52 protein-coding genes and 1 tRNA gene (1 of these 53 only partly in view) are annotated in these 57,671 nt (G+C 57.7%); 26 read left to right on the top strand and 27 right to left on the bottom strand.

From position 1 onward, the window contains the following. Positions 1–1,416, top strand: coding sequence for a Wzx-type polysaccharide biosynthesis protein UppV (gene uppV / locus M0412_RS14815; protein WP_142841432.1), 1,416 nt, complete (start codon positions 1–3; stop codon positions 1,414–1,416). Between the two features lie 8 nt (positions 1,417–1,424). Next, a complete protein-coding gene (locus M0412_RS14810) occupies positions 1,425–2,696 on the top strand; it encodes a GNAT family N-acetyltransferase (RefSeq protein WP_142841433.1) in 1,272 nt (423 codons plus the stop codon). Positions 2,697–2,748: 52 nt separating this feature from the next. Here M0412_RS14810 and uppQ read toward each other — a convergent pair whose 3' ends face one another. Then, positions 2,749–3,399 carry a polysaccharide biosynthesis GNAT family N-acetyltransferase UppQ gene (gene uppQ, locus M0412_RS14805; protein WP_269699135.1) on the bottom strand — a complete coding sequence of 217 codons (651 nt, stop codon included), beginning with the start codon at positions 3,397–3,399 and terminating at the stop codon, positions 2,749–2,751. A 296-nt stretch (positions 3,400–3,695) separates the two neighbouring features. Between uppQ and M0412_RS14800 the strand changes: the two genes are divergently transcribed. Beyond that, positions 3,696–3,780 (top strand) — tRNA-Leu (locus M0412_RS14800). Positions 3,781–3,919: 139 nt separating this feature from the next. On the opposite strand, the gene M0412_RS14795 is transcribed toward M0412_RS14800, so the two are convergent. Then, positions 3,920–5,344 carry a DUF2235 domain-containing protein gene (locus tag M0412_RS14795; RefSeq protein WP_269699134.1) on the bottom strand — a complete coding sequence of 475 codons (1,425 nt, stop codon included), beginning with the start codon at positions 5,342–5,344 and terminating at the stop codon, positions 3,920–3,922. Between the two features lie 349 nt (positions 5,345–5,693). On the opposite strand from M0412_RS14795, the gene M0412_RS14790 reads away from it, so the two are divergent. Next, positions 5,694–6,209, top strand: coding sequence for a disulfide bond formation protein B (locus M0412_RS14790; RefSeq protein WP_142841436.1), 516 nt, complete (start codon positions 5,694–5,696; stop codon positions 6,207–6,209). A 29-nt stretch (positions 6,210–6,238) separates the two neighbouring features. Here the strand turns inward: M0412_RS14790 and M0412_RS14785 are convergent, their stop codons facing one another. Next, entirely contained in the window at positions 6,239–6,796 is a 558-nt protein-coding gene (locus tag M0412_RS14785; protein WP_003585610.1) for an HNH endonuclease, read from the bottom strand. Positions 6,797–7,114: 318 nt separating this feature from the next. Here M0412_RS14785 and M0412_RS14780 point away from each other — a divergent pair, with 318 nt between their 5' ends. The 3 genes from M0412_RS14780 (at position 7,115) to M0412_RS14770 (ending at position 9,237) form a co-directional block, all read left to right on the top strand. Then, the gene (locus M0412_RS14780) at positions 7,115–7,420 is read left to right on the top strand and encodes a hypothetical protein (protein ID WP_269699133.1); all 306 of its coding nucleotides are present in this window, start codon (positions 7,115–7,117) and stop codon (positions 7,418–7,420) included. 146 nt (positions 7,421–7,566) lie between these two features. Then, positions 7,567–8,172, top strand: coding sequence for a transglutaminase-like cysteine peptidase (locus M0412_RS14775; RefSeq protein WP_269699132.1), 606 nt, complete (start codon positions 7,567–7,569; stop codon positions 8,170–8,172). Between the two features lie 273 nt (positions 8,173–8,445). Beyond that, complete coding sequence (locus M0412_RS14770; protein WP_269699131.1) at positions 8,446–9,237, top strand: metallophosphoesterase family protein; 792 nt, start codon at positions 8,446–8,448, stop codon at positions 9,235–9,237. Between the two features lie 103 nt (positions 9,238–9,340). Here M0412_RS14770 and M0412_RS14765 read toward each other — a convergent pair whose 3' ends face one another. From M0412_RS14765 to M0412_RS14745, 5 genes are all read right to left on the bottom strand, one after another. Further along, positions 9,341–10,558 carry a glycosyltransferase gene (locus M0412_RS14765; protein WP_269699129.1) on the bottom strand — a complete coding sequence of 406 codons (1,218 nt, stop codon included), beginning with the start codon at positions 10,556–10,558 and terminating at the stop codon, positions 9,341–9,343. Positions 10,559–10,563: 5 nt separating this feature from the next. Further along, a complete protein-coding gene (locus M0412_RS14760; protein ID WP_269699128.1) occupies positions 10,564–11,892 on the bottom strand; it encodes a polysaccharide pyruvyl transferase family protein in 1,329 nt (442 codons plus the stop codon). Continuing rightward, entirely contained in the window at positions 11,885–13,363 is a 1,479-nt protein-coding gene (locus tag M0412_RS14755; RefSeq protein WP_269699127.1) for a lipopolysaccharide biosynthesis protein, read from the bottom strand. The genes M0412_RS14760 and M0412_RS14755 overlap by 8 nt, the downstream gene beginning before the upstream one ends. Further along, positions 13,363–14,403: an acyltransferase gene (locus M0412_RS14750; protein ID WP_161991338.1), complete on the bottom strand. Its 1,041-nt coding sequence runs from the start codon at positions 14,401–14,403 to the stop codon at positions 13,363–13,365. The genes M0412_RS14755 and M0412_RS14750 overlap by 1 nt, the downstream gene beginning before the upstream one ends. An 81-nt stretch (positions 14,404–14,484) precedes the next feature. Further along, a complete protein-coding gene (locus M0412_RS14745; protein WP_142841444.1) occupies positions 14,485–15,720 on the bottom strand; it encodes a glycosyltransferase family 4 protein in 1,236 nt (411 codons plus the stop codon). A gap of 481 nt (positions 15,721–16,201) precedes the next feature. Between M0412_RS14745 and M0412_RS14740 the strand changes: the two genes are divergently transcribed. From M0412_RS14740 to M0412_RS14710, 7 genes are all read left to right on the top strand, one after another. Then, complete coding sequence (locus M0412_RS14740) at positions 16,202–17,530, top strand: hypothetical protein (protein ID WP_269699126.1); 1,329 nt, start codon at positions 16,202–16,204, stop codon at positions 17,528–17,530. Positions 17,531–17,673: 143 nt separating this feature from the next. Beyond that, complete coding sequence (locus tag M0412_RS14735) at positions 17,674–18,786, top strand: acyltransferase (RefSeq protein ID WP_269699125.1); 1,113 nt, start codon at positions 17,674–17,676, stop codon at positions 18,784–18,786. A 181-nt stretch (positions 18,787–18,967) separates the two neighbouring features. Next, a complete protein-coding gene (locus M0412_RS14730) occupies positions 18,968–19,861 on the top strand; it encodes a hypothetical protein (RefSeq protein WP_269699124.1) in 894 nt (297 codons plus the stop codon). A gap of 130 nt (positions 19,862–19,991) precedes the next feature. Further along, on the top strand, positions 19,992–22,247 hold the full coding sequence (locus M0412_RS14725; RefSeq protein WP_269699123.1) for a polysaccharide biosynthesis tyrosine autokinase: 2,256 nt from the start codon (positions 19,992–19,994) through the stop codon (positions 22,245–22,247). Positions 22,248–22,257: 10 nt separating this feature from the next. Continuing rightward, positions 22,258–22,917, top strand: coding sequence for a hypothetical protein (locus tag M0412_RS14720; RefSeq protein ID WP_371338323.1), 660 nt, complete (start codon positions 22,258–22,260; stop codon positions 22,915–22,917). A gap of 72 nt (positions 22,918–22,989) precedes the next feature. Continuing rightward, positions 22,990–24,549, top strand: a complete 1,560-nt coding sequence (locus M0412_RS14715) for an O-antigen ligase (protein WP_269699121.1) — start codon at positions 22,990–22,992, stop codon at positions 24,547–24,549. An 89-nt stretch (positions 24,550–24,638) separates the two neighbouring features. Continuing rightward, positions 24,639–25,844, top strand: coding sequence for a glycosyltransferase family 4 protein (locus M0412_RS14710; RefSeq protein WP_269699119.1), 1,206 nt, complete (start codon positions 24,639–24,641; stop codon positions 25,842–25,844). Between the two features lie 72 nt (positions 25,845–25,916). Here M0412_RS14710 and M0412_RS14705 read toward each other — a convergent pair whose 3' ends face one another. Next, on the bottom strand, positions 25,917–27,017 hold the full coding sequence (locus M0412_RS14705; RefSeq protein ID WP_269699118.1) for a glycosyltransferase family 1 protein: 1,101 nt from the start codon (positions 27,015–27,017) through the stop codon (positions 25,917–25,919). A 54-nt stretch (positions 27,018–27,071) separates the two neighbouring features. Further along, on the bottom strand, positions 27,072–28,220 hold the full coding sequence (locus M0412_RS14700) for a glycosyltransferase family 4 protein (protein ID WP_269699117.1): 1,149 nt from the start codon (positions 28,218–28,220) through the stop codon (positions 27,072–27,074). 420 nt (positions 28,221–28,640) lie between these two features. On the opposite strand from M0412_RS14700, the gene M0412_RS14695 reads away from it, so the two are divergent. Beyond that, positions 28,641–29,981, top strand: a complete 1,341-nt coding sequence (locus tag M0412_RS14695; RefSeq protein WP_269699116.1) for an SGNH/GDSL hydrolase family protein — start codon at positions 28,641–28,643, stop codon at positions 29,979–29,981. A gap of 136 nt (positions 29,982–30,117) precedes the next feature. Continuing rightward, a complete protein-coding gene (locus tag M0412_RS14690) occupies positions 30,118–31,500 on the top strand; it encodes an O-antigen ligase family protein (protein ID WP_142841454.1) in 1,383 nt (460 codons plus the stop codon). A 17-nt stretch (positions 31,501–31,517) separates the two neighbouring features. On the opposite strand, the gene greA is transcribed toward M0412_RS14690, so the two are convergent. Beyond that, positions 31,518–32,000, bottom strand: coding sequence for a transcription elongation factor GreA (gene greA, locus M0412_RS14685; RefSeq protein WP_142841757.1), 483 nt, complete (start codon positions 31,998–32,000; stop codon positions 31,518–31,520). 215 nt (positions 32,001–32,215) lie between these two features. Here greA and M0412_RS14680 point away from each other — a divergent pair, with 215 nt between their 5' ends. Further along, complete coding sequence (locus tag M0412_RS14680) at positions 32,216–33,613, top strand: family 16 glycosylhydrolase (protein WP_269699115.1); 1,398 nt, start codon at positions 32,216–32,218, stop codon at positions 33,611–33,613. Between the two features lie 79 nt (positions 33,614–33,692). Here M0412_RS14680 and M0412_RS14675 read toward each other — a convergent pair whose 3' ends face one another. Both M0412_RS14675 and M0412_RS14670 read right to left on the bottom strand, forming a co-directional pair. Then, the gene (locus M0412_RS14675; RefSeq protein ID WP_269699114.1) at positions 33,693–34,607 is read right to left on the bottom strand and encodes a TIM barrel protein; all 915 of its coding nucleotides are present in this window, start codon (positions 34,605–34,607) and stop codon (positions 33,693–33,695) included. Positions 34,608–34,634: 27 nt separating this feature from the next. Beyond that, a complete protein-coding gene (locus tag M0412_RS14670) occupies positions 34,635–34,985 on the bottom strand; it encodes a hypothetical protein (RefSeq protein WP_269699113.1) in 351 nt (116 codons plus the stop codon). Here M0412_RS14670 and M0412_RS14665 point away from each other — a divergent pair. After that, positions 34,984–35,112 carry a hypothetical protein gene (locus M0412_RS14665; RefSeq protein WP_269699112.1) on the top strand — a complete coding sequence of 43 codons (129 nt, stop codon included), beginning with the start codon at positions 34,984–34,986 and terminating at the stop codon, positions 35,110–35,112. The genes M0412_RS14670 and M0412_RS14665 overlap by 2 nt on opposite strands. Positions 35,113–35,134: 22 nt before the next feature. Here the strand turns inward: M0412_RS14665 and M0412_RS14660 are convergent, their stop codons facing one another. Further along, positions 35,135–35,467 (bottom strand): hypothetical protein, encoded by a 333-nt coding sequence (locus M0412_RS14660; protein WP_269699111.1) that lies wholly within the window; start codon positions 35,465–35,467, stop codon positions 35,135–35,137. Between the two features lie 162 nt (positions 35,468–35,629). After that, positions 35,630–36,121 carry a hypothetical protein gene (locus tag M0412_RS14655; RefSeq protein WP_142841457.1) on the bottom strand — a complete coding sequence of 164 codons (492 nt, stop codon included), beginning with the start codon at positions 36,119–36,121 and terminating at the stop codon, positions 35,630–35,632. Positions 36,122–36,293: 172 nt separating this feature from the next. On the opposite strand from M0412_RS14655, the gene M0412_RS14650 reads away from it, so the two are divergent. The 7 genes from M0412_RS14650 to M0412_RS14620 all read left to right on the top strand — a co-directional run bounded on the left by M0412_RS14650 (position 36,294) and on the right by M0412_RS14620 (position 42,671). Next, a complete protein-coding gene (locus M0412_RS14650; RefSeq protein ID WP_161991339.1) occupies positions 36,294–38,246 on the top strand; it encodes a BTAD domain-containing putative transcriptional regulator in 1,953 nt (650 codons plus the stop codon). An 8-nt stretch (positions 38,247–38,254) separates the two neighbouring features. After that, positions 38,255–38,683, top strand: a complete 429-nt coding sequence (locus M0412_RS14645) for a hypothetical protein (protein WP_269699110.1) — start codon at positions 38,255–38,257, stop codon at positions 38,681–38,683. A gap of 16 nt (positions 38,684–38,699) precedes the next feature. After that, a complete protein-coding gene (locus M0412_RS14640) occupies positions 38,700–39,914 on the top strand; it encodes a YcaO-like family protein (RefSeq protein WP_269699109.1) in 1,215 nt (404 codons plus the stop codon). Then, a complete protein-coding gene (locus M0412_RS14635) occupies positions 39,911–40,624 on the top strand; it encodes a TfuA-like protein (protein ID WP_269699108.1) in 714 nt (237 codons plus the stop codon). The genes M0412_RS14640 and M0412_RS14635 overlap by 4 nt, the downstream gene beginning before the upstream one ends. Before the next feature lie 161 nt (positions 40,625–40,785). Beyond that, the gene (locus M0412_RS14630) at positions 40,786–41,766 is read left to right on the top strand and encodes a hypothetical protein (protein WP_371338252.1); all 981 of its coding nucleotides are present in this window, start codon (positions 40,786–40,788) and stop codon (positions 41,764–41,766) included. A 139-nt stretch (positions 41,767–41,905) separates the two neighbouring features. After that, positions 41,906–42,343 (top strand): helix-turn-helix domain-containing protein, encoded by a 438-nt coding sequence (locus M0412_RS14625; RefSeq protein ID WP_046799801.1) that lies wholly within the window; start codon positions 41,906–41,908, stop codon positions 42,341–42,343. A 94-nt stretch (positions 42,344–42,437) separates the two neighbouring features. After that, entirely contained in the window at positions 42,438–42,671 is a 234-nt protein-coding gene (locus M0412_RS14620; protein WP_269699106.1) for a hypothetical protein, read from the top strand. 364 nt (positions 42,672–43,035) lie between these two features. On the opposite strand, the gene M0412_RS14615 is transcribed toward M0412_RS14620, so the two are convergent. The 3 genes from M0412_RS14615 to xylF form a co-directional block, all read right to left on the bottom strand. After that, positions 43,036–43,818, bottom strand: coding sequence for an ATP-binding cassette domain-containing protein (locus M0412_RS14615; RefSeq protein ID WP_142841463.1), 783 nt, complete (start codon positions 43,816–43,818; stop codon positions 43,036–43,038). A gap of 18 nt (positions 43,819–43,836) precedes the next feature. After that, positions 43,837–45,141, bottom strand: a complete 1,305-nt coding sequence (locus M0412_RS14610) for a sugar ABC transporter permease (RefSeq protein ID WP_371338322.1) — start codon at positions 45,139–45,141, stop codon at positions 43,837–43,839. 87 nt (positions 45,142–45,228) lie between these two features. After that, positions 45,229–46,269, bottom strand: a complete 1,041-nt coding sequence (xylF, locus tag M0412_RS14605; RefSeq protein ID WP_046799806.1) for a D-xylose ABC transporter substrate-binding protein — start codon at positions 46,267–46,269, stop codon at positions 45,229–45,231. Between the two features lie 242 nt (positions 46,270–46,511). Between xylF and M0412_RS14600 the strand changes: the two genes are divergently transcribed. After that, a complete protein-coding gene (locus tag M0412_RS14600) occupies positions 46,512–47,738 on the top strand; it encodes an ROK family protein (protein ID WP_269699103.1) in 1,227 nt (408 codons plus the stop codon). A gap of 24 nt (positions 47,739–47,762) precedes the next feature. Here M0412_RS14600 and M0412_RS14595 read toward each other — a convergent pair whose 3' ends face one another. The 9 genes from M0412_RS14595 to M0412_RS14555 form a co-directional block, all read right to left on the bottom strand. After that, positions 47,763–49,307 carry a glycerol-3-phosphate dehydrogenase gene (locus tag M0412_RS14595; protein ID WP_269699102.1) on the bottom strand — a complete coding sequence of 515 codons (1,545 nt, stop codon included), beginning with the start codon at positions 49,305–49,307 and terminating at the stop codon, positions 47,763–47,765. 249 nt (positions 49,308–49,556) lie between these two features. Further along, positions 49,557–49,997: a methylmalonyl-CoA epimerase gene (gene mce, locus M0412_RS14590; protein ID WP_269699101.1), complete on the bottom strand. Its 441-nt coding sequence runs from the start codon at positions 49,995–49,997 to the stop codon at positions 49,557–49,559. Positions 49,998–50,009: 12 nt separating this feature from the next. Next, positions 50,010–52,151: a methylmalonyl-CoA mutase gene (gene scpA, locus M0412_RS14585; RefSeq protein WP_269699100.1), complete on the bottom strand. Its 2,142-nt coding sequence runs from the start codon at positions 52,149–52,151 to the stop codon at positions 50,010–50,012. 133 nt (positions 52,152–52,284) lie between these two features. Next, complete coding sequence (locus M0412_RS14580) at positions 52,285–54,288, bottom strand: acetyl/propionyl/methylcrotonyl-CoA carboxylase subunit alpha (protein WP_269699099.1); 2,004 nt, start codon at positions 54,286–54,288, stop codon at positions 52,285–52,287. 4 nt (positions 54,289–54,292) lie between these two features. After that, positions 54,293–54,694 carry a hypothetical protein gene (locus M0412_RS14575; protein ID WP_269699098.1) on the bottom strand — a complete coding sequence of 134 codons (402 nt, stop codon included), beginning with the start codon at positions 54,692–54,694 and terminating at the stop codon, positions 54,293–54,295. A gap of 35 nt (positions 54,695–54,729) precedes the next feature. After that, positions 54,730–55,290 carry an RNA 2'-phosphotransferase gene (locus M0412_RS14570; RefSeq protein WP_269699097.1) on the bottom strand — a complete coding sequence of 187 codons (561 nt, stop codon included), beginning with the start codon at positions 55,288–55,290 and terminating at the stop codon, positions 54,730–54,732. Positions 55,291–55,325: 35 nt separating this feature from the next. Continuing rightward, the gene (locus tag M0412_RS14565; protein WP_046799812.1) at positions 55,326–55,703 is read right to left on the bottom strand and encodes a hypothetical protein; all 378 of its coding nucleotides are present in this window, start codon (positions 55,701–55,703) and stop codon (positions 55,326–55,328) included. Between the two features lie 122 nt (positions 55,704–55,825). Next, positions 55,826–56,719: a glutathione-dependent disulfide-bond oxidoreductase gene (gene yghU, locus M0412_RS14560; RefSeq protein ID WP_142841473.1), complete on the bottom strand. Its 894-nt coding sequence runs from the start codon at positions 56,717–56,719 to the stop codon at positions 55,826–55,828. 102 nt (positions 56,720–56,821) lie between these two features. Beyond that, on the bottom strand, positions 56,822–57,671 hold the 3' portion of the coding sequence (locus M0412_RS14555; RefSeq protein ID WP_142841474.1) for an acyl-CoA carboxylase subunit beta. Its footprint extends 683 nt past the window's final position; 850 of the gene's 1,533 nt are visible here — the last part of the coding sequence; its start codon lies off the right edge, out of view; it ends in the stop codon at positions 56,822–56,824.

Genomic DNA, 57,671 nt, shown 5'->3' with positions numbered 1-57,671 from the left:
ATGGCTATCCTCAACACGGCGGAAAAAGCCTTACCCGCAGGCCTGCGCGCGAAGCTCTCGCCGCTGGGAGCAAAAATCGCCGTCCTCGTTTCCGCAAGGGATGATGTCTCGCGCGCCCAGCGTATGGCGCTGGTCGCCTTTGCGGTGCGCATCGTCAGCGCCGGCATCGCCTTCATTTCCCAGATCATCCTCGCCCGCCTGATGGGCGAGTTCGAATATGGCCTCTTCGCCTTCGTCTGGGTTCTGGTGATCCTGTTCGGTAACCTGTCCTGTCTCGGGTTCCACACCACCGTCATCCGCTTTTTACCCGGCTATCGTCTTGAGGACGCCCATGACAAGATCATGGGGTTGACCTCGACGGCACGCATTTTCGCCATGCTGTCGGCCAGCACGCTGGCGCTTTGCGGCTTTGTTTTCCTGTATTTCTTCGGTGAGCGTATCGCCGCCTATTATCTCATTCCCGTTGCACTGGCACTTTTCACCCTGCCGATGGTGGCGCTTGGTGATGTGCTGAACGGCACTGCGCGCGCCAATGGCTGGGCAATATCAGCCCTCAGCCCCACCTATATCGTTCGCCCGGTGCTGATATTGCTATTCATGCTGGTGGCGATCGGGCTTGGCGCGGAAAAAACCGCGACAACGGCGATGATCACCGCGCTTCTCGCCACCTATGTCACCACGCTGTTCCATTTCGCTTTCCTCAACCGACGGCTCAACCGGAATTTCCGCAGCGTCGCCCGCCGGATCCATTTCAGCCACTGGATGCGGTTTGCCTTTCCCGTGTTCCTGATCGACGGCATCGGCTTCCTGATGACCAATTCCGACGTGGTAATCGTCGGTCTCTATCTGCCGCCGGATCAGGTCGGCATCTATTTCGCGGCGGCGAAAACCATCGTGTTGATGCAATTCGTGTTTTTCTCCGTGCAGGCGGCGGCAGCCCCGCGTCTGGCCGCCCTGATTTCCGCCAATGACCGGCAGGCGCTTGCAGGTTTCGCCAGCCAGGCGGCACGCTGGGCCTTCTGGCCGTCGCTTGCCGTCGGCAGCGTCGTGCTTCTGGCCGGCCCATTCCTGCTGTCATTGTTCGGCCCCGGATTCGTTCAGGGTTATCAGCTGATGTTCTTCCTTTTTGCGGGCTTCCTCGCGAAAGCGCTGATCGGCCCGGGCGAGACCCTGCTGAATATGGCCGGCAAACAAAAATTGTGTGTTGCTCTTTATATTATTATCTTTGGTTGCAACATTGCACTCAACATGGCGCTCATTCCGGTCTATGGTCTGGCAGGGGCTGCGGCAGCGGTCGCAATAGCCATGTGTATAGAAGCTGTGCTATTGCATATTGCCATTCGCCGCACACTCGGGATCGTCCTTTTTGCCTTCAACGATCCCCGGGCGGGTCAAGACACTGGGAAGGCGGTGTAACGATAAGCATGTCCAGCGATCCAAAAAATCCGGATTTTCAGGATCCGCGCATCGCGGCGCTGATGGCGTCGGCGGAGCGTGACCGTCCCGTGGCAGACAGCAGCCGGCGCGTGGGACGCGACGGCCGTGAATTCTGCATCTATCCGGGCCAGCTCGGTTACGACATGCAGGAAGAACTCGACTTCCTGTCCAACCGTGTCATGGAGGCGAATGTCTTCTTCACCGGCCGCCTTCTGGCACCGGCCATGCCGCGTATCGAAGACAAGTCCGTGCGCTTCGCCCTCATTCGCGACGAGAACGGCGCCCGAAGCCGCATGCGCTTTCTAATGCCCTTTACTGTTGAAAAGCCGGGCTTTTCCATCGGACCTTCCATTCTGCGCGTCTGGGCCAATCCATTCGGTCCGCTCGGCACGCCGCTGGTCGATACCGAGGGGGCTGCGGAAACGCTCGACAATCTTTTCGACGCGCTTTCCGACCGGGAAATGCGGCTGCCCAATGTGCTCGTGCTGCCGGATGTGCGGCTTGAAGGCCCATTCGCCCGCATGTTCAGGGCAATCGCGCTCAGCCGCAACCTGCCGGTGACGACGACGGGCAATTACCAGCGGCCGATGCTGGAAAGCCTTCTGGATGGCGAGGCCTATCTGCGCAGTTCGCTTGCGCCGCACCATCTGCGGGAAATGCGCCGCCAATGGCGTCAGCTCGAAAAACTTGGAGCCATCTCCTACACCGTGACCCGCCAGCCGAAGGACATACGTTATCGTATGGAGGAATTCCTGGCGCTGGAGGCAAGCGGCTGGAAAGGCCGCAAACGCACCGCGCTGGTGAATGACCGTTACCGCGCCGCCTTCGCCCGCGAAGCGATCACCAACCTGGCCGAAGCCGATGCCGTGCGTATCCACACCATCGATCTCAACGGCGCGGCGATCGCATCGATGATCGTCTTCATGACGGCCGGCGAGGCCTATACGTGGAAGACAGCCTTTGACGAGAATTATGCGCAGTTTTCGCCCGGCAAATTGCTGGTGCAGAAACTGACTGACTGGCATCTGGACGATGCCAATATTCTGCGCAGCGACAGCTGTGCGGTGCCTGATCATCCGATCATGAGCCGTTTCTGGCAGGAACGGCAGGAAATGGGCACATTGGTTGTCGGGCTGACGCATAACAGCGACCGGGATGTGCGGCAGGTTTCCACGCAGGTGGATATGTACCGCAACACCCGCAATCTCGCCCGCAGCCTGCGCCAGAAAATCCTGTCCTTCGGACGTAAGGGCAATTAATCGCGAAGGACGCCGGGGCGTCCTTCGGACTATTGTCGTGGCAAGACCTGCGTCAGCGTGACGCCGTTCTGATCATCTTGCACAATTGCGTCAGCGCCGCATCATATCCGCCGCCCAGAATATCGGCACAACGGCGGGCGAGCCTGATCTGATCGGTTCGCGACATGTCGTTATAGGCCTGAATGGCATTGCGCATCGCGCCGGGTGACATCTTGCCCGGGTTGCCGGGATTGGACGGGTTGCCCGGGCTTCCAGGATTTCCGGGATTCCCCGGAGTGCCGGTGGAACCCGAACCCCCAATACCGACACCGACCCCAAGTCCAAGACCACTCGATCCGCCGACATTGGCCCCGACATTGGCATTGATACCGTTGGAGCCACCAACCGAAGCGTCCACACCGGCGCTGACGCCGCTGGACCCGCCGACGGATGCGTTGACATCCGCATTGACCCCGTTGCTACCGCCGACAGACGCATTGACATCCGCGCCCAAACCGCCGCCGCTTCTACCGCCAACGTCGGCACTGGCATTGACGCCATTGCTGCCGCCAACCGAGGCATCGACACCGAGCCCACCGCTGCCATTGTCGCCGACACTGGCATTCACCCCGTTTTCGCCGCCGATCCCGATATCCAGCGCATGTGCGTTGACGGGCAAGATAAGGCAGGCAGACAGTAATAAATTGCGAGAAAGCGCCCTCATAATTTCCTCCCTATGAGTTCTGGCTATTCCCGCCCCGCGTGGAAACTCCACGCTGGCATCATAATTCAATTAGTAATTGCGTATATTCTAATTTGTTAGAGGTATCTAATATTACGTTAATGCTGCAACCGCAGGTGTATCGATACGGGACCCACGAACCTTCCCTTCCCTTCATTACCGGGCCAGAACAGACAGGCAATAGCCGCCACAAACACGCGCAAATAAGAAGGATAAATCAGCTTTGGGGTTGCACGCATGGCCTTGGCCGTGATAGACGCCGTGGCATTACCACCGTTGCCCCAATGGCGGAATTGGTAGACGCGCCGCACTCAAAATGCGGTTCCGCAAGGAGTGCTGGTTCGATCCCGGCTTGGGGTACCATTTCCTGAAAATAGCATTGATTTTGCTGGTTTTGTTCGGCGTACCAGCCCGGAACAATCATTCCCGAAGTAACCGTCAAGAACGGATGCTGGCAAACGAAAATTTTCGTTTCAGCCTGTCGACAGGCCGTCGCATCCAACTACATCCTTGCTATAGCCGAACCTGCCTCGGGATCAGGGGCTGCTCCCCCGTCATAATAGGATTTCACCGCATCGTGGCCGCGTAGTCCTTCTGGCCGATACGCCTTCGTTTCATCGTAATGGACCACACCAGCCAACTTGAAACGATCAACGACGCTTGGATGTATTGGCGCGTCGACAGGAATTTTGCGAACGCATGATTTCCACGGTAGCCAGCCCGACTTGATTTCGTCGTGCTGAACGCCTGCGCTGGAGGGATATAAATGCAGCCATTTGTCGTCGACGACGATGGGATGTGTAACGTTCGTCGCTCTGTTTACCATCCACGCCAGCGCGATGTCTGAGAGACGGGATTCCGTTTCCAGATAGCTCCCACCAATGTCCGAGTGCACACCCGCAAACCAGACCTGCTCGAACCAACCGTCTTCCTTGTTTGCCGAGTCGGTCGATTCATCAGTCCATGGCACGCGAGCAAACTTCGCTCTATTCTCATCTATGGAGAGGGCGTGTTTGGCATATTCGACGCGCGGATTGAGAACCGTGTCGTAGAATTTCATACGCCAGCCCGTCAGATGAATGGTTTTCCACCATGGGTCGCTCAGCCCTGTAGCCCACTTCAAATGGGTCGCCAGATACCACGCCACCATGAATGTCACCGCCACACCCACGCTGGCAAAAAGCCATGCGTTTAATGCAATCTGCCACGGCATCATCGCCCAGACGGTCGTGGCCAGCCCGGCAACTCCCAGGGTGACCGCGAGGAGGATGAGTATTTGCTGGACGGCATTGACCCCCAATGCGCCCACGGTGTCCCATACTCCGACGAAGTAAGGCACCGTATTGGCCCGGTCGGTTTCATCAGAGGAGCGATATTTTTCGCGAAAGCGGGCGGCCAATTCTTTCCGCTGGGCGTCAAGCAGCTTGCTGCCTTTACCGGCGCCATGCTGATAAACCGTTTTCACCGCTTCGTTTGCAACCTTGCGAGCCGTTTTCGGGTCCCGGTAAAAGGCAGTAACGCCGTCATCCATCCTTGTCGGCACACCGCACCAACCCAATACGCCACCCAGGCATCGCGCGGTATAGGCGCCACGGCTGAAGCCGAACAGGAAAATCCGGTCACCTGGCTCCCAAGACTGGAGAACAAAAGTGTAACAGTCCACGATATTCTTGGTTATTCCAAGTCCTGTCGCCTGTGAGAGAACGTTATAGATCTTCCGGAAGGCACCGATCTTGATATCGTCGGCATCTGAAGCCGAACCCAACCCGGCATCGTAAAAAGCGATTTGATCATCGGGGTTCACCGCCGAGTCTGGACCGCACCGGGTTGCACGAAATAATTTGTAGACGTTACTGCGGCGCTCATCGGGAAGTAGCCCGCCGGCCTGACCTGTACCATCTGAAAGTATAAGGATGTTCTTCGGCATGCGGCTTCGCTCCAATGAACCTCAGCCATCTTGCTGGATTTGTGATATTCGGTAAGTACAAAAGGATTTCAACCGGGAGTTTTCCCCAAAAATCCCTTCTAGTGAAGCATCTATACGATACAGAGAAACAAACCGCCGTTCGACTGTGTCATCGCCGCCGTAAAATCACGAAACTTTGCTCATCCACCCCCCGTTTATTACCGGGCTTTCATTTGCCAGAAGTAACGGACTGGATTAGACGAATCCTGTGACACACCGTTGATCGGCGACTTAATTTCGCCATCACGCCCGCCTTTTTGAAAGCCCGTCCGGGAATATCTGCTTCTTCGCGAAGTTTGAGGAAAACATCATGGCCAATGCGACCACCGCCGACAACAGCCGTACGCTCGCCGCTCTCGGCGTCACGGCGGGAATGATCTTCACCGTCGGCTCCGCCCTCGGTTTCCAGCATATTGGCGGTTACACGCCCTGCGCCCTGTGCCTGTTGCAGCGCGATCCCTATTATTACGCCATTCCGCTGGGCATATTGGCCGTTGCGACCAGCGTCTTCAAACTGCCGGTTCAGATCACGCGGCTGCTTCTCGCCCTCATCGGCGTGGCGATGCTGATCGGCGCCGGGCTTGGTGTTTATCATGCCGGTGTGGAATGGGGTTTCTGGGAAGGCCCGATCACCTGCGCCACCGGCGCGCCGTCCATCACCACCAACGCCGGCGATCTGCTGGGTGATCTGAACGCCATCAAGGCGCCTTCCTGCAATGATGCGGCACTTCGGGTGCTTGGCCTTTCTTTCGCGGGCTGGAACGTCATCGCAAGCATTGCACTTGCGGCCATCGCCTTTTTTGGCGCGAGCCGGAAAAGCCGGTAAACGGAAAAGCCGCGTTGCAGTCCTGAGGATCAGGGCTGCAGCTCGGTATCCCAGTAAAGATAGTCCATCCAGCTTTCGTGCAGATAGTTGGGCGGGAACAACCGCCCATTATTGTGCAAATCCTGAACCGTCGGCTGGAATGGCTTCTGCGCCGGGAACATGCCCGCCTGTTTGGGAAGCTTGCTGCCCTTTTTAAGGTTGCAGGGAGAGCACGCCGCCACGACATTGTGCCACGTGGTTTCGCCGCCATGCGCGCGGGGAATAACATGGTCGAAGGTCAATTCGTCCCGCGTGCCGCAATACTGGCATTCAAACTTGTCCCGAAGGAAAACGTTGAAGCGTGTAAAGGCGGGATTGCGGGTGGGCTGCACATAGGTCTTGAGGCTGACGACGCTCGGCAGCCGCATGGAAAAGCTGGGGGATGACACCGCGTGATCATATTCTGCAATGATGTTCACACGGTCTAGAAAGACAGCCTTGATCGCGTCCTGCCAGGACCACAACGACAAGGGATAATAACTCAATGGCCTATAGTCTGCGTTCAGAACGAGCGCCGGCAGGGCCTGTGGTGAAACTGCAATCGTCAAGGGCTTCTCCTGAGCGATTCGGCATCTGCACTTGTATATTAGGTCCGTTGTTACAGGATTGTGAAGCCTATAAATGCAGCGGAGAAGAGCTTAATTTTTCAGCGGGAAAAAGGCTCTTTTATGTTCCTGACGACCGGACGGCAGCAGCCCGACGGGTCGCCGCCTGACAGCAGCCTGAACAGTGATTCGCCGCTCTCGATCACAAAATCGGCCTCACGCTTCTCACGCCATTGGTGATATGATCATCGCGACCGAGAAAGTGGCGCGCACATCCCGATCGGACACCTATCTGTCGCCCCATCAGCAGGAGGAGAGCGCATGGTTTCGCGCAGGCATCATCCATCGGCAGCGTTGCGGGCGGGACTGGTAACAGGCCTGTTTGTCCTTACGATAAGTCTGGCCGCATTGGCCCAAGCGCAGCAATATCAGAATTTCGAAGTCACGCCGGATGGTCGCGGTGGTGCGCAGGGTACGATCGGCGGGCGCAATTTTGAAATCGAACGCAACTATGACCGGCCGCCGGCAAACCGCCGCTCTTCATCAGACATGCGGCGCGACTATGGAAGCCCCGTGCCGCAACAAACATGCCTTATAGACACCAAGGGCAGAACCCACTGCAACTGAACGCCGCTGCGCCGATTTTCCGGTCGATTTCATCCACCGGCAACAAAATTCGATTTCACTAAAAAGCAATCTATCGACTTAAAAGGCCTGCAAGAAAGGGCCGGTATGTTCAGGCACAGATAAAACAACTGTGCAGGGGCAGAGACATGGCGAAGAAAACAGGCCGTCTGGTAAAGACTTTGGCAGTTGCCGTCGGCATGGCGGCAAGCATCGCGACGACGGCTTCGGCCGTTCAGCTTGGTGGTCTCGCCAAAAACCCGGTCACAACGCGGCCCGGCCAGTTCATGTCAACGAGCCGTCCGACCATCGCCCCCATCGCCTTCGCAAAATTCTGCGACAATGCCGCCGACCAGTGCGTCCGCATTGGCGATCGTGACACGATCGAGCTGACGAAACAGAAGCGTACGGAACTGCAGCGCATCAATTCCGAGATCAACACGGCGATCGTCTATGTCGGCGAACTGGAGGGGCAAGATGAGTGGAAGCTTAATCCGGCAAGCGGTGACTGCGACGACTACGCCGTGACCAAGCGGCAACGCCTGCTGCGGGCCGGGTGGCCATCGGGTGCGCTTCGCATCGCCACAGCCCGCACACCGGGCGGTGTCGGCCATGCGGTTCTCGTCGTCAGCACGACCCAGGGTGATCTGGTGCTGGACAACCGCACCAACGTCGTCAAGCCGTGGAAAGCAGTGGATCTGAAATGGATCAAGATCCAGTCGCACGAAAACCCACGCGTCTGGCTGAAGCTCTAGAACGTCTCTGACAATATCCGCGTGTCCCGTCTTTTCGCGAGACCGGACGCGTGCTCGACCGATGATTTAAGGTGTCATATCTTTCGAATGTGAAAGAGGGTATCCTGTCCGCTCATATCGAAGCGTCCTTGACTGGAAAGAACGCCGCCGACGCGGCCCTTCAACACAGCCTTTGCGGAGATCATGGCATCCAGAGGGCCCGGCCCGAGGAGGCTGTGTCACCGCCACGGTCAACGCTCTTGACCTTGTACCGGAGAGACAGTATCGGCAGCTATGCCCAAGGTGCTCAACTGGATTCGCGGTCGTAAACAGCCAGCCCCCCGCGACGACCGGAGGCGCCGCCGGTTAGACCTTGGCGACAAGCCCGCCTCCTTTCCAATCTATGCCATTGGTGACGTGCACGGTTGCCTCGACCTGCTTTTACAGGCGGAACGGAAAATCCTTGCTGATCTGGGCCCGGACCCCGCCCCCGCCCTGGTCGTTCTGGTTGGCGACTATGTTGATCGCGGACAGGATTCCTGCGGTGTCATCGACCATCTTCTCCAGCCGCCGCCGGCGCCACTGCGCCGTATCGCGCTCTGCGGCAATCACGAGCAGCTGTTCAGCGACTTTCTGGAAAATCCGCAGGACAACATGCACTGGCTGGATTTCGGCGGCCGCCAGACGCTTTTATCCTATGGCGTCGATATCGATTATTTCATGCACAAGGGCCGTTTGCGGCTTCAGCCTTTCAGGGACGCATTGATCGGTGCGATCCCGCACACCCATCGCCAGCTTTTATCCAGCCTGCCGGTCTATGCCCGCATCGGACCCTATATTTTCGTGCATGCCGGCTTCCGGCCGGGACTACAACTGGATGCACAGACCGATGAGGACATGTTGTGGATCAGGGAACCGTTCCTGTCGCAGGGAGCCGGGCTGGACCTGCTTGTCATTCATGGCCACACGCCGGTCCCGGAACCACAGACGGGCCCGCAGCGGATCGGTATCGACACCGGTGCCTTTACAACGGGCAGGCTAACGATCCTGAAGCTTTCAGATGTTGGCCCGCAATTGGTTGTCTGACGGCCGAAATCCGCATCCGCACCACCCGGCCACGACTCGAGAGCGCGATTATTAAATCGTTCTTTACGAGAGTGCCGCTCGTGCAATCAACCTGCCATCTCGATTATTTGCCGTTCAGAATGCCCTTAAGGGCCGTCATCTGCTGGCGGTTCCATTCGATTGCGTCGTCGAATGCCCTGCTTCCCAGTTCCTCCCGCTCATGCTGACTGGAGGTAAGGCGCAGGATAGCATGGGCGAAAGCCTTATGGTCACCGTCCTCGACCACAATGACGCTGCTGCGGTACTGCTCCGGCATCCCCCTGACGCCAGTTTGACTGCTGATAGTCGGCACACCAGCGGCCAGAGCATCGAGCAACTTTATATTGATGCCTGTACCAAGCGTGATGGGATTGATCGAGAGGGGCGCGCGGGTAAACGCGTCCTTCAAATTATCCACCCGGCCCAGCTTGAGAACACCCTCCGTGTCCTCAATCTTGTCGCATATGCTGCCCGCGAGAACCAAGCGGATATCCGGCCTGTTGGCCCTGATCAGAGGCAGAACGTTCTTAAGGAACCCTTTCAGGGAAATGATGTTGGCATCATTTCCTGAACCGAGAAACAAAAAGTCACTCGATGCGAAATCTTCCACTCTCCGGTCAAGATCAAGAATATGACTGACGGTTGCGACAACGGGCGGCTCTTTGCCCAGCTGTTGGCGGAACACGCGCTCCTCTTCTTCCTGTATGGCGACGACCACATCCGCGCGACGGAACGCCTTACATTCCACATTCGGCGGAACTGAGAACCAATAGCCATATTTATTGGCAGTTTTTATGAACGCCTTATGGCGGTCTGCGAAGGAATCGTGAGTATCGAGAATACGAAGCACGCTGTTCGGAAGGCCCAGAAAAGCTCTCGAATGAAAAGCATATTCTGCGATAACCGCATCAACTCCCAGCCGACGCTGAATATCGCGGACCTGCCAGCCTATTTCTGGATAATAAAATTCGTCTAGGTAATTGTAGAAACCGCTTTCATGGCCAATAAGCCTGTAAAGCTTGCGAATGGTCCGAAACGCAGTAAATCCAAGTTCGAGACCGAAATCCCGAATGAGCCGTAGTTTAAAGCCGCCCCGTTCCCGGGAAATAAAATGCACGCGTCCGGAACCGAATTCGGCCTCATGAGCCGTAAGATCAAAATCGGTTGCCATAGGCGTATTGACATAGGCAAAATGCACTTCGTTGCCGAGACTGCGGACAGCCCGTGTCAATTGCAATATCCTGCTGCGATTACCCTCGTTGGCGGGAACGGCCGGAAAAGCCGAAACGAAAACGAACCTCATAAAGATCACTCACGATTGTGTGAAAAGGTTTCGAATACCTGAAAATTCCTCCCTGACAGCTCCAGAATTTCAGGCAACTTTTTTCCTACATTTTCGCGAATTTCCTCAGATTGATCAATGAAGTCTATGAGAGCATTCTTGATTCCATCGTCCGTATAGAACGCGGACGGAGAAAGCAGATTGGCTGTAGACAGACCAAAATGTCGATACAGACCTTCAAACTTTCCCTGATAGGCGATGCATGTCGCCGGGACGCCTTTGCCGAGCGCTGCAATTGCAAGATGCATACGTCCGCTGACGACGCCATCAAGCTGCCCCGTTACTCCTTTCAACACAGCAGCAGACCATTTTCCGTCTAGATAACGGACCATGTCTGCCTTAGACGCAGGCATACGCTCGGCCATAGCTCTGAGGCAAGCCTCGTCGCCAACTTTTTCCCGGTAATCATGGGGTATGAGTAGCCAGCATACCGGCCTTGTATCGATAGCAAATTGAAGAGCCTCGGCGCCACGGATGATAATCGTCTCGATCTGTGCTTGGTCTGCATTTTTAAAGAGTAAAGGATGCAGGTTGAAACCCATCACCCTGTATCCTTGCGCCCTCTTTTGCGCGATCCAGGCGTTGGTATCCTCATCAGGATCCTCCGAGGTGAGACTAAACGCAGAATCGGCGACCAGCGCCGCTTGAACCGGCGCAAAATTCTTTAGTCTTTCAAGAGAAACGGCATCGCGCACGTTCAGCGAAACTCGTGGATGGAGAGCACGATAGAACCCGGCGAGAGCAGGATGTGGCGCCTCGTTGAAACTGAACCCCAGGATGAAACTTTTGATACCGGCGGCGGCGGCCAAGTCTAGGCTTGCCAAAAGTTTTGCGCTGACCAGCGGATGGTAATATCCATCCATGACATCCGCACCGACGACGACGACGCAGTCGTGCTTCCGGGCCAGGAATTTCTCGGCCAATTCTTTGATAAAGTTGGGCTTTCCAAAAATATCCACAGGGACGAAGCCCCTCTGATGTAGTGAATTATTGAATCCCTGCCCTTCGACGAGAACATCAACTTCAACGTCCGGATTTTTTGCGCGCGCATGTTGCACCGCCGCAGTAATCATCGCGTCATCGCCCAGCGAGCCAAAAATGGTTATGGGATCACAGGCCACGATCAAAATTCGGTTCAACCGGCCGTCCCCCGCGACAGGTTCAATCACTCGCTTCTGTTCTTGCAGACTATCAAAAAGATGCCGAAGTGCGGCATCTCTGTTCCGCCGCTCAATATATTTTACCAAGCGTTGGCGCAGAGGTGCGGGAAGGATTTTTTTTGCTAACTTACGCATTGCGTTCCTTTCGAGAAGCAATTTTGCTTGTGACGAGCGCGATGGTGGACCGAACCCCGCTCCTCCCGGTCACAATCACGAGTAAAATGTACATGACGCTAAATATGAGCCCGAGCAGAATGCCGGATATGAAATCGCTGGTTCCCAGCATTTTAATTTCTGGTCGCAGCCATTGAACCAGGACAAAACAGAAGCCGCATGAAGTGAAGCTCGGCAAAAGCAGAAGAAATATTCTGGACAGCCGAACATCGAGTTCGCGTGCAACGTAGAAGAATGTGAAGGGCGTGGAGGCCAGCTGACCGAAGGCATAAACAATAACGATTTCAGTAATGTTCTCTGTCGGAACAAGCAGAATCAACAGGATCGTAGAAATGGCCTTCACGCTTCCAGCGATCAATACCTTGTCAGGTCGGCCGCGCGCGGAAAGAAAGGGGCCGTTTTGAAACTGGACGCATTGCAAAGCCCCCAAAAGAAGCAGCGGTCGTGCCACCGCATCAGCGCCTTGCCATTGCGCACCAAACAATACGCTGCAAATCTCTGGTGCCAGTGCAGCCGAGAGTACGAAGATCGGCGTTGAAAAAATCGCCGATATAGTGATTGATTGTTTGTAGAGTTCCGCCATGCGCTCTCGCTCTTGCGATATGCGCGACAGTACAGTCAATGAGACGTCATAAAGCGCCGACTGAAGCAGTTGCATCAGAAGCTGATAAAGACGGCTACCGACAGTGTAGAGCCCAAAGACAGCCACGCCGTAATGTCCCAGAATGATGAAGTCGATCAGCCGCGTCGATCCGAATTCCACGATGCGCAAGCCCAGCGCTGACGAACCGAAGCGAAGCAATTCGACAAAAGTGTCGGGCTTAAGTGTGATCCCGGGAAGCCAGTGCGGCTTGCGCCACAGCCAGACAAGATTGACGACGGTTGCAACATACACCTGAACGACAAGGCTCCAGACGCCGAGGCCTGTAACGGCGAAAACAATCGCCACAACGCCGCCGATGATATTGGAAATGAACGTCCTGATCGCCAGTGGCTTGAAAGCGAGTGCGCGCCGATAATTCACTTCCTGAAAAAGCGAAGCGGTGTTCAACGGGAGCAATATACAGATCGCCACAATGATCGGCGCCAGCCCCTCCACCTCGAACCAGCTTTCCAGTTCAGGTGAAAACACACAGACAGCGATAGCCAACACCGTCGCAACCGCGACCGACACATAAAATGGCAGATTGACATCGCTAGGCTCCAGATTGCGTTTCTGCACAATCGCATCAGCAAATCCGAACTCTGACAGCATCTGGATCAGCATCAGAACCAGCCCCGCAGCGGCGACCATTCCGTAGTCGGTTGGGCTAAGGAAACGGGCAAGGACTATGAAGAGGATAGAAGTAAATAGCTTTCCACCCCAGTTCTGGACGATGGACCAGAAAACGCCGGTAACGGCGGCGCTGCCAATAGAATTTGAAGCCGACATCAATTGGCCATCCGCAAAGCTGGCTGTGGCGCTAAACTGGAGTTAATGAAATTGCGTGCAGGCTTCTCAAACCATTTGAAAACAAGGTGGCTCATGAATATCAGAAAAATAGTTGCCAGGCTCAAATAGGGCAGTAAAAATTCAATAGGTTCACCAAGCGCCTGCCACAAAGCTCTGAATAGAGTGACGAATAGAATCGCGTGAATCATGTAGATTGCATAGGAGCAATCACCAGCTTTCGACAAAACAGACGCAGTTCTCCTAGAGTAGGAAATGCTTCGCTCTCCCAGAGCCGTGGAGAGCATCGAAAATGCCAGAAGCACCATGATATAATTTGGATTGGAAAGCCGGAACATCCACCAAGCCGCAAGAAAAAATGTGGAAAGCCCAAGATATAGAAATAGAGAATTTAAGATTCTCACCTGCTGATAGATTTTATAGGTGAGGCACCCTAGCAGAAAGCTTGGGAGAGCTCGCAGCATGCCGAAGTCATAGTTGGCGCCGTACATGCCACCCGACTGCTCCCAAATTGGAAGCCACGGACGTGAAAACATATAAAAAACGATAAGTACGAGCGGAGCCGAGACGTAAATCTTGACGTTCCGGATCAGCACCACAATGAACGGAAAAAGCAGGTAGCAGAAAAACTCAGCGCTGATAGACCAGGATGGATTATTGAGGGTTAACTTATCTTCCAGCCCCCAAGCCTGAACGAGAAAGATGTTCACTATGATTTCCCGATATTCTACAGCGCTTTGAAACGACAGCATGACGGGCATCAAAATCATAACCACCATGGTTGCGATATGGAGTGGATAGATACGTGCCACCCTGCGAACCAAGAACGTATAGTAATTTGCGATTCCCAGTTTTAAATCTTTATAATTATGAAAAAGTACAAATCCGGACAACATAAAAAAGAAATCAACAAATATACCGAAACTTCCTACATCTATTATAGATTTTGCGCGAATATCTATAATATTGACGTGAAATAAAACTACGCCGATTGCAGCGATAAACCGGTAAAAATCAAGCATTATGAATCTCGACATCTCAGTACTCCGTGTTTCCATCTGCTTTTCCTTAGAAAACAGTGCCACATGAGCTGCACTGAGGGCCTACGATGCACGTAAGGTTCGATTTTTGCCGTATTTCGCCAGCACGTCTTCATAGAGTTTCACATAATTTTCGCCGACCCGCCGTGAGGTGGATTCCTCGACGATGTTTCCGAAATCGGCCTCCGTCGGCAATTGCTCGCGCGAAAGCGTCAGCACCCGGCGAATGCGCGCGGCAAGGTCAGCGGCATTGCCCGGCTCGAACAGCCAGTCGTGATTGGTCTCGCCGATGAGTTCCGGGATACCACCCGAAGCCGCGCCGATGACGGGAACGCCCATCGCATAGGCCTCATAAATCGTGCGCGGCGAGGGTTCGGCCCAGAAAGAGGGAACGATCAGAACATCGATCTCTTCGAAAAATTCCTTCGGCTTCGCCCAGCCGATAAATTCGATCGGCAGATCGCCCGCCTGCTTTGTGAAGCGCTCGATGGAATCATCCATCGCCTGGCCGGCGACCAGACAGCGCCAGTTGCCATGGCCGATTTCCCTGAAAGCGTCGACCATGTTGCCAACGCCTTTTTCCGTATTGATGCGGCCGATATAACCGAAGGTCAGCGGCTTGCCGCTCCGCTCGATCTGCCGGCGGGCGACCGGATCGCCCTCCGGAACCGTGCAGGAATAGAAGATGACACGGCGCAGGCTTTCCGGAATATGGTGGAAAAGTCCGTGATTGACGTGCGTCTTGAGGATTTCCGTACCAACGCTTGCGACCGCACCAATATAACGCTGCGTGAATTTCTTGGTGAAATTCACCACCTGACAGCCTAGATGGATATGCTCGCAGGGCTTGCCACCCTTGAACATGGCGGCATTGCCGCACAGCAGATCATATTCGCAAATCGTATGGACGATCGGAATGCCGCGCTTATGCGCCGCCCGCCAGACCAGCGTCGTCACATCCAGCAGCGAATGGGTGTTGAGAACATCCGGCCTGAAATCATCAAGAACGGCTTCAAACTGCTTCTCGACGTTGAAATTCCACTGCTGCCTGATCTTCTGCATACGCCGTTGCTGCGGCGTATGTTGAGGCCAGTCCTCAAGCCAGAAATCGTTATTGTGGAACATGCGGTAAACGCTGACGCCGTTGCGCACCGTTTTGGGCTCCGCCTGCCGTTCAATGCAGGCGGCGCCGACGGTATGCCCCATGGAGACGAGTTCCTCCGCAAGGTGCTCGACCGACCGTTCGCATCCGCCGACAATATGCGGCGGGTAAAGACTGCTCAAATGGAGAATTCGCATGCGGATACGCTCTATTTTCCTTAATCGAAAATTTATGACTTCCGCTCTGGCCTTGCCACGCTCCCGAATTGCCCGGAGCCAATGAGACATTTGTAAAAAACTACAAAAGCCGGAGTGGAACTAACATTTGAAAATATGAATAACCAAAAATTCACTTTCAAAAAGCACGGGAATTGACGGCATTTCAAGTGATTTTTTTCGCGGCGCGACAAAAGTCATCCCGTGTTGCGAAAAGAACCGGCCCCGTGCTACGTTATCTACATACGAAATACCCCGACCAACGCGGCACTTTACACCGGGTGGAAGGGTGACTGCCTTATGTTTTATTATTTTTGGAAACATGGATTTGATGGCGTCTGAAAACGCCGCGAAGCTTTCAGGACATGCTGGCCGCAGTATAGTGAGAAACGCCTGCATTTAATCGGCGCCCTCCCGGCCATGCCTCGCTTTGCACTGTCGCCATGATTATCAGGAGACGCAGATGAACGGAAAACAGCCGATCACCATGGGCCGCCTGACACGGCGCAGCCTGCTCTCGGCAACACCTTTCGCATTGGCCGCCGCCACCGGCCGCTATCCCGCCTTCGCGCAGACCCCGTCCATTTTTTCCGCCGATACGGAAGCGTTTCTCGACAGTGTGGGCGTGTGCGGCCATTTCGCTCGCACGACGGGCATCTATCCGGAAGCCTTCGAGCGCATCCTGCCTGAACTAGAGACGCTGGGCGTGCGCCATCTGCGCGATGAGGGACTGATCACCGCAAGAGACAGCCGTAACAGCCCCGCCTTTCATCGCCTGCGCCAGATCGTGGCGGCCGGCCTTCGCCTTACCATCATCTGTTATGATGACCTCAATCCCTATGTTTCCACGCCGCTCGACAGGATCGCTGATTTCTACGACTGGTGTGACGGCGGCATCGCCCTCTTCGAGGGCAGCAATGAACCGGTGCTGACGAAGGATCCCGCGAACGCGCCAGGCATTTCGGCACGGCATCAGACGGCGCTGCACGAGATCATCCACTCGACACCCGACCTCAGCGGCGTTCCGCTTGCCGCGCCAAGCTATGTCCTGACGAACAGGGAGCTGGCGCTGGATCTGCAGGCCGTTTGCGACTACGGCAACATTCACCCCTATGCCGGGATGGAGCATCCCGAAACGACCGGGCCGGGGGCACTTTCCAAGTCGCTTGCCGCCTCGGCGCATATCGCGCCCGGCCGCCCGGTGCTCGCCACGGAAATCGGCTACCACACGTCATTGCAGCCGAAGACCTTCCATTTCCCCGTTACCGAGGGAATCAAGGCGCGCTACATGCCCCGCGCGCTTTTGTGGTGTTTCCTCAACGGCATCCGCCGGGCCTATATTTATGAAATGGTTTCGAGCTTCGCGCAGGACGAGACAAACCCGGAATCATCATTCGGCCTGCTGCGCCATGATCTCAGCCGCACGCCCGCTTATGAGGCTGTGCGCGCTCTTCTGTCGCTCTGCAAGGCGGCGCGGCAAACTGTCCCGGTGGAAAGGCGCCTCGATTTTCTCCAGAACGATGCCGAAAGGGTGACGCTGCGGCTGGCAAGAGCCGACGGCGCGCTGCTTGCACCCGTGTGGCTCGGCATCCGGGGATGGCAATGGCCGGCCCGGATCGAAAATCCGCCCGCCGAACGGTTGGCAACCTTTTCGGTAACCGGGCCTCATAATCAGGTCATCGCCCACCGCTTCAGCGACGACGGATCCGTGACCCAGCGGGTGATCACGCAGCAAGGCGGGCAATACCAGCTTTCCGTCAGCGACCAGCTCACCGTTCTGGAGGTTTTCTGAGGGTCGGCCGGCGAAATTTCGCAGTCGCGAAATTTTATATATCGTGCCAACCTTATGCGTGATAGCCTGCTTTGATAAATGACTTTATGTCCGCGTGAGCGGACGAAAATAATACCAAATATATTTTTTCTTTTTTACAGATGATGATGATGACGCAAAAATTTAAGAATGCGCCTGCTGCAGGGACGCAACGTCTCGATGTCGTTCAGTTGATGCGTGCCGTGGCGGCAATCATGATTGTCGCGCTGCATGCGGGCGTGAATTGGGAGTTTTCGCTTCTCCCCATCCATACCTGGAGACTTGGCGCAGGTGTCGACCTGTTTTTCGTCATTTCCGGCTTCGTCATCGTTTATGCCTCCCGGCCTTATTTTGCCGCTGCGGGCGGGCGTTCGGCATTTCTCCTGCGCCGGCTTCTCCGCATCGTTCCTCTTTACTGGTTTGTATTGACCCTGCGGCTCACCATGGCCGCCGCCGCGGCCATTCTCGGCGCAAAAGCCTTCCCTTCACTACAATCGATCCTGACCTCCTATCTTTTCATTCCTTACGACAGCATGGGTTACGGCGACGCCTATCCGTTTCCGCTCATCGATCTCGGCTGGACCCTGAATTACGAGATGTTTTTTTATCTCGTTTTCGCGGTATTCATATTCCTGCCGCTGGAACGCGCCGTTATGGCGACAGCCGGCGCACTGCTCATCGCCGTCCTGATCGGCGCCAATTTCGATCTAGCCCTGCCGCTAAGTTTCTGGTTCCAGCCGATCATCCTCGAATTCGTCGCAGGAATGGTGCTTGCGACACTTTTCCTGAGAGGTGTGCGTCTGCCGCCCCTGGCGGGAATCGCGGTCGCCCTCTGCGGTCTGGCAATCTGGCTACTCACAGATTTGAGCATGGTCGGGTTCCAGTGCGATCCGGGATGTTATTCCTTTGCGCGGCTTATCGTTTTCGGCGGCGGTGCGATCTTCATGATGACGGCAGCAACATTGACAAGAAACATCGCGCTGCCCCGTTTCGCTCAACCGCTGGCAACGCTTGGCGAGTCGTCTTACGCGCTTTATTTGCTGCACCCTTTCATTTTTCGCGGATTCAAGATTGTATTCGGCGGCGTACCGCCAGAGTGGAACAACCTCATCTATTTCGTTGTTGTCGCCGGCACCATCGCCATAGCTCATGCATTCCATATTCTGATCGAAATGCCGGCAAATGCCTGGCTTCGTGATCGGCTGATAACATCCCGGCGGAAAGTCGCCGTGACCTGATCCCGGAATAAACGCCGCAGGCAGGCCGTTAAGTATAGGGGGAAGTTCCCACCAGAAGCGCATTTTTACACTTGATCGTTTGCTTGGGCTGTGCGATTTAAAGGGAAATTTTAGGATGTTGGATAACCATGTTCGACATCAAATTACTTAAAGTCGTATTTTAAAAATTTGGAGAGTTGTGATGTCCCGCCCTCGTAATGGCTCGACGCTCACTGGTGCAGTATTGATGGCCAGCATGGTTGCTTTTTCCGTATCGGCCAATGCTCAAAATGCCCAGAATGTTGAAACAGCACCGGTCGTTGCCCAGACGCCGATGACAGAAAGTGCTCCTGCTGCTGCGCCCGTCAAGGCCGCAGACGAAACCACCGCCGCATTTCTCGGTCGCGTCCATGGCACCAATCCAGATATGGTTACGCTTTCCGCCGCGGAACTGTTCAAGCTGTCTCCAACGCCTGGAACGATTGCTGATCTGATTGCCATCGCCTCCAGCACTGACGCCGCCGCTGCGGATCTGACCGGAAAGGTGATGAGCGGTTTTCCCGTCATCGCGGTTTCCACCAGCGCGGCGCAATTTTCCGAACAGCTCTCCGCACTGGTTCTGAGTGATTCCGGCCAGCTGCCCGCCATCGTCGCACTTGCTCAAAAAATCGCGAACAAGGATTTCTCCGAAGTTGTCGGCGAGGGCCTGGCGCTTGCCTATTCCACGGCGATGCAGAGAGGCAACACGATACTCGCAGCCGCCATCCAGCTGCAGACCAAGGGCACAGGCGTGCCCTCCGATCTTCTGATCGCCTTTAGCGAAAACATCGAAGGAACGGCGGCCGGTCCGGCTGCACCTGCGGCCGCCGCTGCAGCCGCTTCGCCAATTGGCGGCGCCGGCTCCACGCCAGCCAGCGGCAACAGCATCGGCGGCTCGGCAGCCACGGGCGCCGAGGCAGGCATTGCACAGGCCGGCGGCGGCAGCGCACCCGTTGGTGGCGGCGGTACCGGCGGCGGTGGTGGAACGTCGACCATCTTTAACATCACGGTCTCGACCGGAAGCACCACGACGCCAATCAGTACAAGTCCCGTTTGAAATCGGCTTTGCCATCCCCGTTACGAGGATGGCCTTCGCCTGTCCCACGATGCAACCGAGACTTGGCGGGCTTTATGCTCGCCGAAAAGAGCGAGGCTGACAGTTGTTGCAAAGGCACGATCCCGTGACGATGAGCGATTACGATAAAAACGCCTTTACGGCCGATTTTATCGATATCGAAGCGGTTCTGGCGGCGATCCGTCGGCAGTGGCGGATCGTCCTTGCGACCATCGCCATCGCCGGGACAATCGGGCTCGCTTATGCCGCAACGGCTGTTCCGATCTATTCGGCGAGCGCGACCCTGTTGATCGACCGTAACAACAGCCAGGTCGTCGAACAGCTTTCAACAATCGGCGGCGTCATAGAGGACGAGGCGTCGATCCTCAGCCAGGTCGAGGTTCTGCAATCGGAAACCATCGGGCTCGCCGTCGTCGACAGTCTCAATCTGACGGAAAACCAGGAATTCAGGGCCACCCGCGCATCACTTCTCAGCTCGATCGTGGGCACGATCCGTTCGCTGGTCAACGTTTCGCAATGGTTCTCGCCGGCAAAGGAAGCGGTCATCGATGACGGAACGCTGAAGAGAGCATTGTCGGACCGACTGTTGCAGAGCCTGTCCGTCAAGCGCATCGGCCGCACCTACGCGCTGGAGCTGAGCTATAATTCAACATCACCGGCTCTCGCCGCACAGATCGTCAACGCCGTGGCGGCAGCCTATCTAGTCGATAAGCTCAACTCCAAATACGAGGCGACGAAGCGGGCCAGCGACTGGCTGTCCGATCGAATAGCCGAATTGCGTCAAAGGGCGCTCGATACCGACCTCGCCGTGCAGAAATTTCGCGCCGAACACAATCTCATCGAGACGGGTAATAATGGCCTGCTTTCCGACCAGCAGCTGGCGGAACTGAACAGCGCGCAAATTCTGGCGCAGTCCGAAACCGCCAAGGCGCGTGCACGATTCCAGCGTATCGAACACATTCTCGCCACCGACGATGTCGATGCCGTCGTCACCGATATTCTCGACAGTTCGGTCGCAAATGATCTGCGCAAGAAATACCTCGAATCCTCAAAAATAGAGGCCGAAATCGCCGGTCGGCTTGGCAGGAACCATGTTCAGGCCGTGCGTTTGCGCAATGAAATGCAGGAATACCGCCGGCTGATGTTCCAGGAAGTCAGCCGTATCGCGCAAAGTTACAAAAGCGATCTCGAGGTCTCTGAAGCACGGGAAAAAACCCTTGAGGCAAGCATTGCCAAGGCCACCAACGTCAGCAATTCGGCCAGCCAGACCCAGGTTCAGCTTCGCGAATTGCAGCGCGAGGCGGAAACCTACAAGAACATGTATCAAACCTTCCTGCAGCGTTATCAGGAAGCCATGCAGCAGCAATCCTTCCCCGTGACGGAAGCACGCGTGATCTCCAAGGCAATGCCGCCTAAAATTCCGAGCAAGCCGAACAAACCGCTGCTTCTAGCGCTTTTCATGATCATGGGAGCAGCCGCTGGCGGTGGCATCGCCATGTTCCGCGAGTTTCGCGACCGCTTCTTCCGCACCGGAGAACAAGTTCGCGATGTTCTCGGGCTGGAGTTTCTGGGCAATACGCCGCTTATCCCGAACAAGCCGGTCGAGGAAGCCCTCTCCAAGGGGCAGGAGCACAACCCCGCCGCCACCCGTCCATCCAGTGTTGCCCGCTACGCCGTCGATCACCCGTTATCCTCCTTTGCCGAAACCCTGCGCAGCACACGGCTTGCGCTCGATCTCGGCATTCCCGCAAAAAGCGGCGCGCGGGTGGTGGGCATCGTATCGGCACTGCCGAGCGAGGGAAAATCTACCATCTCCATCAATCTGGCACAGCTTCTGGCCGGACAGGGCGCGCGGGTTTTGCTGCTGGATGCCGATATCCGCAATCCTGGCGCCACGCGCGCTTTGGGTCGCCATGCCGGTGAAGGCCTGCTCGAAGTCCTGCTGGAAGGTCGCGATGTACGTGATGTGCTACTGCGCGACGAAAAGACAGGGCTCGCTTTCCTGCCCACGGTCGTCAAACAACGGGTGCCACATTCTTCCGAACTCCTGACCTCGGCGCAGATGCACAAATTGCTGGCCGAGGCGAGCGGCGTGTTCGATTATATAATCGTCGATCTGCCACCGCTCGGTCCGGTGGTCGATGCACGGGCGATGGCCAGCCGGATTGACGGTTTCGTTTTCGTCACCGAATGGGGCAAAACTGCCCGCAGGGCAGTCCGCAATACCATCGAAAATGAAGTCCATATCCGCAAAAAATGCCTTGGTGTCATTCTCAACAAGGTGGATACGGAAAAGCTGAAGCTCTATCGGGCCTACGGTTCCAGCGAATATTATTATTCACGTTACACGCGCTATTACCATGACTGACAAGGATGGGATGACGCGCCTGCGTACAATCTTTGCGGTCGTGCCGGTCCTTGTCATTTCCATATTCGTTCTGGCTGTCACAGCCCAGGCATTTTCCGAAAGCCGGCGTTTTTCCGACATCGTCGCAATGGCGAGAATTGCCGACGACAAGAATGGTCTGGCACCCGATCTACTTGCAAACACGGTCAGCCAGCTTCACCCTGTCATAGCAGAAAAAATCTGCCGTTCGGATATCGTCAAGGCCGGATTGCGACTGGTTTTGGCTGATATTGATGCAAGTATCGGAAAGTTAGCGCCAGAGGCCACGGCGGCGCGTCTTGGCTTTGCCGAAACCTATATTCGTCATGCGCTCTCTTGCCTTCCCGCCAATGGCGATGTGTGGCTGCGCCTTGCCATGGTTCGTTCATTGCGCAACGCCTCGCCCCTGGAGACAGCCGTGCTGATGAATTTTTCCCAGCTTTACGGGCCGGCTGACGCCAATCTGATACGCGGACGCTTCGCCATGTGGCGACAATTTCCAAGCGAGACCCTGCCGCAGGCCGAGGCGGCGCGAGAGGCGGATACCGCTGTCGTCTGCGGCAAGGAAGGGGAAATCCTGCGCTGGACGCTGCGCGATGTCTGTCCACAGCAGCCTGCGGATAATGTGAAACGCTCCATGCCGCTGCGGTGACGTGAAAACGGGATCGCGCTTTGACATTCTGCACATCGCCACCACGAAGAATTCTTGCAAAGACGAAAACCCATGACACCCACCCTCGCCCCATCGGAAGCGCTGTCCTCCTCGCCGCCACGACCGGTCGCATTTCGCGATTATGTCCGGGTGGCTGCCACTGTCGCATTCTGGGCAATTTTCCTGCTTGCGCTTCTCAATCGTGGCGCAACGGAAATAGAGAGCCGCATCGTTGTCACGCTTGCGATTTATCTCTTGCTGGTGCCGGCCATCCTCACATTCGGACCGCCACAGGGCGGTGCCGGCAAGGCGCTCGTCGCGACCTGCTTTTTGCTTGGGGCGCTGATCGTTCAGATAATGCTGCAGACATCATCCCTGCCAGGCCTCGCCTCACCCAACCCGGCATGGTCCGCCGCAACCATGTTCACGCAGATCGCACCTGCCGCCACGATCTCGCTCACACCCGCAGATGATCGGCTCGGCCTGCTCAGCGCCGCCCTGCCCTTTGGCGCTTTTATGGCCGGCCTCGTGATTTTCGATACTGACGAGCGCGCGGCAAAAACGTTGCGGTGGTTCGCAATAGGCGGCGGCTGGCTTGCGTTATGGTCGATCGTGCAGTTCCTGCTTTTTCCGGATATGCTCGGCTTCATTCAAAAACGCTTCTATCTTGGCAGCCTGACCGGCCTTTTCGTTAATCGCAATACCGCCGCAACCCTGTTCGGCCTCATCCTGCTTGCGCTTTTTTCATTGTTTCACAAACGGCTGCTGTCTCCAGACTGGCACATGGTAAGGGCACTTGTCGCAAATCGCCTGGCGGTGCCGGTCGACCAGAAACGCCTTATCCGCAAGGCAGTCTTCGCCGGCGTTCTCGCCGCTCTCTGCTTCATCGCATTGATGCTGACCGGATCGCGCGCCGGGATCATGTCCAGCTTCGTGGCGCTGCTTTTCCTTATCCTTCTGACTGTCTTCAACTCCCCTTCAAGACCCCACAGCAGCGCAGCTCCAAGGCGCCGGCGGCGCGGGTTCAAGCGCCGGGCAGCGATCATGCTCGCCATCGTTGCCGGCCTGTTTTCGCTTTTTGCCAATCGGGTGGCGCTTCGCATGGAGACGCGTCTGGAAGATGACATGCGCTTCTGCTACATGCCTGGCATCACCCGCGCCATAGCAGACAGCTGGCCCTGGGGATCCGGGCTTGCGAGCTTTGCGGAAACCTATGCGCCTTATCATCTGGCCCAATGCGGGGTGAACGCCGTCGTCACCCATGCCCATAATGTCTATGCCGAAGGCCTTCTGACGCTTGGCGCCGCATTCCCGTTTTACGCGGCCTTTTTCGTGCTTGCCCAATTGTTCATTTTTATCGTCGGGATGCGCAAACGCAAAAGCTATCGTTACGCTTCCCATCTCGGCATTGCAGGTCTGCTGCTGGTCGGACTGCATTCGACGCTTGATTTTTCATTGCAGATCCCTGGCTTCGCCATGGCTTATGCCATCTTCCTCGCCCCTATCGTCACACTTTGCCTCAATTCGCCGGGAACTGACCGGAATGGACGGCGGCGGCAGCGGCAGGACCCAGCCGATCTTTCAACGCCCGGGCCCGCGGGACATGACCATACGGCACAATTGGTATTTTAAAGCCATAGCAGCTGACCTGCGCGTTCACATACTGGATGCCAAGTCACTGTATCGATTGTAGAAATGAAGGCAGAGACGAGAATTTCAGCATGCGGATATTGCAGATAACGTCGCTATTTTCTCCAGACCGGGTGGGGGGCGCGGAAATTTTCGTGGAAGACCTGGCGCGAGGACTTTCGGAAAAGGGCCATACGGTTGCCGTAGCCGCCATTTCCCGGGAACAACAGGCCGTCGAGCAACGTGATGGTTTTTCCATTCATCGCCTCGGGCACACCACGCCGTTTTTTATTGGAGACTGGGAACGGCAACCAGGATGGAAGCGAAAATATTACAAGATCGCCGTACAGCTCGATCCGCGCCTCGTGCGTCGGCTTGCACATGTCATCGATGATTTTCGTCCGGATGTCGTCAACACCCATTCGCTGTCGGAATTGACCCCACTGATCTGGCCGATGATCCGCAGGCGGGGCATCCCGCTCGTCCATTCCCTGCATGATTTCACCAGCATGTGCACCAATGGCTCCCTGTTTCACGACGGGCATATTTGCGACGGCAGCAGCAGGAAATGCCGTATTTTTTCCTATCTGCACCGGCGTTGCCAATGCGCCGTCGATGCCGTCGCGGGCGTCGGCCGCGACATTGTCGAGCGCCATGTACAGGCGGGCTTCTTCACCCATGTCCCGGAAGACCGCCGCACCGTGATCTGGAATGCCATCGCACCGCCGACCCAACAAAAAAAGCACAATCCCCGCGCGCCTGGACAACCGCTTGTTTTCGGTTATCTCGGCCGCATCGAAGCCCCTAAAGGTGCGGACTTGCTGGTAGATGCTCTGCGGCGGCTGCCGCCACAGGGTTGGCGGCTGGTCATGGCCGGTCGCGCGCCCGGCGGCGTCGAGTCTTATCAGCAAAAAACCATCGGTCTTCCCGTTGGGTTTCCCGGCTATGTCGAGGCGGACAGTTTTTTCGCTGAGATCGATTGCCTGATCGTACCGCCCTTGTGGCCGGAGGCTTTCGGGCGCACCGTTGCCGAAGCCATTCTGCGTGGGGTACCCGTCATCGGTGCCAACCTCGCAGGCGTCGCCGAACAGATCGGTCAGGACAGGCCGGAACGCCTGTTTGCTCCGGGCAACGCCAGTGAACTCGCCGCACGTATGGCGCAAGTCATGCGCGACCCCAGCATCCTTGCAGAGTCTCCCGAAACCAGAGCGAGAATTTCGCAAGGAGTAGCGCCTGAGCGGGTGGTTGCGGCATATGAAACGCTCTATTCGGATGTCAGTGTCCGTACCGGCGGCTAAACACTGGCAGGGTGGCAGCTTTTACCTATTTGGCGACAGGAACAGCACCCCATCCGAAAGGGGTGCATGTTGTTAACGCCGGGAAATCTCACGAAAGAGCGTTACATAGCTCTCCGCAGCGTTCCGCCATGAATATAGCGCGCGATTTTCATAACCCGCCTCGCGAAGATTGCCCGCCAGATCCGGCTCCCGAAAAAGTCGCTCCAGTGCTGCGACAAGGCTGTCAACATCGGCAGGATCAAAAGTGAGGGCCCCCTTGCCAGCGATTTCAGGCGTGGCAGAGCGGTTGGAGCAAATGACCGGGCATCCCAGTTGCTGTGCCTCCAGCACCGGCAGGCAAAAACCTTCATAGGTCGAGGGTACACAAAGACAGGCAGCGTGGCGGTAAAGCTCGGCCAATTGCCGGTCATCTATGCCGGAAAGCCGGATCAGCCGTGCCTTCAACTCCGGATCGCCCAGCACACTGCCGATTTCCTCTACATCGTCACGGCCGACATGAACGACATGCAGCGTCGGCATTGTCTTGCCCAGCCGCGCAAACGCCTTGCCCAGAAGGATGAAATTCTTGTTGGACGTCGCGTTTCCGACCGCCAGTATATAAGGCCCTGGCACTGGCCGCGCGCTGCCAGCAATCTCGGGATCGACTTTCAACGTGCTGTCGGAATGAATCGTCAGGCTTTTGCCGGCAGCGGCAGGATAAAAGTGGGCGAGGTCTCTTCGTGTCGCTTCGGACACACAGGTGATCCGATCTGAACCTGCCATCATCAAGCGAAAGATGAAATCGGTCGTCAAGGTCGCCCGCCAACCGATCTGTTCGGGAATGGTCTTGAAATAAAGATCGTGAACAAGGGTAACCCGCCGTTTACCGCCGAGAGGACTTCCAAATGGATCGGCATTGAACAGCACGTCAATATCGTGCCGACGGCAAAGTGCGGGCAGCGTAGCGGCCTGGCGCAGCACATCGAGAACCATGATACGCGGTCGCGGTATCTCCAGCAGTTGCAAACGGCTGTCGCGCAGGTTTTCAGGCAGTTGCTCCCGCGTCCAGGGCGATCGCAAAATGTAGTCATCCTGCGTTTGATCCAATAGCTGTTCCAAGAGGCTGAAGGTCACACGGGCAACGCCGGACGGCTTGCCGCCATATTGGCTCGGCATATTTACGAGAATGCGCATCCTGGCCTTTCCGCTTACCCACACTGTCTATCCGGATCGATCACCAGCTCCGCCTCACACCACTTCCGATAGCAGCGCGGACACCGAACGGCAGGTCTCCTCCAGCGAAAATCGGCGGCTCACATCCTCCCGCCCCTTTTGCGCCAACCTTTCCGCCAGAGCCGGGTGCGAAAGGATGCAGCCGAGTGCGGCGGCAAGCGCCGGCGCGTCACCCGGCGGCACGAGCAGACCCGTTTCGCCATCCCTGATGATTTCGGTCACCCCGCCGCCGCGTGTGGCGACAACCGGCCGGCCACACATCATGGCTTCGACCACTACCCGGCCAAAAGGTTCAGCGACAATCGAAGTATGGGCAACAGCATCCATAGCCGCCATCAATTCCGGCACATCTGAACGGAAGCCGAGAAAACGGACCCGACCATCAAGGCCAAGGCGGGATGCCTGCTCGCGGATGCGCGTCTCATAGGCTTCCTGTCCAAAAAGCGCTCCGCCAACGATGATGGCCTGGACACCATCCATCGCCGCAATCGCCTCCAGAAAGACATGCTGGCCTTTCCATTCGCTCAGCCGGCCAAACAACCCGACGATTGGCTGTGGACCAAGGCCGAGTTCCCCGCGCAGCCGTGCGGCTCTTTCCGGGTCATATGCCACCGCCATTGCGGGATCAAAGCCGTTATAAACGATACGGACCTTCTCCGCCTCGCCGCCGGCTTCAACGAATGCCCGGCCGGTTTCCTCAGAATTAACGGCCACCAGCCTTGCAAAATATCGGGCGAAGGCCAACGAAGCACGGCGATTGGCGGAACTGAAGGCGGGATCCGTGACGATATCGTGCAAAATCCAGACGAGCGGACGGCGGCTGAGTTTCGCCGCAAGCGCGCAGACAAAAAGCGCCTTTTGCGAATTGGCGCAGATGACATCGTAATGCCTTGCCTGCCGGCTCAACTGCCAGGCAACCGCCGCCACGTCGGCCGCGCCGCGCAACATAGCACCGAATGATGAATCGCGGCGGATCGACAACATTTTTTCCCCGGCCGACAACAGAACCGGAGGTCTGCCGGCCGCCGCCAGATCCTCGGCAGCACCACCGCCACTGAGGAAACAGGCACGCCAGGAATCTGGCCCAGCCTTGACGAGATCGATGAGGAAAAGCTCGGCGCCACCCTTCTCTCCGGTATGGCTGACAAAAAGCGCGGATGTCATGCACTTACCTGCGACACGCACATACCCTGAAGGAGCCTTGGCCCGCAATGACGGGCATGACCAGGCACCCGGTAAAAAAGTTCGGCGCAGGCGACAATGGCAGGGATATCTTCCCGCGTCGATCTGGTATAAGAATGGCTACGTTTACTTGCGATTAAAAGAAAAGACATTCAAACCTTTATGCGGATTTATATTTTAGTCCGCGCGAAATAAAAAATAATAGTCAATTTAAATATTTTAGAAGAAATCGAAGAAAATTTCATGACGTTTAATTTTATCGCTGTTCAGCGTTCCGCTCCTGGCGCCTTTTCCCCGGATCTTACTGTGGGGTTATCCTAGCGCCAGATCAGGAGAACGAACGATGACACCGCTCAAACGCAAGATATGCATATATATGCCGGCAACGGAAGAGGTGTCGGCATGATCGGCGTGACGCTCGGCATTATTCCCGGGAACAGGGCAGCCATCGTCCCCTCCCTAAACGCGCTTTCGCCTTTGCGCGCACGCCTGACCGCCGGCCAGAACGCCACGATCTTCGTGAATGGGGACAGCACCGCCTATGCCGACGGTGGACCATTCCAGCAGTTCGCCTCAATGCTTGGCGATCTTCACGATACAAAGGTCGTATTGTACCGCTGGGCCGAATGGCAGATAAATGCAGCAACCGGACCAAAAGCTTACGCCGATCCGATCACGCTGCGCAACACCGGTGAGGGTCCAACGCTCACGGTCTATCTCGCGGCGCTGCCTGGCGGTATGGCAGGCTACATGCTTGCAGACCAGCGCGCGGCGGCGCTGAGGATTCCACGCCCCGATCTGTGCATTCTGCATCATGGTCACAATATGCAGAGCTTCGAGATGCCAGGGGGCATCTTAAGTTCCGGACGATCTGCACTGCTGGGGCCACTCGGCATGACCGAATGGCAATGGCCCGGCACACCGCAACTCATCACCACCCAGAACCCCTGGCGTGACAGTACGGATTACGACAAGGTCTATCAGGCAATACTTGATGTGGCTCGATCCCACCCGCAGCTGACGCTGGTGGATACACATGCGGCATTTGTGGCAAAGGGTAAGGACGCGACCCTTTACCGGGACAACATCCATCCGAACGATGCCGGCTCACAGCTCATTGCCCGCACTCTGTTCGGTTCCTATCTGGCTTCGGCACCAGATAGCGGCTTTCAGACACCGTGCTGGCCGAAGCTCCCTGCTGCAAATCTCATCGCCAACGGAGATTTCACCGAGTGGTCGGGCTCTGCCCCGGCAGGCTGGAACCTGAGCGCGCCCGGCACCGTCGTCAAAAGCACCGACACCACCTTTTCCCCATCCTTCGCTTACAGTCTCGCCTTGCGCGCCAATGGCAGCCAGTCGGCCGCACTGTTTCATTATGTCCGGAATGCAGAGGCTGCAGCGATAATCGGCAAAACCATATCCTTTGCGATTCTCTACAAAAACAGCGCGGAGCAACGTCCGCCTTATGTCACGCTGGTTACGAAAAGCGGCGGAGCGACAAGGACCATCAATTGTTCAGCCCTGCAATTTTCGAATGTAAGCACTTCTGTGAACAGCGGCTGGATGTGGGCAACGGCGAACGGAATCTCCATCGACCCCGATATCAGCCCGGATGGTTACTCATTTTATCTGCGGATGATGCCAGCCTTTGGCACCAGCCCACCCAGCTCCAACGAACCACTTTACATTCAGAGAGTAATCGCCGTGGAAGGTGCCATGCCCAAAGGCAATCTGAGCGGCTGAAAGACAGAGAAAATTCCGTCTTGCACGACGATGTCGTCAAGACCACTATCCGTCGCCATCATCGCCCTGCCTCGCAATGATGGTGCCCTAACAACAGGGCCGTCTCAGGTCCGCCAGTGAAAGATACAGGCCGCGAATGACCAGACGTGCAAATATGGTGTCATCGCATCCGTCGCCATTACCGGCTTTTATCGTGGCGATGCCCCTTTTTCCTTCAAGGACAATAGGGGTTCCCGGTCACTTCCTGTCGATCTTTGTGTTCTTCATCGGCTTCTTCATTCAATGCAATGTCCTGACCAGCAATCTCGGCCTGCGCTTTCTCAACATTACCGATATGCTGGTGCTGATGACCTTGCCCGTCATTGCCCTCCTCTACATTCGTTGCCTGACACCTTCCATCCTTCTGTTTTACCTTATCCCGCTCACTTTGCTTTTCGTGCTCTCAGCTGGCTTTGCCGATGATCGCGGCGAAGGAGAATTTTACACGACGGCGATGACCTATTTTTACGCCGTCTATTTTCTGTTTTTCGCCTATCTTCTGTTCAAGGAGAACCTTCTCGAGCTGTTCTGCTGGGGCATGTTTGCGGGCTTCGTTGCAGTGACGATCCTGCTATTTCTGGACATCTTCATACATGACCAGCTGGCCTCCATCGGCCTGTCGTTCAAATTCGATGAAGCCGCCGTCCTAGAAGCCGCTGCAAAAGGTGAAATGGATCCGCTGCTCTTGCGTGTCGAGAAGGCGGGCGGAATTTGGCCGGTAGGCAACACAGCCGGCCCGGCCTTTGCCCTTGCCGGCGCGGCAGCCGCATATCTTGCGGAGCGCTACCGGCGGCCGGTTCTGTTCGCCGTGTTTCTGTTTGTCTATCTGGCAAGTTTCACGCTCACACTCAACCGGTCGGGCGTGTTTGCCGTTCTCGCCATCGGGCTCTATTTCTATATCAGAAACTTCTCGATCAGGATGTTGCTCAGCACATATTTCGGCTTCGCTCTTTCCGCGCTTGTCCTCGCCTCCGTACTGCCATTTGGCGTCTTTGATTTCGCAGAACAGGCATTTTCAAAACGTTTTTTGGAGGACAGCAACAGCAGCAACAATGTGCAGGAAAGGCTGGGGACGCTCATCGGCGGCTTTCAGGTGATGCTCAATCATCCTTTAGGCGTCGGTTTCACCGCACGGAGCCAGGAATTATCGGCAATATCGCATAGCGGCACACCGCATAACGGCTTTCTGGCCACCGCCTACGCATCTGGCATCGGGTTTTGTTTTCTTGGCGCCTTTGGGCTTGTTTATGCGATTTTCCGGAAGCGGAAAATCAGCTTTTTTACCTATTCGGCAATCGGAGTCATTATCGGCTATCAATTTGAAGAACTGAATTTCAATCCTGTCTTCATGGCCCATGTCGGCCTTGCTCTCGCATATGCTTTCATCGATCTGGACTTCAGGCTTTTTCTGAAAAATACGATGCTGCGCATCACAGGAATAGCCAATGAAGAACCCCGGGTGACAACACAGTCCACCTGAGGCCGCCGCATGAAGCTTCACGCAACCGCGACGATCTCAATTTCCTTCCCACCCAAACTGACCAGATCACCGGCCGTCTTCCCCATCAACGCCCGGGCGACAGGGGAAACATAAGACATTGATCCCGCAGCAGGATTAGCCTCGTCTTCACCGACAATCCGGAATTGTTGCGTCCGTCCGTCATCGCGGCTGAAGGTTACCAGGCTGCCAAAAGCGACGATGCCATCCACAGGCGGGTGCGGCATGAGTTGGGCGGTGCGGACACGCTCGGCGAAATACCTGATGTCGCGCAGGGGGCTGGCGGAAAGCCGCCGTCTTTCATTGACGTCTTCAATGGTGTTGGCCGCTTCGCAGGCTTCGCGCGCCGCATGCAGCTGCAGTTCCAGCGCTTTCAGTCCGGCTTCGGTCACCAGATTGGGATGCGGCGAAATCACCCGATCGGGCAGAACCGTTTCGGCTGCTGTTTCGGCACTGTCTTCCTTGGTAAAGGCTACGCTCAATCCTTGGCACTCCAAATCGTTGAGATACCGCATGGGCATCTCTCTCCAGTCCAGTTTTGCCATTGCTCCCCGTGACGGAGCAAGAGCGCAACATTCAGAAACCCGCATAGAGGGAACATACCCCTCATTTCTGGCTCTAACACGAGGCTTTTTGCCCTGCTAGGTTGTCTTGCAGGAGGAGTGAGGACACCAACGCTAACGAACAGGAGACGGCAATGGCCCGGACAGTAGTGAATGCGCTTGGGGATACGCTCTATTATAGCGACAGTTCCACCGGATTTTTCTCAGCCACGGGTTCCGGTCCACTGCTCACCGGCACCGGTGGTAATGATTCCATGTGGGGTGACAGTTCCGTCAATGTGACGATGGCGGGCGGCACGGGCGATGATATCTATTATCTCTATTCCAGCATCAACCGCGCGGTGGAAAATGCCGGGGAAGGCATCGACACGATCGATACCTGGATGAGCTACACCCTGCCCGACAATTTTGAGAATCTCAGGGTGACGGGCGATGGCCGTTACGCTTTCGGGAACTCGCTCGATAACATCATCACCGGTGGATCGGGCAGCCAGACGATCGATGGTGGAGCCGGCAATGACGTGCTGATCGGCGGCGGCGGTGCCGACACCTTCGTCTTCACCAGTGGCAACGGCACCGATCTCATCATGGATTTCAGCGCCAACGATACGATCCGGCTCAACGGTTACGGCATTACATCCTTCGATCAACTCGTCAGCAGTGCCACGCAGCAGGGCAGCGATCTGTGGCTGAATTTTTCGAACGGCGAAGCCGTGGTTCTTGCCGGAACGACCATCGACGACCTTCAGGCCGACCAGTTCGAGCTCAGTCTCGACCGGTCATCCCTGACCCAGACCTTTGCCGATGAATTCGATGCGCTGTCGCTGCGCAGCGGCGATCAGGGAACCTGGGATGCCAAATATTGGTGGGCTCCGGAAAAGGGAAGTTCGCTGACGACGAATGGCGAGGCGCAATGGTATATCAACCCTGCTTATGCCGGCACGTCGGAGGTCAACCCGTTCAGCATCGAGAACGGCGTGCTGACCATCACCGCTGCGGAAACGGCACAATCCGTCGCCGATGAGGTCGAGGGTTACGATTATACCTCCGGCATGCTGAACACCTATTCCTCCTTCAGCCAGACCTATGGATATTTCGAAATCCGCGCCGATATGCCGACCGACCGCGGCGCATGGCCGGCCTTCTGGCTTCTGCCGGAGGACGGATCATGGCCGCCGGAACTCGATGTCATCGAAATGCGCGGGCAAAATCCCAACACGCTCATCATGTCCACCCATTCCAACGCCACTGGTGAACAGGCATCGGTCATCAACAATGTCAGCGTGCCGAGTACGGAAGGGTTTCACACCTATGGTGTGTTGTGGGATGCCGAACATGTTACCTGGTATTTCGACGATGTCGCGGTGGCGCAGACGGATACGCCTGACGATATGCACGACCCCATGTATATGGTCGTCAATCTCGCCGTCGGCGGCATGGCGGGAACGCCCTCTGCCACTGATTTCAGCGATGGCTCGCAGATGATGATCGACTACATCAGGGCCTATTCGTTGTCCGACTGGGCCGTTTGATAAAAACGCCGGCAGTCGCATCCAGAACTGCCGGCGTTGCAGACATCAGCCTTTGCAGGCTGTGCCTTGTTCGAAGGCCTTACTCAGCCGCAAGCTGCGTCCGGGCGGCGTAAAGCGACATGAGATGCTTGGCGGTTTTAAGGCTTGACGGCTGCTCGGCGCGGTAACGACGGCCGATTTCCATCATCAGCACCGTCTCTGGAAGGAAGGTCAGTTCCGAGAAGATGCTCTCCCACTCGATATCACCCCAGCCGAGTGGCATATGCAGATCGCCGATACCCAGCGCGGTATTTTCCTGTGTGAAATAGGCCTCGTAGAAGCCCTGCGGCCGGCCGAAGGAATCGTGCACATGCAGATGGCCGGCAACGGGCGCCATGGCGCGAAGCTGCTCGCGGAAATCGAGACCACGATAGGTGGATTCGAGATAGGCATGGCTGAAATCGATCAGCGCCACGACATTGTCGTGATCAACAGCCTTCACGGTCGCTGCCACCTCGGCCGGCGTCTGACGATACTGGCCGGGTTCGGTGGAGAAGATATTCTCAAGCGCGATACGCACGCCATAGGGTTTGCAGAATTCCGCAAGTTCGAACAGCGCTTCGCGCTCACGGGCATCGGCATCGGCACGCTCGGCAATCTGGTCGGCACGCAGCGCGCCACTATGCTGGACGAGGATGCCTGCGCCGATGCGGTCGCAGAGGACAGCGAGCGCCTTGGCGGCATCGATCTGGTAACGGCAAGTCACAGGGTCCATGAAATTGGACGAAACCAGACCATGCACGGTGTAGCGGAAGTCGAACTCTTTCGCGAGCGCCACGAAACGGTCGGCACGCTCTTCGATGATGCGGCCACCGGCGATCATATCGAGGCTGGTCGCCGCAATTTCCACCGTGTCGCAGCCAATCTCGGCCAGTGCGCGCAGATCGCTTTCAAGGGTGGCCAGTTCGCCGTTATCAGAGCCGGCGTTAAAGCCGGTACCAATCAGATTTGTCATGTCGTCATCTCCAGGGAGTAGATAAGGTTATGTTAGTTCAGGCAGCCGCGCGGCAAGCCGCGCCGTATCGAACAAATCCGGGCGATCGATATTGGCGTAGTCTACTCCGGCTAATGCGATCTCATTATGAAGGTCGACGTCATCTCCGCCGTAATAACCCATGACTTCGAGACCGGCCTTGCGGCATGCCGCGACAAGTCCGGGCTTGCGCATCTGCGCCGGTGTGATCTCGATGATCGAGGCATGCTGCACCGCCGCCGGCAGCGAGGGCGACTTGGCGATATCAAGCGTCATCATCTTGCGAAATTCGGGCCCGGTGGCGGCCAGACCCCGGCGCATATCTTCGGGAAAGGAGAAGAAGAACCTGTCGCGCGGCATGCCGCGATCTCGCACCAGCGTGAAGATCATACAGCCGCAGGTCTTGCTGTCGGAAGTCGTCGCGACGAACCCCGTGGCCTTTGGCGCGGCGGCGATGATCCTGCACGGCATCGGTGAACTTGGCTGATAGCTTCACCCCGGTTGGCGGCTCAGCCGAGATTGTACACCATGAAATAAATCAGCCAGCAATGCGCAATCGCCAAAACCGCCCAGGCCCATTTTGCGGCCCTGATATCGGAATCGACGACGGTGTTGCTGATTTCGGCCACGCCGGGAGTCTCTTCGCCCCGTCCGCCCCGCGCCGGAGATGACGTCTTGATGTCCGGTTCGCTTACGACATAAAGCCTGTCGTTGCGCATTGATACAGACGGCTCATCGTCGACGCTCTCCCCATTGGAAAGCGCCCCGTCACCGGAAGCGTAATTCACCGCCAGAAGTTGCGATGACACCCGCCTGTTACGCATGTTACTTCGATTGGGCATCACAATTTTCCACATAATAAAAATAAAAATATTCACCTGTAATACCGGGCAAAGCCGTGGCTCTGCCTGATATGTCAGCGATATGCGCAGTTCACGCGCATCGACCGACCAGGTATTCCCCCATGCCTTTGCCTCCCCCTGAACGCAAAAGCGCCCCGGTAATCACCGTGCCGGGCCTGCCGGCAAGTCGCGCCTGACCGCGTAGGGCTTGGCCTCCCGCTGGATCAGGAAGACGGATTTTTCGACCGGCAGCGGCTCGGCCGTCCGATACCGCTGAAACCGCCTTGAATATTCGAACCGGATCAGCCTGCCTTCGAACTTTCCCGCCAGCACGCGATAGCCGTTGACGAATTCGTTGAGGATTTCCAGCTCTTCTCCCCACAGCCAGCCACCGTAAGAGGTGCCCTCGTTCGAACGCAGCACGATCTCGAAAAAATGCCCGCCCGCCACCACCGGCATGCGGAAGAGGATATCGAGATTGTCTTCGTCCTCATCCTCGCATTTTTCCGCCGACAGCCTTGCATGGGCAACTTTCGCATGAACGAGCGCGGAGACCGGATAGAACGGACGGCCCTTGAACCACATGAATTCGCTGACCGCATAACCGACATCGTCGGCACGCTGGTAAGGTTCAATACGCGGCTCGAACGCCATGTAGCTTCCGTTGAACGCTATCAATTTCGAAATTTCCCGATGCCTGCCCGCTGCATGTCCGCTGTTTTCCGCCCATCTTTCATGCTTCTGTTTGCGACAATAGGCAGGCCGCGTCACACCAGCGTCAAATGGAACGCTATGATGACTTTCAATTTCCCGGACACGTTGTTAGATGATGATTCATGAGGGGACAAAAGTGGCTGGGAACGCTGAACTGATACCGATCAGGCTTTTTGGCACCCCGCGCTGTGACGCGGTGAGGGAAGCGTTTTTCCCGTCCAAGGGTTTTGCCCTGATAGCCGCCCTCATCCTTGCGCCCAACCAGTCGCTTTCCCGCCAGTCCGCCGCATCGCTCCTGTGGGAAAATGTCGAGCAGAAACGCGCACTCGGCAATTTACGACAGCTCATTCTGCGCCTCCAGAAGCTGCCCAATGAAGACGAGGCCATCCTTCTGACCGAAGGGAACGATCTGAAGGCCGGAAAGCTGGCACAGCGGACCGACCTTGCTATCTTCCTTGCCGGCGCGAGAACCGAAGACCCGATGCGGCGGCTGCAGGCCCTGCTTGAATTCGGCGGCGATCTGCTGGACGGACTGGATGCCGGGCAGGATCATCTCTACCTCTGGCTGTTGTCGGAACGTCGCCGTCTCAAGGACCTGTTCTTTTCGAGCTACACGCAGCTGCTGGAGGAGCTGACCCGCTTTGGCCGCGCCAGCTCCAACGATATCGCGAGACTTGCCGAATGCGCGCGCAAGATCGAACCGGAGCGCGAGGAAACCTACCGCGCCGCCATGGCCGCCTATGCGCGGATCGGAAATATCAGCGCCTGCGAGGGCATGTTCGGGCTGTTGCTGGAGCAGCTGCGTCAGGAGGCGCGCTCGCCGGAAGCCGAGACCGTGGCGCTGAGACGCCGGATACAGAGTCTTGCCTCAACGATAACCACCCCCGCCGAACCGGACGAAGCCAGCCGGCGAAAAGCCACCGCGAAACCGCGCGTCGCCTTCGGCCTGCCCGCGCGGGTGGACGGGCTGCCGGCATCGCCGGTCATGCACGCCTTTATCGAGGATGTGGCCAACAGCCTGGTGCGCTACCGAACCTTCACCGTCCTTTCGCCGCACAGCACCTTTGCGCTCTCGCGGGACCGGGCCGATGATGGTTATGCCATGTTGCGGGCCGACTACCGGATCATGTCGTCGGTTTTCGACGATACCGGCATGTCAGTGGCGCTGATCGAGGAAGCGACCGGCGAAATCGTCTGGTCGCTGGAAGTGGTCCTCTCCGAGCGGCACATCCACACCGCCTTTCGTCTGCTCTCCAAACAGGTGGCTGCGGCGCTTGCCCGGGAGATCGAGCGACTGCAGGTGGAACCCGACCGGAACCACAGCGGCGAGGCCTACCGGCAATTGCTGGAGGGCCAGCAGCTCCTGCGCGGCAAATGCGACCTGCCGCTTCTGCGCCGAGCCCGTTCGATGTTCCGCAGAGCCGTCGATCTCGATCACAGCATGGCCGTCGCCCGCGCCCGGGTGGCGCAGAGCCTGCAGCTGGAATGGCTGATGCTGGGCGGCAACGACCCTCATCTGCTGCACCGCGCCAAGGCGGAGGCTGACGCATCCGTTGAGATCGACCCCGCCCTCGGCGTTGGCCACTGGATGTGCGCCGTGGTGGCGCTCTACCAGCGGGATTTCGACATGTCCGCCGAAAAATTCTTCGAGGCGGAGGCGCTTGCGCCCAACTCCGCCGATCTCCTGCTCCAGCATGCGGATGCACTTGCCCACTTTGGCGATGCCGAGACCGCCTGGGAGAAGTTCCAGCAGGCGATCGATCTCAACCCGCTCGCACCCGATATCTACTGGTGGGCAGGCGCCAGCATCGCCTTCAAGCGCGAGGATTACGGCGCGGCGGTGGAATTATGCGCGCGAATGGAAAATGACGAGCCGGCCCTGCGGGTGCTGACCGCAAGCCACGCGTTGCATGGCGATTTGGCCGCTGCCCGGGAAACCGGCGGCAGGCTTCAGGAAAACTATCCGGGTATGTCGGCGAGGGAGATCAGCAGCCTTTCTCCAGACCGTGACCCGATAGCGAATGAAAAATTCTATCACGCACTTCGATTAGCTGGGATCAAATAGGAGATTTTATGTCCTCGCATTTCTTCATTGTTGGAAAAAAGGGCTTCGGCGTTCTTTTCATTCGCACGACGCCGCTGAGGGTTGCGTCCGTATCTCATGAGACAATTGCGGCCTATGAAGCCAGCCACCCCGGGGTGGACGGCTATGCACGCGTCGCAGCCGCCGCAAAGGCCATGCTCGTCCGCCAGGACGGCCAGCCCGAGGCTGAACTGGACCAGGTCCAGATCCAGGGCATCGAAGCCCTCGTCGCCGGTGGCGCCGTGGTTTCCGAAGCCGATTTCGCCTTTATCGGTGAAGTCACCGACGCCGGCTGGGATTTCAACCGCATGGTGCAGGCGCCGATCGGCGCGGCGCTGAAGGCTGTCGGTCCGGCGGGTTCGATCACCGGCGAGCTGTTCGACGCCATCCTTGCCGACGACGCCAACTCTGCACCCTGATCGCGGTTCCGTAGCCTTGACCGGTGCCGGTGCTCTCATATCAGCGACAGCGGCTTCAAGGCATGCGGACGCATCGTTCTTCGATCCCGAACTGCTCCGGCAGTTCGGGATTACCCGTGTCGGTGACGTGACCGGTCTCGATATTATCGGCATACCCGTCTGGTTTGCGGTGCGCCCCAATTCGCGCGGGCTCTCGGTTTCGCAAGGCAAGGGGCTTGTTGCGGAACAGGCGCGGCTCTCGGCGATCATGGAAGCGGTCGAAGGTGCCGTCGCTGAAGATACCCGCAAACATGTCTCCGCCTTCGGCTCTCTCGAGCAGATGCGGGTGAAGGGCGTTCCTCTCATTCCTTTCGAAACCGTCGGCCGCGTCGATCCGGACAGGCTGGATCCGCGGCGCGAACGCGGCTGGGTGAAGGGAATATCCGTTCGCCGGCAGCAGGAGGTATTTGCGCCCTACGAACTCATCGGCATGGATTTTCGCGCGGATTTCCCCTGGGATCGACAGGCTTTCCTCATGAGTTCGCAGGGTCTCGCGGCGGGGTTTAACCATGACCAGGCGGTTCTCCACGCCTTGCTCGAGCTCGTCGAAAACGATGCCTGCTTTCTCGTCGATACTTTCGAAACCCGCACGATCGCGCCGGAGCCGGTCACGTTTCCGGCCGGCGTCGATACGGCGTTCGACAGCCTTGTTGGCCGCCTTTCAGAGATTGACCTGACACCGTCCTTCTTCGACATGACGAATACACTCGGCGTGCCGGTGGTGATGGCAAGCCTTCCCCGCTCCGTTAACGCGCTGGACGGCCCCGCAACCCGCAATGCGGCGGGCGCCGCCTGCCGTCCAGCAACCTATGACGCCGCCGTTGCGGCGCTGCTCGAAGCGATCCAGTCGCGACTGACGGATATCAGCGGCGCGCGGGATGATCTCTCCCCGCTGCGTTACCAGCGAGACATGTTGAGTGCGCCTGCATCAGCGCGGCAACCGGTGGAACGGACGCCGGTGCAGCTTGATCTTGTAACGGATGACGGATTTTTGCCGCCCTGGCGCCAGCTTGCCGAGCGCCTTTTTACAGCTGGGATTGAGGACATTTATGTCTTCGCACTGGAATCGGGTGTCCCGGGCCTTAATGTCGTGCGGGTTCTGGCAAGCGGCCTTACCCCGACCAGCGGAGGCCTGCAGAACATATCGCCGCGGACGCTCGATCATTTCCTGAGCGCCGGAGGTCTTCGATGAAAACTGTGGTTTTTGCCGGCCCCTCCATCCACGGCGTCACTGGCGAAAAAATCTCAGGTCTCGATCTTCGCGGACCGGCCGCCTGCGGTGATATTTTCGATGCCGTGCAGCAGGGCGTCCGGACAATCGGTCTCATCGATGGCCTTTATGGGGACTGCGCCGCCGTCTGGCACAAGGAAATCCTGCATGCCCTGTCATCCGGCGTCACCCTTCTTGGGGCCGCCAGCATGGGAGCGCTCCGGGCAGCGGAATGCGCCACATTCGGCATGATAGGCATCGGCGAAATCTTCGCAGCCTATCGTGACGGACGACGGTTTTCGGACGCCGATGTCGCGGTCAGCCACGCGCCGGGTGAACTTGGCTATCGCTCGCTGACAATCGCGCTGGTCGACGCCGAGGCAACACTGGAAGCGTGCCGCGATAAAATCACACCCGAAGACCACGATACGCTGCTGCGCGTTGCCCGACACCTGCATTTTACCCGCAGAACATGGCGTACCATTGCCGCCGAAGCCGGGCTTGGTTCGGAAATGGCAAATCTTCTGGCCAAGGAGGCCGTTTCCGTAAAAAGAAACGACGCGATCGAGCTTCTGGAGGTGCTCAATGCCGGAGAGCTGCCGTCCCCGCCATCGCCATCATGGAAACTCCAGAACACGGTGTTTTTTCAGCAATTGGCGGCGCGGCGGATGACGGGAGAAAAGACGCCGTGACAATTTCCGCGTCGCCATCTTTCATAGCCGATTGTGGTGGACTGATTGATACGATCGCATTCGCGCTTCCGGCATCGTTTTTTACCGATGATCACGACAGGCATCGGATCTCGCCACTCCTCCCCATCGGAAACCTGCTTTCGGCTCTGCCCCACGAAATGATGGCGACTATCGTCATCGACCAGAACTGCCTTCCATCGGCGCAGGGCTGGCTCGAAAAGCTGCCCCTCCGCTGCGCCGCCGAGTTGCTGCCGCTCGATGAAAACAGCAGCATTTCGCATCCGTGGATACAGGATATGGTCCATGTTCGGACCGATGGCAAAGGCACTGCGACCGAACTGGTTTCGGCGGCGGGAAACCCCAGCGCCAGAGCGCTTGCCAAGCGTTTCGGGCTTGTAACAGCCGTTTCGGACGTCCTCTTGGATGGTGGCAACCAGCTGGTTGGCCCGGATTTTCGGCTGGTGGGCCATTCGAGCCTTAAGGATGGCAGTGGGCCAGGAGGCGACACCAACGCCGTAGAACGCTCGCAGCAATGGCAGAAGGTTGAGGCTCTGGACGGCAGAACAGTTTACAGTTTTGGATACCGGCCGGAAGACCTTGCTGTTACGGAGGCCACGCTCGATCTTTCTCCGACAAGACAAGCCCCCATGGCGGTGGCCTTCCGGAAAATGCACCAATGCGGTTTCCACGTTGACCAGTTCGTTTCAGTGACCGGTCTGACGCAGGATAACCGCCCACTGCTCCTGGTCGCCGATCCGGTGGCGCATGCGGGATGCAGTATCCGTGCGGCGGCGGATCTGAAACGGAAACTCGACGCCTCGGTGCTTTCGCTCATCCGGCAGGGCTTCGCGGTGAGGCGAAATCCCATTCCTGTTGCACCGGCCATCGACAGCAACAAATGTATTCCGCGACTTTACAACAATGTCATTCTTGAAAATGTTGCACGATCAGGCCAAAAACAGCCATTCGTCTGGCTGCCGCATTTTGGCGATGGGGAGGCGCTTGAGGAGTTTGACGAAGACAACAGGCAAATATGGGAGGGGCTCGGTTTCCATCCCATCGGCGTCGTCGGGTGGAGCCATCTTGCAAGCCGCAACGGGGCGTTGCGTTGCGCTACAAAGGTTATAAGCCGGGCTTCGTGACGTGTTCCGTGACCGTAAAACCGCGTTATTTTGTCAAGAAGAGTTCATATTACCCGTGGAAATTGTGTTGAATGTATACCTTCAACAATATTAATTGATAATTATCCGATTTAAGACCCTCAACATGGAGGAATTTATTATGCAGCCCAAACTCCCCAGCCCGATCGACGTGCATGTCGGCACCCAGATCAGAATGCGGCGCAAGTCGCTCGGCATGAGCCAGAGCGCTCTGGCCGGCCGGCTCGGCATCACCTTTCAGCAGGTCCAGAAGTACGAAAAAGGCGCAAATCGCGTTGGTGCATCGCGTTTACAGGCTATCGCATCCGTTCTTGGCGTCGATGTCAGCTCGCTTTTCGCCAATGCCACGCCCGATGTCGGAAACGACAATCCGGCCATCGGCTCGATAAATGCCATGCAGTCCTTCGTCGCTTCGAATGAAGGATTTTCGCTCAATCAGGCCTTTTCGCGAATCAAGAGCGCCAGCATCCGCCGAAGCATTGTCGCCCTCGTGACATCGCTCGCAGCGACCGAAACGGCGGAAAATACGACGGCGCCGGAGAAGAAAAACGACGAGTAACGCAGGTGTGACGCTCGCGTGACGCTCGATATGGTCGAAAATGTATAACGCGGGATCAACGCGTTTTCATACTGTCGATTGTCGAGAGGGAAGCATGGCGGCGTCTACCACAGCAATACTTGAACAGGATAATGCAGACGAGATTCTGGCGCTTGGAAGGATGGTTTCATACCTTTGCCAGCGCTCGAAATCCATGGAACTGGGCATGTCGACCTATTTCCTGGAAATGGCATTGTTGTCGCTGGCCCAGGATATCAATCAGCACGGCCTGCCGCCTGTAGCCGCGGAGTTGAACTCCAGCGGTTTCGCATCGGCCGATCTGCATTGAGCAATTTCCCATCCGCAGCCGCATAGATGCGTAAGACGGAACGTTCCCGCACCCTCCTCCAGCCGGGAACGCCCTAAGCGCATCTTGCATCTGCCTGCACTCACATAACCCCTCCCAAGGGATTTCATCGCAAATGATGATCGAGGCCCGGTTTTCGCCGGGCCTCGCCTATTAACAGGACAGCCCGCGCCGAAGCTCGATAGCTGCGGCGACGATTTTGGCGAGCGGCGGCCTCATCTCTTCCCCTTTGTGGGTTTCAGGCCGCAATCCGGGTTGATCCAGAATGCCGATCGTCAAACCGCTGTCGCGCCAGCGGCAGGAGACCCACCATTTCGCCCATGGCCGACACACGCGGCGAATGGCCTCACGACGCCACAGCGCCCGGCCCCGGCACCGCACCCGGCGGCACCTTGCCCAGAATGATCATGCCCAGAACCTCGTCTTTAGTGACATCCTCGGTCCGGGCATGGCCGACAACCTTACCGTTCTTCATCACGAAAACCCGATCAGCGAGATCGAAGACGTCGTGAATGTCGTGGCTGATGAGGAAGATACCAATGCCCTGCCGTTTCAGTTCCTTGACGAGATCGCCCACCTGCGCCGTTTCCTGCGGCCCGAGGGCGGCTGTTGGCTCGTCCATGATGAGAATACGGGCATCGAACAGAATGGCGCGGGCAATGGCAACGGACTGCCGCTGGCCGCCTGACAGTGCCTTCACCGGCTCCTTGAACCGCCGGAAATTGGGATTGAGACGTCCCATCACCTCGCGGGCCGAGGCTTCCATGGCGACATCATCAAGCGTGCCCCATTTCGTCTTCAGCTCGCGGCCGAGATAAAGATTGGCCGCCGCATCGACATTATCGGCCACGGCAAGCGTCTGGTAGATGGTCTCGATGCCGTATTTCTTGGCGTCGCGGGGATTACGGATATCCGCATCCTCACCATTGATGAGGATATCGCCGCCATCACGCCGGTATGCGCCCGACAGGATTTTGATAAGCGTCGATTTGCCCGCGCCATTATGGCCGAGAAGGGCGACCACCTCACCGGGGAAAAGATCGACAGAGGCGTTTTCCACCGCATGGATGCCGCCGAAGGAAATGGAAATATTGCGCATTTCCACGAGGGGCGTGACTTGGTCCGTCATAGGAGTTCTCCTCGGTTCTTACTTGGCGCGGGCGCGGTAAATGGTGTCGAGCCAGACGGCGACGACCAGAACCACGCCAACGACGATGCGCTGGAAGGGCGTATCGATGCCCACCAGCACCATGCCGGATTGCAGCGATTGCATGACGAGCGCGCCAAGCATCGCGCCCGCTATGGTGCCGACACCGCCGGCAAGCGAGGTGCCGCCGATGACGGCCGCCGCGATGGTGTAAAGCTCATCCAGTTCGCCCTGCGCATTGGTGGCGGCGTTGAGGCGGGCGGTCGAAATCGCCGCCGCGATGGCGCACAGAACGCCCATCAGCGTGAAGATTTTTACCGTCACCCAGCGGGTCTTGATGCCGGCGAGTTCGGCTGCTTCCGGGTTACCGCCAATGGCGAAGACATAACGTCCAAAGCGCAGCCGCGTGGCGATGAAGGTCATGACCGCACCGACCGCAAGCGCCATCAGCACCGGAACCGCAATACCATGCGCAATGAACAACCCGCCTTCCGGCCAGGCGATGCCATTGGCGTCAGCATAGTTGCGGGCAATGTTGATCGGCCAGGGATAGCTGTTCACCACGGCAACGAAACCGACGACGATGAGGCAGCCGAGTGCCACCAGAAAATATTCCGCCCAGACCGGCCGCAGCGGAAAACCGAAACGGCGGCGCTGATGGCGGGAATTGAGAATGGCCGCCACGATGGCGACGCAGGCAACGACAGCGGCGATCCAGCTCCATGTCGCGCCGATCGAGCCATTGGTGCCGCCGCCCATCAGACGGAAGGTGGAATCCATCGGCGCAACGGTACGGCCACTGGTGATGAACCAGGTGCCACCGCGCCAGACGAGCAACCCGCCGAGCGTGACGATGAAGGATGGCACGTTCAGGAAAGCGATGATCGAGCCCTGCAACATGCCGATGGCGCCGCCGACGAGAATGCCGGTAAGAAGCGTGACGATCCATGTCGCCCAATGTTCGAAACCGAGTATCTGCGGCAGGATTTCCGCCTGCATGACACCCATGATCATGCCGGAAAAACCGAGGATCGACCCGACCGACAGATCGATATTGCGGGTGACGATGACAAGCACCATGCCGGTTGCCATGACAGCCACGGACGCGGTCTGCACTGAAAGGTTCCAGAGGTTTCGCGGTGTCAGGAATAGCCCGCCGGACAGGATATGAAATCCGATCCAGATCAGAAGAAGCGCGCCGACCATGCCGAGCAGCCTGGTATCCAGCTCCGTGGCACTGATGAAGCGCGTTATCGAGCCTGTCTTTTCCGTCTTTTGCGACGCTGTTGAATTGGATTGGGTCATATCGGCCATGAACTGCCGGTCCTCCTTACATCTGAAAGGCGCCACGCCACTGATGTGGCGCAGCGCCCAAAGCTGGACCCTTGGGTCTTAGTCGCAGGCCTTGACGGTTCCGGCCTTCACACCCTGGCAGGCCGTTTCCTTCTTGATCCAGCCGGCATCGATGACGACGTTCAGATTGTCCTTGGTAATCGCGATCGGCTTGAGGAAGACCGACTGCATCGCTACCTTTTTCGGACCGCCATCAAAGCTGGTGACGCCCTTGATTTCCGTCATCTTCTTGCCGCCGGCCAGTTCCAGTGCGATGCCGGCTGCTTCCTTGCCGAGTTCGCGGCTGTCTTTCCAGACCGATACCGTCTGCGTGCCGAGTGCTACGCGGTTGAGCGCAGCGAAATCGGCATCCTGACCGGAAACGGGAACCGAACCGGCCATGCCCTGCGCAGCGAGAGCGGCAATGGCGCCACCGGCCGTGCCGTCATTCGAGGCGACGACCGCATCGACCTTGTTGTTGTTCTTGGTTAGGAACTGTTCCATGTTCTTCTGGGCATTTTCCGGCTTCCAGCCATCGGTATAGGCTTCGCCGACATTCTTGATCTTGCCGCCATCAATGGCTGCCTTCAGCACTTCCTGCTGGCCGGCAAAAAGGAAGTCCGCATTCGGATCGGAAGACGAACCCTTGATGAAGACGTAGTTACCTTCCGGCTTCACCTTGAACACCTCAGCAGCCTGAAGGCGGCCGACTTCCTTGTTGTCGAAGGTGATGTAGAAGGCGTTCTGATTTTCGATCAGGCGGTCGTAACCAACGACCGGAATACCTTCGGCAACGGCCTTCTCCACCGCCGGGCCAATCGCGTCGCTATCCTGCGCCAGAATGATCAGCGCATTGGCGCCCTGCGAAATCAGCGATTCCACATCGGTCAGCTGCTTTGCGGCGGAAGACTGCGCATCGGCGGAAATGTATTTCGCGCCGGCCTTGTCGAGCGCTGCCTTGATGGCCGCCTCATCCGTCTTCCAGCGTTCCTCCTGGAAATTCGACCAGGAAACGCCAACAACGAGATCAGCCGCGATGGCGGCAGTATGCAGGGAAACGAGTACGGCAGTACCCGCCAAAAGCTTGGCAAACGAATTCATGATGTCCTCCCGGTAAGGGCGAAGCCTGCACCTCCATGCAGGGATAACGCCCGGAAAAAAGCTGACGGTCTCTGTGATTTCACAATTTTCTCGACAGTCGAGAAAATTAATGTCAGAGATTCCCAATGCTGTCAACAACGGCTGCGGGCAGCAACCGGGTGCCTTGATCTTCTCCGTGGCATGCGCCATCAGACAGGATAAGCACGACAGGAAAAAGCCGTTCAGGGAGCAGGCCCCAGCCCATGTCCGCCATTGCAAGTACGGAACTGGTGCGCCAGAAAAACAGCCTGTCGGTTATGGCGGCCCTGCGCCTGCACGGCAGCCTTTCCCACACGGACATGTCTTCCTTCACCGGGCTCGCCTCGGCCACCGTCTCCGCCATCACCATGGAGCTTGAGCGCACCGGCCTCATTCTGCGCAAGGAACAGCTCGCCGCCACCGGTCGCGGCCGGCCGCGCATTCTCTTTGCGCCGCGTGGCGCATTCTGCCACGTCGCCATCGTCATCATCTCCTCCGACAGCGTGCAATATTCGCTGGTCGATTATGCCGGCAAGCTGGTGGATCGTTTCACCGAACAGAGGTTAGCTGCCGAAAAAGGCACATTCGGCGCGGCGATACTCGCCGGCCTCGCACGGCTTGCGGACCGCTCGCGCATCGACCGCCACGATATTCTTCAGGTATCGATCAGCAGCAAGGGGCTGGTGGATGCGGCGACGGCAACGCTCGTCTGGTCGCCGGTGCTCGGCAATGAAAGGATCGATTTCCGGCAATTGCTTTCCGCTGACGGCCGCAATCGCGTCACACTGAACAACGAAACCCTGCTCGCCGCCAAGGCCATCCGGATGCGCGAGCAGACAAAAAACGACCCGGCGCCGGAAGCACTCGTCACCCTGTCGCTCGGCCACAGCATCGGTCTTGGCATCGCCCGCTCCGCAGGCGATACAATCGAGGTCAGCGCCCCCAACTTCGGCCATATGCTGCATCTGGCCGATGGCGCCCTGTGCCGCTGCGGCACCAAAGGCTGCATCGAAGCCTATTCCGGGTTCTACGCCATCCTGCGCTCGGCCTTCGAAGCCCCGCCGCAGGCCGAACCGGCCAAATTTGTGCCTATTGCCGAAGTAGACAAGATCGCCGCTTCAGCCCGCGCCGGTGCACGCATGGCACGTTTTGCCTTCCGCACCGCCGGTCTGGCACTCGGCAACGGTCTTTCACGCCTGTTCAGCCTGCATGGCCATATGCCGGTTTTCGTGACCGGCCCGGGCACCCGTTATTTCGATCTTCTGGAAAGCGGCCTGCATGATGGTCTTGCGCAATCCCAAGCGGTGCGTTTCGGCGGCATGCCCAAAATCAGCATCGCGCCAGACGAACCGGAACTGGTATTCGAAGGGCATATGGAACACGCGCTTTCCGCTGCCGACGACTATATATTGAGCGCCGATGGTCATGAGAAATTGGCGCGAAATGCGTGAAGCTGATTGGGAATTGCCAGAGGCTCAGGCCCGCTCCGCCACGGCTGCAGTTTCTTCCCCGGCGCCCGTCAAAAGCCGGACGAACTCATCCAGACCGGCCGCCTGATCCTTGCTGAGCAACAGGCCCTGCTTCGTGCGCCGCCAGAGAATATCTTCTGCCGCGCAGGCCCATTCATGCTGCACCAGAAAGCGAACCTCGCATTCGTAAAGCGTGCCGCCGAAATGGCGGCCGAGGCCGGATATATCGGTGGCCGGGCCGAGCAGATCTACCGCTTTGGTGCCGTAGTTCCTGACGAGGCGTTCCGCATGGCGGCGCTCAAGAAAGGGATAAAGGTCAATCAGTCCCCTCACTTGATTTTCATATCTCTCCGCGCCGAAATCGCCACCCGGCAGGTGGGAGCCCGCCGTCCATGGCTTGCCCTTCTCGCCGATGGCCGTGCCGATCTTTTCCAGCGCATGTTCGGCCAGCCGCCGATAGGTGGTCAGCTTGCCGCCGAAAATGTTGAGGAGCGGGGCTTCGCCGTTCCCCTCTTCCAACTTCAGCACGTAATCGCGGGTGGCCTCCTGTGCTTTCGAAGCACCGTCATCAAAAAGCGGCCGCACGCCGGAATAGGTCCAGACGATATCTTCCGGCTTTACCGCGTCGCTGAAATAGTCGCTTGCGGCATTGCAGAGGTAGGAAATCTCTTCCTCCGAGATGCGCACCTTCGCCGGATCACCCTGATAATCGCGGTCCGTTGTGCCGATCAGCGTGAAATCCCGCTCATAGGGAATGGCGAAGATGATGCGGTTATCAGGGTTCTGGAAGAAATAGGCGCGCGGATCGGAAAACTTCCTGCGCACGATGATGTGGCTGCCCTGCACGAGCCGGACATTATGAACATCCTGGCGGCCAAAGACGCCTGAAAGCACCTTGTCCACCCAGGGGCCGGCGGCATTCACCAGCATGCGCGCCTTGTGCGTGGCCGCCCGTCCGGTTTTTTCGTCCAGCGTTTCGATGAACCAGAGGCCGCCTTCACGCCGCGCGGAGACGACCCGTGTGCGGTTCATGATCGTCGCGCCGCGATTTGCCGCATCGCGCGCATTAAGCACCACGAAACGGGCGTCATCCACCCAGCCATCGGAATATTCGAAAGCCTTGGCGAAAGCCGGTTTCAGCGGTTTGCCCGCCGGGTCTCGCCTCAGATCGAGCGTGCGGGTTGCCGGCAGAAGTTTGCGGCCGCCGAGATTGTCATAAAGAAACAGGCCGAGCCGGACCATCCAGGCCGGGCGTATACCGCCCTTCTGGATGGGCAGAACGAAGCGCATCGGCCAGATGACATGCGGTGCCATGGCCCAGAGGATTTCCCGCTCCATCAGCGCTTCGCGCACCAGGCGGAATTCGTAGTGTTCGAGATAGCGCAGGCCGCCATGAATAAGCTTGGTCGCGGCGGACGAGGTGCCGGAGGCAAAATCACCCTTTTCCGCAAGCGCCACGGAATAGCCTCTGCCCACCGCATCGCGGGCAATGCCGCAGCCATTGATGCCGCCACCGATGACAAAAAGATCGAAAATATTCTCGCCGGACATAGAGCCTCCACGACAGCGCAGGGGATCGTATCCCCATCGTTGAAAGACAATTGCCATAAAAACGAAAACAAAACGAATGTCAAAAGAAAACAAACGAAACACGTTACGGCAAAGGCGGGCGGCCACTGCCCGCCGTCCACCGCATGGCCAGCGTCTTAGGGCGTCTGTGTTTCAGCCATGTGTCGGCTAGAACATTTCCAGTAAAAGCGGAATCGCTTTTACGTCTAGACAATGTGTCAAAACAAAAGGTTAGGACAGTTCTCGTGAACCGTTGTTCACGGGAACTGCCCCAACCTGCTCAAGCTCATAGAGCACGCCGCCCATGTCCTTCGGGTGCAGGAAAAGCACGGGATTGCCATGCGCGCCGATCTTCGGCTCGCCATCGCCCAGAATCCGGACGCCTTTTTTGACGAGATCATCGCGGGCCACGACAATATCAGGCACTTCGAAGCAGAGATGATGGGTGCCGCCGCCCGGGTTCCTGTCGAGGAAAGCGGCAATCGGCGAGCTTTCTCCGAGCGGATGAAGGAGTTCGATCTTGGTGTTGTCAGCCTGAATGAACACCACCGTCACACCATGTTCGGGCAGGGATTGTGGTTCCGATACATCTGCGCCAAGCGCCCTGTAACGGGCAATAGCGACATCGAGATCGGGCACCGCGATGGCGACGTGGTTCAATCTTCCAAACATGGGTGTTTTCCCTCACGCGTTGCGCCTGACGCCTTCAAGCAGGTCGAGAACCTTGTTGGCGGCGTCCATGACATTGGTGCCGGGTCCGAAGATTGCCGAAACCCCGTGGTCGAGCAGGAACTGGTAATCCTGCCGCGGAATGACGCCGCCAACGACGACGATGATGTCTTCCGCACCCTTGTGTTTCAGCGCCTCGACCAGCTGTGGCGCCAGCGTCTTGTGGCCGGCTGCCAGCGACGACATGCCGACCACATGCACCTTGTTCTGAACGGCAAGATCGGCCGCCTCATTGGGCGTCTGGAATAGCGGGCCGGCCAGGACATCAAAACCGATATCGCCGAAGGCGGAGGCGATGACCTTCGCGCCACGATCATGCCCGTCCTGCCCGAGCTTCGCGACCATGATGCGCGGTTTGGTGCCGATCCTTGCCGCAACGCCGGAAAGCCGGGCGGCGAGCGTGGCCAGCTCCGGCTCGTCCTTATAGGCTTCACCGTAAATATCGCTCACCACCTCCGGCACGGCAGCGTGATCGCCGAAGGCTACGCGCAGCGCATCGGAAATCTCGCCGACCGTGGCGCGGGCGCGGGCGGCTGCGACTGCCGCTTCGAGAATATTGCCCTTGCCGCTGCGGGCAACTTCGGAGAGCGTGGCGAGCGCCTTGGAAACATCTCCACCATCCCGGCGACGTTTGGTGTCCTCAAGCCGGCGGATTTGCGCGGCGCGCACGGCGGCGTTGTCGATATCGAGGACATCAATATCCTCTTCGGTCTCCAGCCGGTAGCGGTTGACCCCGACGATGACCTCTTCCCCTTTGTCGACCGCCGCCTGTCGGCGTGTCGCGGCCTCCTCGATCAGCCGTTTCGGCAGGCCCTCCGTCACGGCCTTGGTCATGCCGCCAAGCGCCTCGACTTCCTCGATCAGCGCCCAGGCCTTTTGCGCCAGTTCGTCCGTCAGGCTTTCAACATAATAAGAACCGGCCAGCGGATCGACGACCTTGGTGACGCCGGTTTCATGCTGGAGGATAAGCTGGGTATTACGGGCGATACGGGCGGAAAATTCTGTCGGCAGGGCAATGGCTTCATCGAAGGAATTGGTGTGCAGCGACTGCGTACCACCAAGCACGGCGGACATGGCCTCGAAGGCGGTGCGGACAATGTTGTTATAGGGATCCTGCTCCTGCAGGGACACGCCGGAAGTCTGGCAATGGGTGCGCAGCATCAGCGACGACGCCTTTTGCGGCTTGAACTCTTCCATAATGCGCGACCACAGGAAACGCGCGGCGCGCAGCTTGGCTGCTTCCATGAAGAAATTCATGCCGATGGCGAAAAAGAACGACAGGCGGCCGGCGAAATCATCGACATTCAGCCCTTTCGCAAGCGCGGCCCGCACATATTCCCGCCCATCCGCCAGCGTGAAGGCAAGCTCCTGCACCAGCGTCGCGCCCGCCTCCTGCATGTGATAGCCGGAGATCGAGATGGAGTTGAATTTAGGCATCTCTTTCGCGGTATATTCGATGATATCGGCGATGATGCGCATCGAAGGTTCGGGCGGATATATATAGGTATTGCGGACCATGAACTCCTTGAGGATATCGTTCTGGATGGTGCCGGAAAGTTTTTCGCGGGAAACGCCCTGTTCTTCACCAGCGACGATGAAATTGGCAAGCACCGGAATAACCGCGCCATTCATGGTCATCGATACCGAGACTTTTTCGAGCGGGATGCCGTCGAACAGGATTTTCATGTCCTCGACGCTGTCAATCGCCACTCCGGCCTTGCCGACATCGCCTTCCACCCGCGGATGGTCGCTATCGTAACCACGATGGGTGGCAAGATCGAAAGCCACGGAAACGCCCTGCTGGCCGGCAGCAAGCGCCTTGCGGTAAAAGGCATTTGAGGCCTCCGCCGTGGAGAAACCGGCATATTGGCGGATCGTCCATGGCCGCCCGGCATACATGGTGGCGCGCGGGCCGCGGGTGAAGGGCGCAAAGCCCGGCAGGCTTTCGAGATGCGACGTGTTTTGCAGGTCGTCGGCCGTATAAAGCGGCTTGACGTCAATGCCTTCAGGCGTGTGCCAGACGAGTGTTTCCGGTGACCGCTTCAGCTCCTTTTCGGCAAGCTGCAGCCAATCCCGCACCGTTTTTTCACCCGACATGCATCTCTCCCCTTCTGCATTTCATCTTAGCACTGTGGCGGGTGATCGTGACGAAAATCGAACGATCCGCCCGCAGGTCCGACCCCGTAAACCGCTCCGGCCCACATGCGTTCCGGAAAAACGGCAGCGGCCATCACTCAAATTCGAGGATCACCTCATCCACAGCAAGGCTGTCGCCCGGCTTTGCCGAAACTTTCGAGACGCGGCCGCGTTTTTCCGCACGCAGGATGTTTTCCATCTTCATGGCCTCAACCGTCGCCAGCGCCTGACCAGCCTCCACCTCGTCACCCTCGCTCACCGTGATGCCGGTGATGACGCCCGGCATGGGGCACAGCAGCAGTTTCGAGGTATCCGGCGGCAGTTTTTCCGGCATCAGCAACGCCAGTTCCGCCACGCGTGGGCTGCGCACGCGGGCGACAACATCCATGCCCCGCCAGCGAAGGCGGATCGCGGCCCCGGCAAGATCGATCTTGGCAGCGACTACCTCGCCCGCCACCGTGAACAGCCCGAGCCTCTGGCCGGGAAGCCAGCCGGTGTCGACCGTCAACGCTGTGCCGTCCTCAAAACGGATCGCCGTGCCATCTGCGCCGGTTTCAACGCCGACCCGGTGACGGGAAGCGCCTGATGACACGACCCAATCCTGGCCGACAATGCGGCGATGATTGCCGATGGTGCCGGAAATTTCCACCGCGCGGTTCTGCAACCGCTGCTGAATAATGGCCGCAATGGCAGAAAGCTGACGCGCCGAAGCCTCATCAGGCTCGACGCCGGAAAAGCCTTCCGGAAATTCTTCTGCGATAAAGCCCGTCGTCAGGCGCCCGGCGCGAAAACGCTCATGCTGCATGACGGCCGACAGGAACGGCAGGTTGTGGCCGATACCCTCCACCTCGAAACGGTCCAGCGCCTCTCCCATGGCGTCGATTGCCGTTTCACGGTCCTTACCCCAGCTGCACAACTTGGCGATCATCGGATCGTAATACATCGATATCTCGCCGCCTTCGAAAACGCCGGTATCGTTGCGGATCACAGTACCGTTTTCCTGCTCGCCTTCCTGAGGCGGGCGATAGCGCGTCAGCCGGCCGATGGAGGGCAGGAAGTTGCGATAGGGGTCTTCGGCATAAAGCCGGCTTTCAATCGCCCAGCCGTTCAGCTTCACATCCGCCTGCCCGAAGGACAGCTTTTCCCCGAACGCGACAAGGATCATCTGCTCGACCAGATCAATGCCGGTGACGAGTTCCGTCACCGGATGCTCCACCTGCAGGCGGGTGTTCATTTCCAGAAAATAGAAATTGCGGTTGCCATCAACGATGAATTCCACCGTTCCGGCAGAATGGTAGCCGACGGCCCTTGCCAGCGCCACGGCCTCTTCGCCCATGGCTTTTCGTGTCGCCTCATCCAGAAACGGCGACGGCGCTTCCTCGATGACCTTCTGGTTGCGGCGCTGGATCGAGCATTCGCGCTCACCGAGATAAAGAATATTGCCGTGCCGGTCGCCCAGCACCTGTATCTCGATATGGCGTGGCTGGGTGACGAATTTCTCGATGAAGATGCGGTCGTCGCCGAAAGAGGATTTCGCCTCGTTTTTCGAGGACTGGAAACCCTCACGCGCCTCGGCGTCGTTAAAGGCGATGCGCATGCCCTTGCCACCACCGCCGGCAGAGGCCTTGATCATCACGGGATAACCGATCTGTGACGCGATCTTGACCGCCTCTTCGGCATCGCCGATCAGCCCCATATGGCCGGGAACGGTGGAAACACCCGCTTCCGCCGCGAGTTTTTTCGAGGTGATCTTGTCACCCATCGCCTTGATGGCGCCAACGGGCGGGCCGATAAAAATGACGCCCGCCTTCTCCAGCGCCTCGGCAAAGGCGGCATTTTCCGACAGGAACCCGTAACCCGGATGCACCGCATCCGCCCCGGTCTTGGCGATTGCCTCAAGGATTTTGTCGATGACGATATAGGACTGCGACGAAGGGGCCGGGCCGATATGAATGGCCTCATCAGCCATCTTTACATGCAGCGCATTGGCATCTGCATCAGAATAGACCGCGACGGTGGCGATGCCCATTTTCTTAGCCGTCTTGATCACCCGGCAGGCGATTTCGCCACGATTGGCGATGAGGATTTTCTTGATCATGCGGTTATTCTCCCCTCGCATCGTCATCATCGTCGCGGAATTTCTTTTCATAGGGCATCAGCAAGATCGCCGAGGCAGCGGCCGCCGCGCCGAACAGGGACGCGATGGGCACGACGACCAGCAGCACCGGCACGACAGGATTTGCGGCCCGGCCGATCCGCGCGCCCAAACCGCCAATATCGAGAAAGATCAGTGCCGCACCGACGCAGATACCGATCAAAACACCAACCGCCGCATTGAGCGCCATGAAGCGCAGCATCTGCCGATGATCTTGCTGCGCGGCCTCCGGTGTCAGCCTGGGTTTCAGGTTACGATTGCCGGATGTCTTACCGGAGCCAGGGTGACGCCGCTGCCGCAGCCAGCGATGCAGCCAATCCATATCGATCTGAAATATACCGACACCCATTTCGCCTCCCTCCTCCATTATCAAACTTCACCCCGTCACCTGTCGCTTTCCGCTGAGGAATCCGCAGACACGGTCAGATAGGAAAAGGGCACGGCATCCGTCAGCCAAACGCCGTTATCGGCCAGGTAGAAACGGTAACCATCCGCAAACATCTTGGTGGCATCGACAATCAGGACCACAGGCTTTCCATGCCGTTGTCCGACGGCAAGCGCCGTCGTCCGGTCAGCGGAAAGATGAACCTGTTGTCTTTCCCCCGGGCGCAGGCCTTGCTGCAGGATGGAATCGAGAAAACGCGTCGCCGTACCGTGAAACAATTGCGGTGGCGGCTCGGCCGGCGGCTGGCCAAGATCGACCTTCACGGAATGCCCCTGCGCCGCCCGGATGCGGTGACCATCTTCTGACAGCGTGAAGCGCTTCTTGTCGCTTTCGGCGACAACCGCAAGCAAGCCTGCCTCATCGAGCGGCGTGCCGCTCGCATTGGCTTTTGCCAGCAGGTCTGCGACATCCGCCCAACCCTGATGATCCAGAGTGAGGCCAATACTTTCAGGCGCATGGCGCAGAACATAACTCAGGAACTTGCTGGTTGCTGCCGACATCGAATTTCATTCCCCGCTGGTGGATGACAGCACATTCAAATTTCGAAAAAATTCTCGAAGGATTCCGGGAAGTTCTGGCGGGCGACGCGCTCGTCGATGACAAGCATCGCCTGGTAGGACAGCGGATCGAAATTTTTTTCCGCCGGAAGAACTTCGCGGCCGAACAGCAGGTTGAGACGGGCAGCGTCGAGATTACCCCGCTCGAACGGTTCCGGACCGAAATGGTGCCAGAGCGAGTGCAGGAAGGCGGCGTCGATACGGTGTTCCTTGGAGTCGTCGCGCGCCCTGCGGGGTATCATCTTGATGGGCGTCACCCCTTTGGGGTTGGCGCGGCGGATGGTGAACTGGACGCCCGTGCTTGGCATGCCGGAGGGAAACCCCTTGTGTTTGGTCATTTCGGGCAGGTTCGCCATGTCTTTTCCTTCCAGAAGCATTTTCAGTAAAAGCGGTTTTGCTTTATGTCCTGACAATGCGCAAATTCAAATAATGGGAGCGCTTCCACGGTCCAATAAACCAGAAGCGCTCCAGTCTCTCGTTACTTGCCGATCTTGTCCTGCGTCTTCGTCTCGAAGTCGGAGGCATCGTGGCGTTCATGCAGTTGTTCGGACGGATCGCCCGAGGTCTTGTTGACGATCACGCCGCGTTTTACCGCCGGGCGTTCGCCGATTTCAAGCGTCCAGCGCATGAGGTTCTTGTAGCTATCGCCTTCAAGGAAAGCACCGGCATCACCATAGGCCTGACCGATCGCGATCTTGCCATACCACGGCCAGACGGCCATGTCGGCAATCGTGTATTCGTCACCGGCCAGATAACGATTTTCGGCGAGATGCCGGTCCAGCACGTCCAGCTGGCGTTTCACTTCCATGGCGTAGCGATCGATGGCGTATTTGATCTTCACCGGCGCATAAGCGTAGAAATGCCCGAAACCGCCGCCGAGGAAGGGGGCGGAGCCCATCTGCCAGAACAGCCAGTTCAGCGCCTGCGTGCGGGCATTGCCCTCTTTGGGCAGGAAAGCGCCGAATTTTTCCGCGAGATAAACGAGGATCGAACCGCTTTCGAAAACCCGCGTCGGCTCTGATGTGGAATGATCCATCAGCGCCGGGATCTTGGAATTCGGATTGACGCCGACAAAACCGGAACCGAACTGGTCGCCTTCGCCGATCTTGATCAGCCACGCATCATATTCGGCGCCCTTGTGGCCAGCGGCCAGCAATTCTTCCAGCATGATGGAAACCTTCTGGCCATTCGGCGTCGCCAGCGAATAAAGCTGCAGCGGATGTTTGCCGACCGGCAGTTCCTTTTCATGGGTGGGACCGGCAATCGGGCGATTGATATTGGCGAACTGGCCGCCATTGCCCTTGTCCCAGGTCCAGACCTTGGGCACTTCATATCCGGCGGGGAAATTATCTGCAGAGGAATTTTCGGCCATAAAACTCTGTCCTTGTGCGTTTCGGGAGGGCATCCGAAGGTCCGGGCGCCTGAACATCATTATAGTAAGGTGGCCGAAGCATTTTTCCAGCCCCGTAGCGGATCAGAGCGGAATGGTATCGTGTTTCTTCCAGCGGGTTTCGACACTCTTGTTGCGCAGCGAGGCAAATGCACGGGCGATGCGGCGGCGCGAGGAATGCGGCATGATCACCTCGTCGATGAAACCACGTTCCGCCGCCACGAACGGATTGGCGAAACGCTCCTCATATTCCTTCGTGCGCGCGGCAATCTTCTCGGGATCGGCAAGCTCGGAGCGATAGAGGATTTCCGCCGCACCCTTGGCGCCCATGACCGCGATTTCCGCCGTCGGCCAGGCGTAGTTCACATCTGCGCCAATGTGCTTTGAGGCCATCACGTCATAAGCGCCGCCATAGGCCTTGCGCGTAATCAGCGTCACCATCGGCACCGTGGCCTCCGAATAGGCGAAGAGAAGTTTCGCGCCGTGCTTGATGACACCGCCATATTCCTGCGCCGTACCCGGCAGGAAGCCCGGCACATCCACCAGCGTCAGCAGCGGAATGTTGAAGGCATCGCAGAAGCGTACGAAACGGGCGGCCTTGCGCGAACTGTCGATGTCGAGGCAGCCGGCCAGCACCATCGGCTGGTTGGCCACAACCCCCACCGTCTGGCCTTCGAGACGAATGAAGCCGGTGATGATGTTGCGAGCAAAGGCCTCCTGCAACTCAAAGAAATCGCCCTCGTCGGCCAGCGCGTGGATCAGTTCCTTCATGTCATAGGGCTTGTTGGAACTATCGGGGATCAGCGTATCCAGCCGTGCCTCTAGCCGCGCCGGATCGTCATGGAACGGACGCACCGGCGGCTTTTCGCGATTGTTGAGCGGCAGGAAATCGAACAGCAGCCGCACATGTTCCAGCGTTTCGATGTCGTTTTCG

This window comes from Agrobacterium sp. O3.4, from assembly GCF_041414895.1.
Classification (GTDB): Bacteria; Pseudomonadota; Alphaproteobacteria; order Rhizobiales; family Rhizobiaceae; genus Agrobacterium; species Agrobacterium cucumeris.
Note: the sequence above shows the minus strand (reverse complement) of the source record. Positions and strands in the feature narration are given on the sequence as shown.

Excerpts from the sequence above, each read along its gene's own strand:
- uppV (WP_142841432.1), top strand. The coding sequence starts at position 1 with ATGGCTATCCTCAACACGGCGGAAAAAGCCTTACCCGCAGGCCTGCGC.
- M0412_RS14810 (WP_142841433.1), top strand. The coding sequence starts at position 1,425 with ATGTCCAGCGATCCAAAAAATCCGGATTTTCAGGATCCGCGCATCGCG.
- uppQ (WP_269699135.1), bottom strand. The coding sequence starts at position 3,399 with ATGAGGGCGCTTTCTCGCAATTTATTACTGTCTGCCTGCCTTATCTTG.
- M0412_RS14795 (WP_269699134.1), bottom strand. The coding sequence starts at position 5,344 with ATGCCGAAGAACATCCTTATACTTTCAGATGGTACAGGTCAGGCCGGC.
- M0412_RS14790 (WP_142841436.1), top strand. The coding sequence starts at position 5,694 with ATGGCCAATGCGACCACCGCCGACAACAGCCGTACGCTCGCCGCTCTC.
- M0412_RS14780 (WP_269699133.1), top strand. The coding sequence starts at position 7,115 with ATGGTTTCGCGCAGGCATCATCCATCGGCAGCGTTGCGGGCGGGACTG.
- M0412_RS14775 (WP_269699132.1), top strand. The coding sequence starts at position 7,567 with ATGGCGAAGAAAACAGGCCGTCTGGTAAAGACTTTGGCAGTTGCCGTC.
- M0412_RS14770 (WP_269699131.1), top strand. The coding sequence starts at position 8,446 with ATGCCCAAGGTGCTCAACTGGATTCGCGGTCGTAAACAGCCAGCCCCC.
- M0412_RS14765 (WP_269699129.1), bottom strand. The coding sequence starts at position 10,558 with ATGAGGTTCGTTTTCGTTTCGGCTTTTCCGGCCGTTCCCGCCAACGAG.
- M0412_RS14760 (WP_269699128.1), bottom strand. The coding sequence starts at position 11,892 with ATGCGTAAGTTAGCAAAAAAAATCCTTCCCGCACCTCTGCGCCAACGC.
- M0412_RS14755 (WP_269699127.1), bottom strand. The coding sequence starts at position 13,363 with ATGTCGGCTTCAAATTCTATTGGCAGCGCCGCCGTTACCGGCGTTTTC.
- M0412_RS14750 (WP_161991338.1), bottom strand. The coding sequence starts at position 14,403 with ATGCTTGATTTTTACCGGTTTATCGCTGCAATCGGCGTAGTTTTATTT.
- M0412_RS14745 (WP_142841444.1), bottom strand. The coding sequence starts at position 15,720 with ATGCGAATTCTCCATTTGAGCAGTCTTTACCCGCCGCATATTGTCGGC.
- M0412_RS14740 (WP_269699126.1), top strand. The coding sequence starts at position 16,202 with ATGAACGGAAAACAGCCGATCACCATGGGCCGCCTGACACGGCGCAGC.
- M0412_RS14735 (WP_269699125.1), top strand. The coding sequence starts at position 17,674 with ATGATGATGACGCAAAAATTTAAGAATGCGCCTGCTGCAGGGACGCAA.
- M0412_RS14730 (WP_269699124.1), top strand. The coding sequence starts at position 18,968 with ATGTCCCGCCCTCGTAATGGCTCGACGCTCACTGGTGCAGTATTGATG.
- M0412_RS14725 (WP_269699123.1), top strand. The coding sequence starts at position 19,992 with ATGAGCGATTACGATAAAAACGCCTTTACGGCCGATTTTATCGATATC.
- M0412_RS14720 (WP_371338323.1), top strand. The coding sequence starts at position 22,258 with ATGACGCGCCTGCGTACAATCTTTGCGGTCGTGCCGGTCCTTGTCATT.
- M0412_RS14715 (WP_269699121.1), top strand. The coding sequence starts at position 22,990 with ATGACACCCACCCTCGCCCCATCGGAAGCGCTGTCCTCCTCGCCGCCA.
- M0412_RS14710 (WP_269699119.1), top strand. The coding sequence starts at position 24,639 with ATGCGGATATTGCAGATAACGTCGCTATTTTCTCCAGACCGGGTGGGG.
- M0412_RS14705 (WP_269699118.1), bottom strand. The coding sequence starts at position 27,017 with ATGCGCATTCTCGTAAATATGCCGAGCCAATATGGCGGCAAGCCGTCC.
- M0412_RS14700 (WP_269699117.1), bottom strand. The coding sequence starts at position 28,220 with ATGACATCCGCGCTTTTTGTCAGCCATACCGGAGAGAAGGGTGGCGCC.
- M0412_RS14695 (WP_269699116.1), top strand. The coding sequence starts at position 28,641 with ATGATCGGCGTGACGCTCGGCATTATTCCCGGGAACAGGGCAGCCATC.
- M0412_RS14690 (WP_142841454.1), top strand. The coding sequence starts at position 30,118 with ATGACCAGACGTGCAAATATGGTGTCATCGCATCCGTCGCCATTACCG.
- M0412_RS14680 (WP_269699115.1), top strand. The coding sequence starts at position 32,216 with ATGGCCCGGACAGTAGTGAATGCGCTTGGGGATACGCTCTATTATAGC.
- M0412_RS14675 (WP_269699114.1), bottom strand. The coding sequence starts at position 34,607 with ATGACAAATCTGATTGGTACCGGCTTTAACGCCGGCTCTGATAACGGC.
- M0412_RS14665 (WP_269699112.1), top strand. The coding sequence starts at position 34,984 with ATGCCGCGATCTCGCACCAGCGTGAAGATCATACAGCCGCAGGTCTTG.
- M0412_RS14670 (WP_269699113.1), bottom strand. The coding sequence starts at position 34,985 with ATGCCGCGCGACAGGTTCTTCTTCTCCTTTCCCGAAGATATGCGCCGG.
- M0412_RS14660 (WP_269699111.1), bottom strand. The coding sequence starts at position 35,467 with ATGCCCAATCGAAGTAACATGCGTAACAGGCGGGTGTCATCGCAACTT.
- M0412_RS14655 (WP_142841457.1), bottom strand. The coding sequence starts at position 36,121 with ATGGCGTTCGAGCCGCGTATTGAACCTTACCAGCGTGCCGACGATGTC.
- M0412_RS14650 (WP_161991339.1), top strand. The coding sequence starts at position 36,294 with ATGATGATTCATGAGGGGACAAAAGTGGCTGGGAACGCTGAACTGATA.
- M0412_RS14645 (WP_269699110.1), top strand. The coding sequence starts at position 38,255 with ATGTCCTCGCATTTCTTCATTGTTGGAAAAAAGGGCTTCGGCGTTCTT.
- M0412_RS14635 (WP_269699108.1), top strand. The coding sequence starts at position 39,911 with ATGAAAACTGTGGTTTTTGCCGGCCCCTCCATCCACGGCGTCACTGGC.
- M0412_RS14630 (WP_371338252.1), top strand. The coding sequence starts at position 40,786 with ATGGCGACTATCGTCATCGACCAGAACTGCCTTCCATCGGCGCAGGGC.
- M0412_RS14625 (WP_046799801.1), top strand. The coding sequence starts at position 41,906 with ATGCAGCCCAAACTCCCCAGCCCGATCGACGTGCATGTCGGCACCCAG.
- M0412_RS14620 (WP_269699106.1), top strand. The coding sequence starts at position 42,438 with ATGGCGGCGTCTACCACAGCAATACTTGAACAGGATAATGCAGACGAG.
- M0412_RS14615 (WP_142841463.1), bottom strand. The coding sequence starts at position 43,818 with ATGACGGACCAAGTCACGCCCCTCGTGGAAATGCGCAATATTTCCATT.
- M0412_RS14610 (WP_371338322.1), bottom strand. The coding sequence starts at position 45,141 with ATGACCCAATCCAATTCAACAGCGTCGCAAAAGACGGAAAAGACAGGC.
- xylF (WP_046799806.1), bottom strand. The coding sequence starts at position 46,269 with ATGAATTCGTTTGCCAAGCTTTTGGCGGGTACTGCCGTACTCGTTTCC.
- M0412_RS14600 (WP_269699103.1), top strand. The coding sequence starts at position 46,512 with ATGTCCGCCATTGCAAGTACGGAACTGGTGCGCCAGAAAAACAGCCTG.
- M0412_RS14595 (WP_269699102.1), bottom strand. The coding sequence starts at position 49,307 with ATGTCCGGCGAGAATATTTTCGATCTTTTTGTCATCGGTGGCGGCATC.
- mce (WP_269699101.1), bottom strand. The coding sequence starts at position 49,997 with ATGTTTGGAAGATTGAACCACGTCGCCATCGCGGTGCCCGATCTCGAT.
- scpA (WP_269699100.1), bottom strand. The coding sequence starts at position 52,151 with ATGTCGGGTGAAAAAACGGTGCGGGATTGGCTGCAGCTTGCCGAAAAG.
- M0412_RS14580 (WP_269699099.1), bottom strand. The coding sequence starts at position 54,288 with ATGATCAAGAAAATCCTCATCGCCAATCGTGGCGAAATCGCCTGCCGG.
- M0412_RS14575 (WP_269699098.1), bottom strand. The coding sequence starts at position 54,694 with ATGGGTGTCGGTATATTTCAGATCGATATGGATTGGCTGCATCGCTGG.
- M0412_RS14570 (WP_269699097.1), bottom strand. The coding sequence starts at position 55,290 with ATGTCGGCAGCAACCAGCAAGTTCCTGAGTTATGTTCTGCGCCATGCG.
- M0412_RS14565 (WP_046799812.1), bottom strand. The coding sequence starts at position 55,703 with ATGGCGAACCTGCCCGAAATGACCAAACACAAGGGGTTTCCCTCCGGC.
- yghU (WP_142841473.1), bottom strand. The coding sequence starts at position 56,719 with ATGGCCGAAAATTCCTCTGCAGATAATTTCCCCGCCGGATATGAAGTG.